Annotated in this window: 54 protein-coding genes and 1 pseudogene (2 of these 55 running past the window's edge); 26 read left to right on the forward strand and 29 right to left on the reverse strand. The window is 70.8% G+C overall.

All coding sequences use genetic code 11. The features are described 5' to 3' along the window. From FRCN3DRAFT_RS0220890 to FRCN3DRAFT_RS0220900, 3 genes are all read left to right on the forward strand, one after another. Positions 1 to 306, forward strand: partial view of a hypothetical protein gene (locus FRCN3DRAFT_RS0220890; RefSeq protein WP_007510287.1) — the final stretch only. 708 nt of this gene lie to the left of the window's left edge; only the last 306 of its 1,014 coding nucleotides appear in the window; the start codon falls outside the window, past its left edge; its stop codon occupies positions 304 to 306. 21 nt (positions 307 to 327) lie between these two features. Then, positions 328 to 1,662: a Dyp-type peroxidase gene (locus FRCN3DRAFT_RS0220895; RefSeq protein WP_007510285.1), complete on the forward strand. Its 1,335-nt coding sequence runs from the start codon at positions 328 to 330 to the stop codon at positions 1,660 to 1,662. A 63-nt stretch (positions 1,663 to 1,725) separates the two neighbouring features. Continuing rightward, positions 1,726 to 2,637, forward strand: a complete 912-nt coding sequence (locus FRCN3DRAFT_RS0220900; RefSeq protein ID WP_007510284.1) for a bile acid:sodium symporter family protein — start codon at positions 1,726 to 1,728, stop codon at positions 2,635 to 2,637. Between the two features lie 118 nt (positions 2,638 to 2,755). On the opposite strand, the gene FRCN3DRAFT_RS0220905 is transcribed toward FRCN3DRAFT_RS0220900, so the two are convergent. Beyond that, positions 2,756 to 3,166, reverse strand: coding sequence for an SHOCT domain-containing protein (locus FRCN3DRAFT_RS0220905; RefSeq protein WP_007510282.1), 411 nt, complete (start codon positions 3,164 to 3,166; stop codon positions 2,756 to 2,758). Positions 3,167 to 3,695: 529 nt separating this feature from the next. Between FRCN3DRAFT_RS0220905 and FRCN3DRAFT_RS0220910 the strand changes: the two genes are divergently transcribed. Together FRCN3DRAFT_RS0220910 and FRCN3DRAFT_RS0220915 are read left to right on the forward strand one after the other, a co-directional pair. Further along, positions 3,696 to 5,531, forward strand: coding sequence for a glycoside hydrolase family 15 protein (locus FRCN3DRAFT_RS0220910; protein WP_007510279.1), 1,836 nt, complete (start codon positions 3,696 to 3,698; stop codon positions 5,529 to 5,531). 178 nt (positions 5,532 to 5,709) lie between these two features. After that, positions 5,710 to 7,218 carry an MFS transporter gene (locus tag FRCN3DRAFT_RS0220915; protein ID WP_232794098.1) on the forward strand — a complete coding sequence of 503 codons (1,509 nt, stop codon included), beginning with the start codon at positions 5,710 to 5,712 and terminating at the stop codon, positions 7,216 to 7,218. A 20-nt stretch (positions 7,219 to 7,238) separates the two neighbouring features. Here the strand turns inward: FRCN3DRAFT_RS0220915 and FRCN3DRAFT_RS0220920 are convergent, their stop codons facing one another. From FRCN3DRAFT_RS0220920 to FRCN3DRAFT_RS0220940, 5 genes are all read right to left on the reverse strand, one after another. Continuing rightward, positions 7,239 to 8,216: a hypothetical protein gene (locus FRCN3DRAFT_RS0220920; RefSeq protein WP_007510276.1), complete on the reverse strand. Its 978-nt coding sequence runs from the start codon at positions 8,214 to 8,216 to the stop codon at positions 7,239 to 7,241. A 122-nt stretch (positions 8,217 to 8,338) separates the two neighbouring features. Next, positions 8,339 to 9,037 (reverse strand): response regulator transcription factor, encoded by a 699-nt coding sequence (locus FRCN3DRAFT_RS0220925; RefSeq protein ID WP_007510274.1) that lies wholly within the window; start codon positions 9,035 to 9,037, stop codon positions 8,339 to 8,341. After that, complete coding sequence (locus FRCN3DRAFT_RS0220930; RefSeq protein ID WP_007510272.1) at positions 9,028 to 10,365, reverse strand: sensor histidine kinase; 1,338 nt, start codon at positions 10,363 to 10,365, stop codon at positions 9,028 to 9,030. Before FRCN3DRAFT_RS0220930 ends, FRCN3DRAFT_RS0220925 begins: the two co-directional genes overlap by 10 nt. Before the next feature lie 98 nt (positions 10,366 to 10,463). Continuing rightward, on the reverse strand, positions 10,464 to 11,120 hold the full coding sequence (locus FRCN3DRAFT_RS0220935) for a class I SAM-dependent methyltransferase (RefSeq protein WP_007510270.1): 657 nt from the start codon (positions 11,118 to 11,120) through the stop codon (positions 10,464 to 10,466). Further along, the gene (locus FRCN3DRAFT_RS0220940; RefSeq protein WP_007510268.1) at positions 11,117 to 11,512 is read right to left on the reverse strand and encodes an ArsR/SmtB family transcription factor; all 396 of its coding nucleotides are present in this window, start codon (positions 11,510 to 11,512) and stop codon (positions 11,117 to 11,119) included. Before FRCN3DRAFT_RS0220940 ends, FRCN3DRAFT_RS0220935 begins: the two co-directional genes overlap by 4 nt. A 100-nt stretch (positions 11,513 to 11,612) precedes the next feature. Between FRCN3DRAFT_RS0220940 and FRCN3DRAFT_RS0220945 the strand changes: the two genes are divergently transcribed. The 7 genes from FRCN3DRAFT_RS0220945 to FRCN3DRAFT_RS0220975 all read left to right on the forward strand — a co-directional run bounded on the left by FRCN3DRAFT_RS0220945 (position 11,613) and on the right by FRCN3DRAFT_RS0220975 (position 17,911). After that, a complete protein-coding gene (locus FRCN3DRAFT_RS0220945; RefSeq protein WP_007510266.1) occupies positions 11,613 to 12,209 on the forward strand; it encodes an ArsI/CadI family heavy metal resistance metalloenzyme in 597 nt (198 codons plus the stop codon). A 7-nt stretch (positions 12,210 to 12,216) separates the two neighbouring features. After that, positions 12,217 to 12,975, forward strand: coding sequence for an aquaporin (locus FRCN3DRAFT_RS0220950; protein WP_007510265.1), 759 nt, complete (start codon positions 12,217 to 12,219; stop codon positions 12,973 to 12,975). A gap of 12 nt (positions 12,976 to 12,987) precedes the next feature. Then, positions 12,988 to 13,395: an arsenate reductase ArsC gene (locus tag FRCN3DRAFT_RS0220955; RefSeq protein WP_007510262.1), complete on the forward strand. Its 408-nt coding sequence runs from the start codon at positions 12,988 to 12,990 to the stop codon at positions 13,393 to 13,395. A 65-nt stretch (positions 13,396 to 13,460) separates the two neighbouring features. After that, a complete protein-coding gene (locus tag FRCN3DRAFT_RS0220960; protein ID WP_007510260.1) occupies positions 13,461 to 13,760 on the forward strand; it encodes an NAD(P)-binding protein in 300 nt (99 codons plus the stop codon). An 11-nt stretch (positions 13,761 to 13,771) separates the two neighbouring features. Beyond that, positions 13,772 to 15,103: an MFS transporter gene (locus tag FRCN3DRAFT_RS45475; protein WP_007510258.1), complete on the forward strand. Its 1,332-nt coding sequence runs from the start codon at positions 13,772 to 13,774 to the stop codon at positions 15,101 to 15,103. 329 nt (positions 15,104 to 15,432) lie between these two features. Continuing rightward, positions 15,433 to 16,554, forward strand: coding sequence for a hypothetical protein (locus FRCN3DRAFT_RS0220970; protein WP_007510256.1), 1,122 nt, complete (start codon positions 15,433 to 15,435; stop codon positions 16,552 to 16,554). 235 nt (positions 16,555 to 16,789) lie between these two features. Continuing rightward, positions 16,790 to 17,911 carry a hypothetical protein gene (locus FRCN3DRAFT_RS0220975; RefSeq protein WP_007510254.1) on the forward strand — a complete coding sequence of 374 codons (1,122 nt, stop codon included), beginning with the start codon at positions 16,790 to 16,792 and terminating at the stop codon, positions 17,909 to 17,911. A 163-nt stretch (positions 17,912 to 18,074) separates the two neighbouring features. On the opposite strand, the gene FRCN3DRAFT_RS0220980 is transcribed toward FRCN3DRAFT_RS0220975, so the two are convergent. The 3 genes from FRCN3DRAFT_RS0220980 to FRCN3DRAFT_RS0220990 form a co-directional block, all read right to left on the reverse strand. Continuing rightward, complete coding sequence (locus tag FRCN3DRAFT_RS0220980) at positions 18,075 to 18,923, reverse strand: PP2C family protein-serine/threonine phosphatase (protein ID WP_007510252.1); 849 nt, start codon at positions 18,921 to 18,923, stop codon at positions 18,075 to 18,077. 514 nt (positions 18,924 to 19,437) lie between these two features. After that, complete coding sequence (locus FRCN3DRAFT_RS55195; protein ID WP_007510250.1) at positions 19,438 to 19,800, reverse strand: hypothetical protein; 363 nt, start codon at positions 19,798 to 19,800, stop codon at positions 19,438 to 19,440. Next, positions 19,797 to 20,579, reverse strand: a complete 783-nt coding sequence (locus FRCN3DRAFT_RS0220990; RefSeq protein WP_027140800.1) for a MerR family transcriptional regulator — start codon at positions 20,577 to 20,579, stop codon at positions 19,797 to 19,799. The genes FRCN3DRAFT_RS55195 and FRCN3DRAFT_RS0220990 overlap by 4 nt, the downstream gene beginning before the upstream one ends. Positions 20,580 to 20,951: 372 nt before the next feature. Between FRCN3DRAFT_RS0220990 and FRCN3DRAFT_RS0220995 the strand changes: the two genes are divergently transcribed. After that, positions 20,952 to 22,001: a YihY/virulence factor BrkB family protein gene (locus FRCN3DRAFT_RS0220995; RefSeq protein ID WP_007510245.1), complete on the forward strand. Its 1,050-nt coding sequence runs from the start codon at positions 20,952 to 20,954 to the stop codon at positions 21,999 to 22,001. A gap of 69 nt (positions 22,002 to 22,070) precedes the next feature. On the opposite strand, the gene FRCN3DRAFT_RS0221000 is transcribed toward FRCN3DRAFT_RS0220995, so the two are convergent. After that, the gene (locus tag FRCN3DRAFT_RS0221000; protein WP_027140801.1) at positions 22,071 to 23,600 is read right to left on the reverse strand and encodes an FAD-dependent monooxygenase; all 1,530 of its coding nucleotides are present in this window, start codon (positions 23,598 to 23,600) and stop codon (positions 22,071 to 22,073) included. A gap of 89 nt (positions 23,601 to 23,689) precedes the next feature. Here FRCN3DRAFT_RS0221000 and FRCN3DRAFT_RS0221005 point away from each other — a divergent pair, with 89 nt between their 5' ends. The 4 genes from FRCN3DRAFT_RS0221005 to FRCN3DRAFT_RS0221020 all read left to right on the forward strand — a co-directional run bounded on the left by FRCN3DRAFT_RS0221005 (position 23,690) and on the right by FRCN3DRAFT_RS0221020 (position 27,702). Then, on the forward strand, positions 23,690 to 24,286 hold the full coding sequence (locus FRCN3DRAFT_RS0221005; protein WP_007510241.1) for a TetR/AcrR family transcriptional regulator: 597 nt from the start codon (positions 23,690 to 23,692) through the stop codon (positions 24,284 to 24,286). A gap of 83 nt (positions 24,287 to 24,369) precedes the next feature. Then, positions 24,370 to 25,332 carry a LysR family transcriptional regulator gene (locus FRCN3DRAFT_RS0221010; RefSeq protein ID WP_007510240.1) on the forward strand — a complete coding sequence of 321 codons (963 nt, stop codon included), beginning with the start codon at positions 24,370 to 24,372 and terminating at the stop codon, positions 25,330 to 25,332. A gap of 170 nt (positions 25,333 to 25,502) precedes the next feature. Then, positions 25,503 to 26,342 (forward strand): MBL fold metallo-hydrolase, encoded by an 840-nt coding sequence (locus FRCN3DRAFT_RS0221015; RefSeq protein ID WP_007510238.1) that lies wholly within the window; start codon positions 25,503 to 25,505, stop codon positions 26,340 to 26,342. 121 nt (positions 26,343 to 26,463) lie between these two features. Then, positions 26,464 to 27,702, forward strand: a complete 1,239-nt coding sequence (locus tag FRCN3DRAFT_RS0221020) for a sensor domain-containing phosphodiesterase (RefSeq protein WP_007510236.1) — start codon at positions 26,464 to 26,466, stop codon at positions 27,700 to 27,702. A gap of 109 nt (positions 27,703 to 27,811) precedes the next feature. Here the strand turns inward: FRCN3DRAFT_RS0221020 and FRCN3DRAFT_RS0221025 are convergent, their stop codons facing one another. After that, a complete protein-coding gene (locus tag FRCN3DRAFT_RS0221025; RefSeq protein ID WP_007510234.1) occupies positions 27,812 to 29,338 on the reverse strand; it encodes an MFS transporter in 1,527 nt (508 codons plus the stop codon). A 91-nt stretch (positions 29,339 to 29,429) separates the two neighbouring features. Here FRCN3DRAFT_RS0221025 and FRCN3DRAFT_RS0221030 point away from each other — a divergent pair, with 91 nt between their 5' ends. Continuing rightward, on the forward strand, positions 29,430 to 30,017 hold the full coding sequence (locus FRCN3DRAFT_RS0221030) for a TetR/AcrR family transcriptional regulator (RefSeq protein WP_007510232.1): 588 nt from the start codon (positions 29,430 to 29,432) through the stop codon (positions 30,015 to 30,017). A gap of 33 nt (positions 30,018 to 30,050) precedes the next feature. Here FRCN3DRAFT_RS0221030 and FRCN3DRAFT_RS45485 read toward each other — a convergent pair whose 3' ends face one another. After that, positions 30,051 to 32,531, reverse strand: a complete 2,481-nt coding sequence (locus FRCN3DRAFT_RS45485) for a WD40 repeat domain-containing serine/threonine protein kinase (protein ID WP_007510230.1) — start codon at positions 32,529 to 32,531, stop codon at positions 30,051 to 30,053. Between the two features lie 183 nt (positions 32,532 to 32,714). On the opposite strand from FRCN3DRAFT_RS45485, the gene FRCN3DRAFT_RS45490 reads away from it, so the two are divergent. Then, the gene (locus FRCN3DRAFT_RS45490) at positions 32,715 to 33,308 is read left to right on the forward strand and encodes a TetR family transcriptional regulator (RefSeq protein WP_007510228.1); all 594 of its coding nucleotides are present in this window, start codon (positions 32,715 to 32,717) and stop codon (positions 33,306 to 33,308) included. 40 nt (positions 33,309 to 33,348) lie between these two features. Continuing rightward, a complete protein-coding gene (locus tag FRCN3DRAFT_RS0221045; protein ID WP_007510226.1) occupies positions 33,349 to 33,795 on the forward strand; it encodes a VOC family protein in 447 nt (148 codons plus the stop codon). 49 nt (positions 33,796 to 33,844) lie between these two features. Here FRCN3DRAFT_RS0221045 and FRCN3DRAFT_RS0221050 read toward each other — a convergent pair whose 3' ends face one another. Then, positions 33,845 to 34,741, reverse strand: coding sequence for an LLM class F420-dependent oxidoreductase (locus FRCN3DRAFT_RS0221050; protein WP_007510224.1), 897 nt, complete (start codon positions 34,739 to 34,741; stop codon positions 33,845 to 33,847). Between the two features lie 198 nt (positions 34,742 to 34,939). Here FRCN3DRAFT_RS0221050 and FRCN3DRAFT_RS0221055 point away from each other — a divergent pair, with 198 nt between their 5' ends. Further along, positions 34,940 to 35,287 (forward strand): ArsR/SmtB family transcription factor, encoded by a 348-nt coding sequence (locus FRCN3DRAFT_RS0221055; protein WP_007510223.1) that lies wholly within the window; start codon positions 34,940 to 34,942, stop codon positions 35,285 to 35,287. 17 nt (positions 35,288 to 35,304) lie between these two features. Here FRCN3DRAFT_RS0221055 and FRCN3DRAFT_RS0221060 read toward each other — a convergent pair whose 3' ends face one another. Both FRCN3DRAFT_RS0221060 and FRCN3DRAFT_RS0221065 read right to left on the reverse strand, forming a co-directional pair. Next, complete coding sequence (locus FRCN3DRAFT_RS0221060; RefSeq protein ID WP_007510221.1) at positions 35,305 to 35,856, reverse strand: MarR family winged helix-turn-helix transcriptional regulator; 552 nt, start codon at positions 35,854 to 35,856, stop codon at positions 35,305 to 35,307. 92 nt (positions 35,857 to 35,948) lie between these two features. Next, positions 35,949 to 37,415 (reverse strand): MFS transporter, encoded by a 1,467-nt coding sequence (locus tag FRCN3DRAFT_RS0221065; RefSeq protein ID WP_007510219.1) that lies wholly within the window; start codon positions 37,413 to 37,415, stop codon positions 35,949 to 35,951. Positions 37,416 to 37,713: 298 nt separating this feature from the next. On the opposite strand from FRCN3DRAFT_RS0221065, the gene FRCN3DRAFT_RS0221070 reads away from it, so the two are divergent. Further along, positions 37,714 to 38,268, forward strand: coding sequence for a non-canonical purine NTP pyrophosphatase (locus FRCN3DRAFT_RS0221070; RefSeq protein WP_007510217.1), 555 nt, complete (start codon positions 37,714 to 37,716; stop codon positions 38,266 to 38,268). A gap of 141 nt (positions 38,269 to 38,409) precedes the next feature. Here FRCN3DRAFT_RS0221070 and FRCN3DRAFT_RS45495 read toward each other — a convergent pair whose 3' ends face one another. Then, a complete protein-coding gene (locus FRCN3DRAFT_RS45495) occupies positions 38,410 to 38,778 on the reverse strand; it encodes a DUF4345 family protein (protein WP_051466326.1) in 369 nt (122 codons plus the stop codon). A 148-nt stretch (positions 38,779 to 38,926) separates the two neighbouring features. Between FRCN3DRAFT_RS45495 and FRCN3DRAFT_RS0221080 the strand changes: the two genes are divergently transcribed. After that, positions 38,927 to 39,763 (forward strand): SMP-30/gluconolactonase/LRE family protein, encoded by an 837-nt coding sequence (locus FRCN3DRAFT_RS0221080; protein ID WP_027140803.1) that lies wholly within the window; start codon positions 38,927 to 38,929, stop codon positions 39,761 to 39,763. A gap of 24 nt (positions 39,764 to 39,787) precedes the next feature. Here the strand turns inward: FRCN3DRAFT_RS0221080 and FRCN3DRAFT_RS0221085 are convergent, their stop codons facing one another. The 5 genes from FRCN3DRAFT_RS0221085 to FRCN3DRAFT_RS0221105 are packed head-to-tail and all read right to left on the reverse strand — an operon-like array spanning position 39,788 to position 45,759. Then, positions 39,788 to 41,743 (reverse strand): flavin-containing monooxygenase, encoded by a 1,956-nt coding sequence (locus FRCN3DRAFT_RS0221085; RefSeq protein WP_131803596.1) that lies wholly within the window; start codon positions 41,741 to 41,743, stop codon positions 39,788 to 39,790. Beyond that, positions 41,740 to 42,429 (reverse strand): nitroreductase family protein, encoded by a 690-nt coding sequence (locus FRCN3DRAFT_RS0221090; protein WP_007510209.1) that lies wholly within the window; start codon positions 42,427 to 42,429, stop codon positions 41,740 to 41,742. Before FRCN3DRAFT_RS0221090 ends, FRCN3DRAFT_RS0221085 begins: the two co-directional genes overlap by 4 nt. A gap of 44 nt (positions 42,430 to 42,473) precedes the next feature. Further along, entirely contained in the window at positions 42,474 to 43,655 is a 1,182-nt protein-coding gene (locus tag FRCN3DRAFT_RS0221095; RefSeq protein ID WP_007510208.1) for a DUF1214 domain-containing protein, read from the reverse strand. Positions 43,656 to 43,668: 13 nt separating this feature from the next. Beyond that, entirely contained in the window at positions 43,669 to 44,823 is a 1,155-nt protein-coding gene (locus tag FRCN3DRAFT_RS0221100; protein WP_007510206.1) for a sulfotransferase family protein, read from the reverse strand. Between the two features lie 3 nt (positions 44,824 to 44,826). Continuing rightward, positions 44,827 to 45,759 carry an NAD-dependent epimerase/dehydratase family protein gene (locus tag FRCN3DRAFT_RS0221105; protein WP_007510204.1) on the reverse strand — a complete coding sequence of 311 codons (933 nt, stop codon included), beginning with the start codon at positions 45,757 to 45,759 and terminating at the stop codon, positions 44,827 to 44,829. 111 nt (positions 45,760 to 45,870) lie between these two features. On the opposite strand from FRCN3DRAFT_RS0221105, the gene FRCN3DRAFT_RS0221110 reads away from it, so the two are divergent. Both FRCN3DRAFT_RS0221110 and FRCN3DRAFT_RS0221115 read left to right on the forward strand, forming a co-directional pair. After that, positions 45,871 to 46,770 carry an acyl-CoA thioesterase gene (locus tag FRCN3DRAFT_RS0221110; RefSeq protein WP_035925025.1) on the forward strand — a complete coding sequence of 300 codons (900 nt, stop codon included), beginning with the start codon at positions 45,871 to 45,873 and terminating at the stop codon, positions 46,768 to 46,770. After that, the gene (locus FRCN3DRAFT_RS0221115; protein ID WP_007510200.1) at positions 46,767 to 47,378 is read left to right on the forward strand and encodes a VOC family protein; all 612 of its coding nucleotides are present in this window, start codon (positions 46,767 to 46,769) and stop codon (positions 47,376 to 47,378) included. The genes FRCN3DRAFT_RS0221110 and FRCN3DRAFT_RS0221115 overlap by 4 nt, the downstream gene beginning before the upstream one ends. A gap of 1,065 nt (positions 47,379 to 48,443) precedes the next feature. On the opposite strand, the gene FRCN3DRAFT_RS45500 is transcribed toward FRCN3DRAFT_RS0221115, so the two are convergent. From FRCN3DRAFT_RS45500 to FRCN3DRAFT_RS56375, 4 genes and pseudogenes are all read right to left on the reverse strand, one after another. Beyond that, positions 48,444 to 49,208, reverse strand: coding sequence for a TetR/AcrR family transcriptional regulator (locus FRCN3DRAFT_RS45500; protein ID WP_198536153.1), 765 nt, complete (start codon positions 49,206 to 49,208; stop codon positions 48,444 to 48,446). 566 nt (positions 49,209 to 49,774) lie between these two features. Continuing rightward, entirely contained in the window at positions 49,775 to 51,139 is a 1,365-nt protein-coding gene (locus tag FRCN3DRAFT_RS45505) for a low temperature requirement protein A (RefSeq protein ID WP_007510193.1), read from the reverse strand. Next, a complete protein-coding gene (locus tag FRCN3DRAFT_RS55200; RefSeq protein ID WP_198536009.1) occupies positions 51,136 to 51,672 on the reverse strand; it encodes a hypothetical protein in 537 nt (178 codons plus the stop codon). Before FRCN3DRAFT_RS55200 ends, FRCN3DRAFT_RS45505 begins: the two co-directional genes overlap by 4 nt. An 86-nt stretch (positions 51,673 to 51,758) precedes the next feature. Then, positions 51,759 to 51,911 (reverse strand): annotated as a pseudogene (locus FRCN3DRAFT_RS56375) (integrase); the annotation flags it as partial. Between the two features lie 25 nt (positions 51,912 to 51,936). Between FRCN3DRAFT_RS56375 and FRCN3DRAFT_RS56380 the strand changes: the two are divergent. Beyond that, entirely contained in the window at positions 51,937 to 52,113 is a 177-nt protein-coding gene (locus tag FRCN3DRAFT_RS56380) for a DUF6204 family protein (RefSeq protein WP_232794305.1), read from the forward strand. Between the two features lie 116 nt (positions 52,114 to 52,229). On the opposite strand, the gene FRCN3DRAFT_RS0221150 is transcribed toward FRCN3DRAFT_RS56380, so the two are convergent. From FRCN3DRAFT_RS0221150 to FRCN3DRAFT_RS0221165, 4 genes are all read right to left on the reverse strand, one after another. Then, on the reverse strand, positions 52,230 to 53,354 hold the full coding sequence (locus FRCN3DRAFT_RS0221150; RefSeq protein ID WP_007510189.1) for a hypothetical protein: 1,125 nt from the start codon (positions 53,352 to 53,354) through the stop codon (positions 52,230 to 52,232). A gap of 483 nt (positions 53,355 to 53,837) precedes the next feature. After that, entirely contained in the window at positions 53,838 to 54,179 is a 342-nt protein-coding gene (locus tag FRCN3DRAFT_RS0221155; RefSeq protein ID WP_007510186.1) for a type II toxin-antitoxin system RelE/ParE family toxin, read from the reverse strand. Continuing rightward, entirely contained in the window at positions 54,131 to 54,664 is a 534-nt protein-coding gene (locus tag FRCN3DRAFT_RS45510) for a Zn-ribbon domain-containing OB-fold protein (RefSeq protein ID WP_007510184.1), read from the reverse strand. Before FRCN3DRAFT_RS45510 ends, FRCN3DRAFT_RS0221155 begins: the two co-directional genes overlap by 49 nt. Then, positions 54,664 to 55,133, reverse strand: partial view of a thiolase C-terminal domain-containing protein gene (locus tag FRCN3DRAFT_RS0221165; protein ID WP_007510182.1) — the final stretch only. Its footprint extends 739 nt past the window's final position; the window shows 470 of its 1,209 coding nt (coding positions 740-1,209); its start codon lies off the right edge, out of view; its stop codon occupies positions 54,664 to 54,666. Before FRCN3DRAFT_RS0221165 ends, FRCN3DRAFT_RS45510 begins: the two co-directional genes overlap by 1 nt.

Here is a 55,133-nt window from a genome sequence, read left to right on the forward strand (position 1 = left end):
GACCTGGACCCCAGGGGATGGCTCGACGGGGTCAGCCACTTCAATTTTCACCAGCATCTGCCGCACTACGCGGTGACGACCGACGAGCCGGGCGTTGTCCAGGTACTGGCCAGGCAGCCCATCGACCTGGCAAGACCGCATCCGTTCATCGGGGCCGGCGGCACCGAGTTCAACACGTTCCTGTGGATGCCTCCAGCCGGAGACCGGGCCGGCGATGTGCTTCTGGCGGACTCCACGATCTTCAGCTCGCTGTTCGGCGGCGACGAGAGCCTGCGGAACTTCTGGCGCAACCTCGTCTCTCGGTAGCGCCGGAAGGAGGCCCCGCCTGTGACCACGAAGATGCGCGCCACGTTGCAGCTCGACGACATTCAGCGTGGGGTCCTTAGCCCCCGCCCGACCCCCTACGCGGCGACCTATCTCCTGTTCCGAGTGGATGACCGGGCACACGGGCGGGAGCTGATACGGCGCGTGAGCACGGCGGTGACCTCCGCCGCCGATCCGGTCAGCCCCCTGGGGAACACGTGGGTCAGCGTCGCGCTCACCTGCCCCGGACTGCGAGCACTCGGCGTTCCGGAGCCCGCCCTGGCCACGTTCGCCTGGGAGTTCCGTCAGGGCATGGCCGCCAGAGCCACAGCGCTCGGAGACGTCGGCGAGAGCGGCCCCGAGCACTGGGAGACGCCGCTGGGCACGTCCGCTGTCCACGTCGTGCTCCTCGCGGTCGCGCCGGACGCCGCCCAGTTGCAGACGGCCATCGACCGGGTCCGGCCCGCCTACGACCGCCTGTCAGGCGTGAGGGCGATCTGGCGGCAGGACTGCTACACCCTGCCCACCGAGACCGAGCATTTCGGCTATCGCGACGGTGTCAGCCAACCCGCGGTCGAGGGCAGTGGCATCGCCGGGTCCAACACGTTGCAGGTGCCGTTGAAGGCCGGCGAGTTCGTGCTCGGCTACCCCGACGAGCTTGGCGGCGTGCAGGCACCACAGCCAGCCGAGCTCGGACGCAACGGCAGCTACGTCGCCATCCGCAAACTCCACCAACGGGTCGGCGCGTTCCGGCGCTACCTGCGGGACAACGCCGTCAACCCCGAAGACGAGGAGCTACTGGCCGCCAAGATCATGGGCCGATGGCGCAGCGGCGCACCGCTCGCGCTCAGTCCCCATCACGACGATCCCGCCCTCGGGGCCGACCCAGAACGGCGCAACGCGTTCCTCTACGAACGCGATGATCCCGGCGGATTCATCACCCCTGGCGGCTGCCACATCCGCCGGGCCAACCCCCGGGACGCCTCGGTAGCAGGCGAGCCACGACTACACCGCATGATCAGACGGGGCGCTGTCTACGGCCCGCCGCTACCTTCAGGAGTCCTGGACGACGACGGGGCCGACCGCGGCCTGATGTTCACGTTCGTCGGCGCGCACCTCGGGCGGCAGTTCGAGTTCGTCCAGTCCGAATGGATGAACGACGGCGTCTTCTTCGGCGCCGGCGGCGCCACGGACCCCATCACCGGAAGCCACGAAGGCCCCGTCGGGTTCACCATCCCCCGACGGCCACTGCGCCGGCGACTGTCCGGGCTGCCACGGTTCGTCGTCACGCGCGGCGGCGAGTACTGCTTCCTGCCAGGCCTGAACGCACTGCGCTGGCTGGGCGACCTGAAGGACTGAGCACGACCCGACACTTCGCGCCTCACCGCCCCGGCACGCCGCGTCTCCCAGGCGGGAAACCTCATGGACACCCTGCGTCTGCTGTTCAACGCCATCACGGTGATCTTCATCGCGGCCACCATGTTCTCCGCCGGTCTCGGGGCCACCCTCCCGGCCCTGCGGGCCGTCGTGAGCGACGTACCGCTACTGCTGCTGGCGCTGCTGGCCAACATGGTGGTCGTCCCGCTGCTCGGCTGGGGCATCGGCGAGCTGCTCGGCCTAACCGCCGCGCCGTTCATCGCGCTCGTTCTGGTCGCCTCGTCTCCGGGCGGACCGTTCGGGGCGAAACTGGCCATGATCCAAGGAGGCGACGTCGCCGCGGGCGCTGCGACGCAGGTGTTGCTCGCCACTGCCGGTAGCCTCACCTTCGCGCCAACCGTCACCATCATCCTCACCACCGCCGACGTCGGCACCGACGTCTCCCTCGACGTCGGGACGCTGGTGCGGACCGTGGCTCTCCTGCAGCTCGTCCCATTCACCGTCGGCCTGCTCCTTCGCCGCTATGCCACCTCCACCGCCCGGTCGTGGCACCCGACCGGGACCGTGATCTCGAACGTGACCTTCCTGATCGTGCTGGTAGGCATGGTGGTGGGCAACTGGCATGACATCGTCGCGCTGCTCGGCTCGCGCACCCTGCTCGCCGGGTTCATCCTCGCGGCTGCCGCGTTCGCCGTAGGCACGCTGCTGGCCACGGGCATGCCCACACGGCGCACCTCCCTGGGAGGGGTCACCGCGGTGCGCAACGCGGGGCCCGCCCTGGCAGCGATCGGCCTCGCGTTCGACAACGAACCCTCCGTCCTGGGCGCGCTGGCCGCCGTCCTGCTCAGCGGCCTGGCGGCGGCTCTGCCGATCGCCGCCGTACTGCGCGGTCAACGACGCGCCATCCTGGCCACCGCCGACCCGCATGGCGGCGACGCGCACGGACCCCGGACGTAGCCGCACCTGGACAGCGAGGGCCATACGGTCCGGCGACTCCCGGGGCCACACCAGCCGCCCGGTCCCGCGTTCGCCGAGCCGCGGCAACGCGCGGGACCGGTCCGGGACGGCCGCGGACTCACCGCAGAATCTTCTCCTTCGCGCGCTCGAACTCCGCCGCGGTGATGTCACCGCTGGCCTTGAGCCCGGACAGCCTGGCCAGGTCGTCGACCTCCTTGTTGGTGCCACCAGCCACGTCACGGATGTAGGCGTTGACCATCCCGCGCTGTTCCTGCAACTGCCGCGCGTTCCGGTCGGCCATGCTCTGCCCTCTCACGACGAGATAGGCGAGGATGCCGAGGAATGGCAGGACCAGGACGAAGAGAAGCCATCCGGCCTTGGCCCATCCGCTCGTTTCCCTGTCCCGGAATATGTCGATAACGACGCGGACGACGAGAACCAGCCAGATAACCCACAGGAAGATCCAGCAAAGAGTCCAGAAGGCGCCTAGCACCGGATAGTCATAGGCAAGGTACTGGGTAGCGAACACCCGATCCTCCGTCCCGTAGTCAGTATCATCTCCACAATCGTGCCGCAGAACGAAACAGGCGACTCGATCAGTCGCGGACGGTGACACACTGACGATTCCCTCGACCGGGTACAAAACGGGATTCCGGATCCATCGGCCTAGCGGCGACATCGGCGCGAGACGACACCTTCCATGGAAATCGCCGGCTCTTAGCGTGTCGACTCCCGGGCAGACAGGTGAGGCGCTGCCGATCTTACGGTCGTTTGCGGCACAGATCGGTGCGCGCATGGTGCGCCCAGGTGGCACCTGGACCAGTACGCACCCGTCGCGCCCGGCGGTCGGAGTGCGCCAAGCCGCGATCGAGCGCACGCTCAAGGCGTAGGAGCGCATCAGCCGACCGGGGGTGGCGCAGGCGTCGTCCGTCGGGCATGGCTCCGTACGGCCCACAAATGGGGCCGTATCCGGCCGGGACTTCCGACGACGCGACGCGCGTGCCGACACCTGCGTCGGAGCGGTTCCGTTGCGTGGGCCGAGCGAAGGAGAAGCGACCGTGAACAGCTATCCGCCGATCGCCGACCACGGGATGATCGGAGATCTTCAAACCGCGGCGCTGGTCTCCTCTGAAGGATCGGTCGACTGGTGGTGCACACCGCGATTCGATTCTCCCAGCATCTTCGCTTCGCTTCTCGACAAGGATCGCGGTGGCTACTGCCAGCTCGCCGCTGACCTTCCGGGCGAAAGCGGGCTGACGATCCGTCAGCTATACCTGTCGGACACCGCTGTGCTGGTCACTCGATTCATGGCTCCCAGCGGCGTCGGAGAGGTCGCCGACTTCATGGAACCGCTGGACACCACCATGCCGACGGACCGGCATCGCCTGCTGCGAGTCGCGCGGGTGGTGCGAGGAAGTCTTCCCTTCGTGTTCACCTGCCGTCCCCGGTTCGACTACGGGCGTGCGCCGCACACCCTCACACAGATCGATCGCGGATCCGCGGTCTTCCGGGGCCCCAACGCCGATCTGCGCATTCAGGCCACCGCGCCCGTCACGTTCCAGGCTGACTCCAACGATATCTCCGCCCATTTCACCCTCGCGGCTGGTGACGTGGCCGCCATCGTCCTGACCAGCGATGCGCCGGACAGCCCTGCGCCGCTGCCGCTGTCACTGGACGACATCCGGGACGACCTGGAGTCCTGCCGTGGCTTCTGGATCAACTGGCTGCGCTCCTGCACCTACCGGGGCCGCTGGAAGAACGCGGTCAACCGTTCGGCGATCACCCTCAAGCTGCTCACCTACGCCCCCACGGGGGCACCGATCGCCGCGGCCACCGCCGGGCTGCCAGAGCAGATCGGCGGTGAACGCAACTGGGACTACCGATACACCTGGATCCGAGACGCGTCCCTCTCGGTCAGATCTCTGATCGACCTTGGGTTCACCCAGGAGGCTCATGCCTTCCGTCGATGGCTGCGTGACCGGCTCACCGACGGGGCCACCGCCTCCGGTGAACCGCTGCAGATCATGTACCGGATCGATGGCGACCCCCGGTTGACCGAGGAGACCCTTGATCACTTCGAGGGCTACCGGGGATCCGCACCGGTTCGGATCGGCAACGCCGCCGCCGACCAGATCCAACTCGACATCTACGGAGAAGCCGCCGACGCGCTCGCGCTTGCCGGCGATATCGGAGGCATTCGCGGCTGGCAGGCCTTCGCCACCATGCTCGACCGGCTCACCGAGACCTGGGACCGGCCCGACGAGGGAATCTGGGAGACCCGCGGCGGTCAGCAGGACTTCACCTACAGCCGCCTCATGACCTGGGTCGCCTTCGACCGTGGCATTCGCCTGGCGACCCAGTACTCGCGCCCCGCGGACATCCCCCGCTGGACACAGGTCCGCGACGCGATCTTCAACCAGATCGTAGAACGTGGCTGGAGCCCGAAGCGAGAAGCATTCGTCCAGCACTACAACACCGACGTTCTGGACGCATCGCTCCTGCTCATGCCCCGCGTCGGATTCCTATCCCCACGGGACCCCGCATGGCTGAGCACCCTCGACGCGATGGGGCAGGAACTGGTCAGCGACAGCCTCGTCTACCGCTACGACCCCGAGGCCTCCCCCGACGGGCTACGCGGCTCCGAGGGTACCTTCAACCTCTGCAGCTTCCTGTACGTTGAGGCACTCGCTCGCTCCGGCCGGCTGGTCCAGGCCCGATACGCCTTCGACAAGATGCTGACCTACGCCAACCACGTGGGCCTGTTCGCCGAGGAGATCGGTCCCTCTGGCGAGCAACTCGGCAACTTCCCACAGGCGTTCACGCATCTCGCGCTCGTCGCCGCGGCCATGGCCCTGGATGACGAGCTCGACGCTGAGGAGAACGCCGCGGCGTAGCCGGAAACCGCCAATCCGCCGTACCACCGGCCGGCGTGCTCGGACTCGACCGGCGTCCCGGAGACGATGACAGATCTCAGACGCCGATCGGGCCTGGCCGCCGCCGGCCAAGCCGTCGGTCTGCTGGCAGGCCGCCATGGCTGGTCACCATTCCCAGCAATGGATCCGCCGGCGTCCCGTGCGGGCAGCGGCCGGCAGCTCACGAGGTCGACTGGCCGGACGCGCAAGGAGGACCACCCTGAATCCGTCTCCGGGCAGCCCGTCAAAGATCGACGCCCGCGCGGTCGTCCTCCCGCTGGCGCTCGCGCAGTTCATCTGCAGCTATGCGGCATCGAGCCTCAACGTGGCCATCACCGCCATCGCGAAGGACCTCGACACCACCGTGATCGGCGTGCAGACAACGATCACCCTGTTCACACTCACCATGGCCGCGCTGATGATCCCCGGCAGCAAACTGTCGGATATCTGGGGGCGACGGACCTGCTTCATCACCGGCCTGGCCGTCTACGGCATCGGCGCACTGCTGGCATCACTCTCACCAGGCCTCGGACTAATGATCGTTGGAAACTCCATCCTGGAGGGCGTCGGCTCCGCGCTCATGATCCCGCCGGTGTACATCCTCGTCACCGTGATCTTCACCGAGGTCAGAACACGAGCGAAATACTTCGGCATCGTCAGCGGCGCGGGTGCCCTGGGTGCCGCCGCCGGACCCCTGATCGGTGGGCTGATCACGAGCCTGCTCGGATGGCGCGCGCTGTTCCTGACCCAGGCCCTGGCAGTTGCATTGATCATCTTCTTGGCGCGCAACCTCCCCGACCAGCCGCGCCAGGTACCTCGGCCTCCGTTCGACCTGGGCGGCGCGGTGCTGTCCGCGGCCGGCCTGTCCTTCCTGGTCCTGGGAATCCTGCAGACGAACACCTATGGCTGGTTCGTCTCCCGCAAGGACTTCTCGGTCGCGGGCACGGTCCTGATTTCCCAAGGCGGGATGTCGCCGGTCTGGCTGTCCATCGGCGTCGGCGCGGCCGTCCTCGTCTGCTTCTTCCGCTACCTGCGCGCCCGAGAGCGAAAAGGCAAGGAGCCACTGCTGCACCGTAGACTCCTCCATGACCGCACGGCCAACCTCGGCCTGGGCGTTCAACTCATCCAGTGGCTCACCATGCAGGGCACCTTCTTCGTCGTCAGCGTCTTCCTTCAACAGGCCTGGAAATACGACGCGATCCGAACAGGCCTGATGCTGACCCCCGCCAGCGTGGGAATCCTGGCCTCCTCCGCGGCGGCCGAGAGGCTCGCCAGACGGCACTCGCAACGCACCCTGATCAGGCAGGGCTTCATCGTCACCACGGCCGGCATGGCCCTGTTCCTAGCCCTGGTCCGGACGACCTCAGGGACCTTCAGCCTCGTCCCAGGGCTCCTCCTGACCGGCTTGGGCGTCGGCGTCATGCTCACCGCCGCGGTCAACCTCGTTCAGTCGAGCTTCCCGGACAGCGACCAGAGCGATATCTCCGGACTGTCCCGAAGCGTCTCCAATCTCGGGTCATCATTGGGAACGGCCCTGGCCGGCTCGATCCTGGTCGCCGCCACCCACCCGGGCGGCCGACCATTCGCTCTATCGCTTACTACGCTGCTGGTTGTCACCGTGATCGGCCTCGTCCTCGCGCTCTTCATCCCAAGCCGCGCAGATAGCTAGCGGCCGCACCATCGAAGGTGTCACAGGCCGCCTTTGAGGGCGCTGAGAAGTGCCGGTGCGGAGTGGGCCGCGGCGGTCACGTTCGCCGTGACGAGGACGCACAGGGCCAGGGTCAGCACCGCGGTCAGGACGCCGAAGGCGCGCGTCACCCGCCTTGCCCTCCGGTCGGCCGGGGCCCTTCTCCACAGCAGCACGCTGACGGTGAGGAGGGCGGCCGCCACGACCGTGGCGACCACGGCCATCGCCACGTGGTAACTAGCGAAGCCGGCCGTCATCACGTCGAGGGCCGGCGCGGTCCGCGCGCCCGCGCGCGAGTCGGCCAACTGTCGCGTGGCCTGGTCGAGCGCGCCGGCGAGCGCCGGGTCGGTCCCGCCCTCCTGCAGCATGGGCACCAGCGAGGAGAACGGCGCCGCCGCGCCCTGGATGTTCGCCATCACCGCCGCGAGCGCGAGCAGCGTGAGCGCCGCCGTGAGAACACCGGCCGACGCGAGACCGGCCCGTCTCACCCTGTCGCTGGCCTTCAGGAAATCCTTCCAGAGCGCGATGGTCAGCACGATGAGGACCACCAGTAGGAGCGCGGAGATCAAGCCCTTGATCAGGTGGAACCGGTACCAGTAGTCGACGACCCGCGCGAGGTGCGGGGAAAGCCGCCGGTTGCCGGAACGCCAGTACTCGACGAACCCGCTGTGCACGGCCGCGATGAGCTGGCGGTGGTTGACGAGATCGCCGTCCCCGGCGCCGGCCGCCAGTCGACTCGGGGCGAGGGCGAAGGCGCCGATGAGAGCGGCGGCGCAGAGGGCGAGTGCCAGCAGCCTGCGGCCTGGGGTGCCCGCCGGGCCGGCGGAACTGCGCGGGGAATGGTGCCGGCTCGATGCTGAGCGGTGGCGGCGGGACAGCCCGCGGCTCGGCTGACTACCGGCGTCCAGGCTCCGGGCGACGCCGCGCGCGGACCGTTCCGGATTCGTGCGTGGACCGGTGGCGGGTGATGATGTGAGCATGGCTTACACGGTGTCGCGGGCGCGTCGCCCGGTCACCGGAGTAGGCCGGACGAAGAAGGTGTGGCAGGCCCTACCCGGCCAACCGGACCATCGCGCGGGAAAGGCCGCGCCGCCGGTCGCCGTCAGGCGCGGAGATAGGCGAGGACGGCGAGCACGCGACGGTGCTGGGCGTCGTCGGGTGGCAGGCCGAGCTTGGCGAAGATGTTGCCGATGTGCTTCTCGACGGCGCTGGCGGACAGCACCAGCCGCTGGGCGATGGCCGTGTTCGAATGGCCCTCGGCCATCAGCGCGAGCAGCTCTCGCTCCCGCGGGGTCAGCGACGCCAGCGCCCTGCCGCCGCGCCGCCCGTCCAGCAGGCGCACGACGACCTGCGGGTCGAGCACCGTCGCGCCGCCGGCGACCCGCTCCAGCGCGTCCAGGAACTCCCCGACCCGGCCGACCCGGTCCTTCAGCAGGTAGCCGACCCCGCCCGAGCCGTCCGCGAGCAGGTCAGCCGCGTAGGAGGTCTCGACGTACTGGCTGAGCACCAGCACCGGCGAGCCGGGCAGGCGCGAGCGGACGTCGATCGCCGCCCGCAAGCCCTCATCCGTGTGCGACGGCGGCATCCGGACGTCGACGACCGAGACGTCCGGGCGGTGTCGCAGCACCGCCTCGATCAGGGCCGGGGCGTCACCGACCGCGGCCACCACCTGGTGGCCCTCCTCGGCGAGCAGCCGGATGAGGCCCTCCCGCAACAGCACGGCGTCGTCGGCCACGACGATCCGCAGCCCGCCCTCGGGCACGGGTCGTTCGGGCGTCTCGTCGGCGGCCGTCAGCGGCACGGTAGTTCCGCGGTGATCGTCGTCGGGCCGCCGCACGGGCTGGTGAGGCGGAGCTGGCCGCCGACCGCCTGCACCCGGTCCCGCAGGCCGCGAAGCCCGTGGCCCTTGTCGAACGCGGCGCCGCCAGCCCCGTCGTCGGTCACCCAGATCCGCAGCAGCTCCGCTTCATGACGGAGCCCGATCACGCACCGGCCGGCCTGACTGTGCTTGGCCACGTTGGTCAGTGCCTCGGAGACGACGAAGTACGCGGCCGTCTCGACGGCTGCCTCCGGCCGTCGGCTCAAGGTTCCCGCGTCGAGCTGGGCGGGAACCGTCGAGCGCATGGCCAGCTCGGCGAGCGCCGTCCGCAGGCCGCGATCGACGAGGATCGGCGGGGCGATGCCCCTCGACAGGGCCCGCAGCTCCTCCAACGCCTCCTCGGCCTGGATCATGGCGTCGGCGAGTGCTTCCCGCACGGTCTCGGGCCTGCGGTCGAGATGGCGCTGCGCACGGCCCAGCTCCATCGCCAGCCGGACCAGGCGTTGCTGCGGGCCGTCGTGGATGTCGCGCTCGAGCCGGCGCAGCGCCACCGCCTCGGCGGTCAGCGCGGCGACGGTCTGCGCCCGGGCGGTGTCGCGCTCCTGCTCCAGCCCGCGGATCCTGCGGTGCCACCGGGAGGCGTCCGAGAGCAGCGCCTGCCCGAGACCGGCCTGCACGGCCACGCACGCCCTGGTCAGCAGCGGCAAGGCCAGTATCAGCAGCAGCCCGACCACGGTCCCAAAGATCATCCGCGTGGTCGGCGAGGTCAGGCCCAGGCTCACGTCGACGTGGTACGGACCGCTGCCCGTACTCAGCGTCATCGGCGGCGGCTTCCCAGCGGCCGTGCCCCAGTTGCGCACCGCGGTCGTCGCGGCGCCGACGCCGACGAGCCACCACAGCGCCGTGATCACGGCGGTGATCAGGGCGACGGGCGGCAGGACCATCGCGTGCACCAGGCCGAGCCACAACCCCAGGTCCGACGCGGCGGCGGCGCCGCTCGGCCTCGGCTGGCGCCCGAGCCGCTCCGGGCCGGGTGCCGCCGCGCGGACCCGGTCGATCCGCCACCGCTCCAGATCGGCGGACCAGTACACCGGCGCCGCGACACCGGCCGCGACCGGTGCCCTTCCGATAACCCGACCCAGCATTCCCACGCACAGACCGCCGAGCACGATCAGCGGGCCCGCGACCGAGCTGACCGGACCCGTCAGCAGGTACAGCGACTCCTTCAGCGTGCGACGCGCTACCCGGGCAACGGGACCGGCACCCGGGAAGGACCGGCCCCAAGCCGCGGTGGAGAACGAGCCGGCCATGGTTTCAGCCTAACGGCGTCCCTTCGTCATGGGGTGTGCTCGCGGCTCGTGACCTTGTGGCCGGGTCTGGGCGGGGCAGAGGGCAGACCGGGGCTGTGTCAGGAGTGGGTTGCGGTGGCTGGGTGGTCCGCGCTGCCGTCGCCGTCGGTGTGATCGGCCAGCGTGAGCCAGGTGAACGGCTGTGTCCGGCCGTTCGGTGTGTGGTGTTGTTCGCGGCTGGTTCGCACGACGTGCAGGTCGGGAAACTGGGCGGCGAGTTCGTCGGTGCTGTAGCGGGCGGTGGGTAGCCCGGAGCAGGCTGTCGGGCCGTCGGCCGCGAACGTTCCGATGATGGCGTGGCCGCCGGGTGCGAGCGCCTGGCGCAGGACGGCGCGGTAGCGGTCGCGGTCGGCGGGGTCGGTGAGGAAGTGGAACACGGCGCGGTCGTGCCAGAGTTGGTAGCGCCGTTGTGGCCGCCATTCCAGCAGGTCGACGGTGAGCCAGTGCACGTCGGCGGCCCGCGGCCCGAGACGGGACCGGGTCACAGCGAGCGCGTCGGCGGCGACGTCGAGCACGGTCACGTCCGTATGGCCGGCATCCAGCAGCCGGTCGACGAGCACGGACGCCCCGGCACCGACATCGATGACCGCATCACGCGGGCCGACGCCCGTGGCCTCGACCAGGGCCAGGGAGCTGGCGGGTTCGTGCTGGTACCAGCTGACCTCGGTCACCACTGCCCGACCGTAGACGTCGTCCCAGTGCGTGCGCTGTGTCATCCGCCCAGCATCGCGGCGAGTGCCGCCATGGCGCCGGGTACGGGGCGGTAGTAGGCCCAGACGCCGCGCTTGTCGCGGGTGATCAGGCCGGCGTCGACGAGGACTTTCAGGTGGTGGCTGACGGTGGGCTGGGTGAGCCCGAGGGGTTCGGTGAGTTCGCAGACGCAGGCCTCGCCGCCGTCACGCGCGTAGATCATCGACAGCAGGCGCAGCCGGGCGGGTACGGCGATCGCCTTGAGCACGGTGGCGAGCTGCTCGGCGTCCGCGGCCGAGAGCGGTTCGCGGGCAAGGGGCGCGCAGCAGCCCGAGAGCGCCCCGGCGAAGGGGAAGGGCGCCGTCTCGGTCCGTGGGGCGAGGACCGGGCTCGCGGCCGGTGGGGATGTCGTCGCCATGGCTCCAGCATGCCTCAGGGATTGACAGCCGTCTATCTCGTCGGTCATCCTCTGCTCGTCAAGACATAGACCGTTGTCGATGCGATCGTGGAGGTGCGTGATGGCGAGGGTGCAACTGGCGTTGAACGTCTCGGACGTCGAGGCGGCGGTGGAGTTCTACGGGAAGCTGTTCGGCACCCGGCCGGCGAAGCGCCGGCCGGGATACGCGAACTTCGCGATCGACACGCCGCCGCTGAAGCTGGTCCTGATCGAGAACCCGGACGTGCGCGGTACCGGGGTCGCCGGGGCGCTCAACCACCTGGGTGTCGAGGTCGAGAGCACCGACGAGGTGTCCGCGGCCGCCGCCCGGCTGGCCGGGGTGGGGCTGACGACCGCGGTGGAGGAGAACACGGCCTGTTGCTACGCGCTGCAGGACAAGGTGTGGGTCGACGACCCGGACGGCGCGCCGTGGGAGGTCTACACCGTGCTGGCCGACGTGGCCGAGATGGCACGTCCAGCCGCGACGCCGTCGGTGGCCGAGCGCGCCGACGGGCCGGGCTCCGCCTGCGACTGCGGCCCTGTCTGCGCTCCCCCCGCGACGGCCGAGAAGCCAGCCGCGACCCCGACGGCGGTCGAGGCGGAAGCATCGCCGTCGGTAGCGGCCGGCACGCGCACGCTGCTGGCGGTCGAGCCGGCTCCGTCCGGCTCGTGCTGCTGAACCGCGGGTGACGAACGCACCGGCTGGCCAGCCGCCGTTGGCGAGACGGCTGGCCGCCGAGGCCCTGGGCAGCCTGCTGCTGGCAGCCCTGGTCGTCGGCTCCGGGATCGCCGCGCAGCAGCTCAGCCCCGGACAGGTCGGCCTGCAACTGGTCGAGAACGCCGCGGCGACCGCCGCCGGCCTGTACGCGGTCATCCTGATGGTCGGACCGGTGTCCGGAGCCCACTTCAACCCCGTCGTCACCGCGGTCGACGCCGCGTTCGGCGGGTTGTCGTGGCGGGACGCCGCCGCCTATCTGCCCGCTCAGGTCATCGGCTGTGTCACGGGCGCGATCCTGGCGAACCTGATGTTCGACCGCCAGGCGGTGTCGATCTCCACACACCACCGGGCCTCCGGCGCGCATCTGCTCGCCGAGGTCGTCGCCACCGCCGGACTGATCCTGCTGATCTTCTCGCTGGCGCGGTCCGGCCGCGGGGAACGGGCGCCGGCCGCGGTGGGTGCCTACATCGGCGCGGCGTACTGGTTCACCAGCTCCACCAGCTTCGCCAACCCGGCGATCAGCGTCGGGCGGATGTTCTCCGACACCTTCGCCGGCATCGCCCCCGTCTCCGTCCCACCGTTCATCGCCGCTCAACTGGTCGGTGGCGCTGTCGGCTACGGCCTGGTCCGCCTGCTCTACCGGTCCGCGCCTGACGGGCCGGGGCAGGCGGACGCCCGGCTGTCCGGCGCTCGGCGGCCGGGCCGGTGGCCTTTCCTCGCCCCATGAAGGGACCTGTCCATGTCCGACAAGCCGTCAGTGCTGTTCGTCTGCGTCCACAACGCCGGCCGCTCCCAGATGGCCGCCGGCTTCCTCACCCACCTCGCCGGTGACCAGGTAGAGGTCCGCTCCGCGGGCTCCATGCCTGCCGAGAAGGTCAACCCGGTCGCCGTCGCGGCGATGGCCGAGGTCGGTATCGACATCGCCGCCGAGACCCCGAAGATCCTCACCGTCGACGCGGTCGAATCCTCGACCGTGGTCGTCACCATGGGCTGCGGCGACACCTGCCCGGTCTTCCCCGGCATCCGCTACGAGGACTGGAAACTCGACGACCCCGCAGGCCAGGGCATCGACGCCGTCCGCCCCATCCGCGACGCCATCCGTACCCGCGTCGAGAAACTGCTGGGCGAGCTCCAGGCCGCCGCCTGACGCCAACCCCACAGCCCCGCCCACGCCGAGCGGCCGGACCGACGATGTCAATGTGAGAGGTGGGTATGGCGGGTTTGCCGGTGGCGGTGATCGGCGCAGGGCCGCAGGGTCTGGCGGCTGGGGCGCATCTGCTGGAGCGTGGTCTGGAGCCGTTGGTGTTCGAGGCCGGCGACGGTCCCGGGGCAGCGGTCGCCGCGTGGGGGCATGTGCGGTTGTTCTCCGCCTGGCCCGAGCTCGTCGACCCAGCCGGCGCCCGGTTGCTGACGTCCACGGGGTGGAACGCGCCGGTTGCGGGATATCCGACCGGCTGCTGCGCGCCACCCGTCGAGGTGCCCGCGATCGGCCGCGCACCCGCGTCGGCGTAGGCGGGACGCCGGTGCTCGGCACCGCCGCCGCAGGCCGGACGGCGGCCGGTCCCCGGCGGGCGCTGGTCGCACTGTGCGTCACCGAGATCGTCAGCTACGGGGTGCTGTACTACGCGTTCCCCGTCCTCGCCCAGGGCATCGCCGAGGACACAGGCTGGTCACGCACGGCGGTGACGGCGGCGTTCTCGGCCGGGAACCTCCTCGGTGCCGTAGCCGGCGTGCCCGTCGGACGGCTGCTCGGGCGGCGGGGGCCGCGGCCGGTGATGACAGCCGGCTCGCTCCTCGCCGTCGCCGCGCTCGCGGGCGTCGCCGAGGCCCCGTCGTACGGTTGGTTCCTCGCCGCCTGGCTGGTGGTCGGAGTCGCGATGGCCGGAGTCTTCTACCCACCGGCGTTCGCCGCGCTCACCGGCTGGTACGGACCCAGACGCCTGCCCGCGCTGACCACCTTGACGCTGGCGGCGGGCTTCTCGAGCACGATCTTCGCGCCCCTCACCGCCGCGCTCACCACCCACCTGAACTGGCGAGAGGTCTACCTCGTCCTCGCCGCGATCCTCGCCACCATCACGATTCCCGCCCATGCCTGGGCACTGAGCCCACCCTGGCGGCCCGACCAGCACCCGGCCCCCAGCCACACCGGACCGGACCCGGCGCCGCAGCGCAGGGACGATCGCCAGGTGCTGACCAGCCGGCTGTTCCTGCTGCTCGTCGCGGCGATGACGTTGAGCGCGTTCGCGCTCTACGCCGTCGTGGTCAACCTCGTCCCGCTCCTGACCGGCCGAGGCCTGTCGACGACCTTCGCCGCCTGGGCGATCGGGCTCGGCGGAGCCGGCCAGGTCGCCGGCCGGCTCTGCTACCGCCCCCTCGCCACACGACTGACCGTCCGCGGCCGGACCGCCGCCGTCATCGGCGCCGGCGGCCTCGCCATCCTCGTCCTCGGCATCCTCCCCGGCCCGGCCTTCGCGCTGGTCGCAGTCGCCGTACTCGTCGGAGCGATACGCGGAATGTTCACCCTCGTCGAGGCCACGATCGTCGCCGACCTGTGGGGAACCCAACGCTTCGCACGGCTCAACGGCGTTTTCAACGCCCCGGTCACCGCCGCGACCGCCCTCGCCCCCAGCATCGGCGCCGCCCTCGCCGCGGCCATGGGCAGCTATCCACTGCTGTTCGTCACCCTCGCCGCCGCCGGAGGGCTCGGCGCCGCACTCGCGACCGCCGCCACCACCGCAACCACCGCAACCCCGCGACCCACCGCCGCCGTCCCCGCCGGCAACCGCCCGGACGGCGCCGCGGGCGACGGCCACCACCACCGCCCGACGACACCGGTCCGCGTCCGGGGCGAATAACGCAATCTCACCCTCGCCGTCATATCAATCAGGCGGTGACGGCTTTGTGCGGAGAAATTGCCGCTCTACGTTCTGGTTGGACGAGCCCTTCGTGCCCCCGCTAGGCTCTGCGTGCCGGTCGACGTATGGGTCCCAGGTCGACGACGACGGCTTCCGCGACACGTCGATTCGGAACGATGGGAACCGCTCGCGCCGGGCGAATTCCTGATGCCCACCAGTTGCGGTCGACTCGACGACCAACATTGCCGCCGCCTTCCGTTTTCGAAGAAGGCGACGGCGGCCCTGTCATGCCTGCACGACTCCTTTTCGGAATCATTCGGAGGTGCCCGATGGAACTCCTGTCGACCCACACCCACCTGACCAACCGCCAGGTCGCGGAACAGATCATGGAGTCGATCAAAGAACGCCACGGCGTCGACCTGCGGGCGATCTTCGCGAACGACGCGCTCAGCGAGCGGAAGAAGGCCCGGCTAGCCCGGGTCCGGCTCCTGGAAGCCCTGCTGGACGAGGCGAGCCAGCCGAACTCCGGCGCGGTGGACCTCGACGCCGCCGATTTCGACCAGGACACCGCGCTGGCCCGGATGCTGGACACCGAGGTCGACATCGAGCCGAACCTCTCGCTGACCCGCAGCGACGCCACCTACGTCATGGGCCTGCGCGGCGACGGCGTACGCGAGTACCTGACGACGCTCACGAAGCGCTTCGAGAACATGCAGACCGCCAAGACCCCCGGCCAGCTCGCGATCGAACTGACCGCCAGCGGCCTGATCAGCGTCGGCGTCCCGATGGCCTACGAAGTGATCAAGGCGCTGCGTGCCGGGCAGGCGATCGCCGTCGCCATCCGGACCGGCATCACCAACATCGGCCTCAAGACCGCGATCGGCGCCGTCGTCGTGATCCTCGTCGGGTTCCTGCTCTACATGTTCCTCGACAACCCCAAGAAGATCCTCGGAATGGTCCTCAACGACACCGACGAGCACCTCGTCGTCAAGAACTGGGAGAAGGGCGTAGATGGGAAGAAGGACGGCGACCTGTACATGGCCTTCGGCCACATGGCGTCCTTCATGCAGGACAACGAGGGCGGCCTGGTCTCACCGAAGGTGCAGATCAGGGCCCGGGTCAACTTCGGGCCGAACGAGCCGGACAACCTCGTGTTCGCCGGCATCTACTTCGCGGACCGCAACGTCGGACTGCGCGGCGCCGAAGGGGTCATGATCTTCAGCTCGCCCAAGGTCAGGATCGCCCACCTGTTCGCCTGCCCTTACTTCGAGGACAACGGCACCTACCTGGGCTTCGTCAACGAAGGCGAGGACATCGAGAAGATCTACAACGACTTCTACGCCAAGCGCCAGGTCTCCATGTCCCGCACCGAACGCAACTACCGGCTCGGCGCCAACGTCAACGCCCCCAGAGGCGGCGTCGTCTCCTTGATCGCCTCGATCGTCCAGTAAGCACCCAGCAGCGACTCACGAACACCACGTTCGGCACCGCCGGGAAGCCCGACGACAGGAGGCAACCGGCGCTGGCGAAAGCATCAGACCGGTCGACCTCGTAACCGGACCGGTCGCGAGAACCGGCGAGGACCGGTATGCGCCCCGTCCATCTGTGGCCGGATCGCGCCGACCGGTCCTCGCCTGGCTCGGTCCTGCGCGCCATCTCTTTGTCGAGATCATTCGGAGGTGTCTGGTGGAACTCTCGTCGACGCATTCCCACCTGAGCGACCGGCAGTTCGCGGAACAGATCATGGAGTCGATCAAGGAACGCCACGGCGTCGACCTGCGGGCGATCTTCTCGAACGACGCGCTCAGCGACCGGAAGAAGGCCCGGCTCGCCCGGGTCCGGCTCCTGGAGGCGCTACTGGATGAGACCAGTCAGCCGAACTCCGGCGCGGTCGGCCTCGAAGCCACCGACTTCGACCAGGACACCGCGCTGGCCCGGATGCTGGACACCGAGGTCGACATCGAGCCGAACCTCTCACTGACCCGCAGCGACGCCAACCACCTCATGGGCCTGCGCGGTGACGGCGTCCGCGAGTACCTCACCATGCTGGTGAAACGCTTCGAGAACATGCAGACGGCCAAGACCCCCGGCCAGCTCGCGATCGAACTGACCGCGAGCAGCCTGGTCGCCGTCGGCGCGCCGATGACATTCGAGGTGATCAAGGAGCTGCGTGCCGGACAGGTGCTCACCACCGCCATCCGGAACGCGATCACCACCATCGGCCTCACGACCGCGATCGCAGCCGTCGTCGCGGTCCTCACCGGACTCCTGCACTACCTGTCCCTCGACAACCCCAGGAAGATCCTCGGAATGGTCCTCAACGACACCGACGAACACCTTGTCGTCAAGGACTGGCAGGAAGGCGTGGGCGGCAAGAAGGCAGGCGACCTCTACATGGCCTCCGGCCACATGGCCTCCTTCATGCAGGACAACGAGCGCGGCCTGATCTCGCCCAGGGTCCAGATCGGAGCCCGCGTGAGCTACGGGCCGGACGAACCAGACACGATCGTGTTCGCCGGCATCTACTTCGCCAACCGGAACTTTGGACTACGCGGCACCACAGGCGTCATGATCTTCAGTTCGGCCGCAATCAGGGTCGCACACCTGTTCGCCGTCCCCTACTTTGACGACAACGGCACCTACATTGGGTTCGTCGACGAGAGCGAGGACATCGAGAAGATCTACAAGGACTTCTACGACAAGCGCCAGGTCTCCATGTCCCGCACCGAACGCAACTACCGGCTCGGCGCGAACGTCAACGCGCCCAGAGGAGGCATCGCCTCCTGTATCGCCTCGATCGTCCAGTAAGCACCCAGCACCCAGCATGGCCGCGGCGACGACCTCGGTTCGCGCGTGCTCACCGCATCCCGAGGACGTCGCTTCGGCGGCTACGCATCCCGACTCGGCCCCGAAAGCAATGGCGAAGGATGACCATGCGATCAGTACTCGACAAGGTCGGCGAGGGTCCCGGTCAGCTGACCCGCAGTGCCACGACGGTGATGTCGTCGGTGACGACGCTGTCGCAGTAGTCGAGGGCGGCCTGCACGACGGAACGCGCCACGAGGCCCGGTTCGAGCCCACCGACGCGGGCGAAGTGCCCTCGCAGCCGAGGCTCGCCGTATTGCTCGTCGCGGCGACGAGCCTCCGTCACCCCGTCGGTGTAGAGCAGCAGCGTGTCGCCCGGCCGCAACCTGAACCGGTACTCGTTCAGCTGGGGGTCGGCGGTGACGCCGAGCGCGATCCCGTTGGTCGTGATCTCGCGCACCGTTCCGTCGCGGCGACGTACCAGCACCGGCGGATGACCGGCCGAGCACAGTACGGCGCGGTAGCCGCGCACCGCTGGGCGCAGCGTGATGCAGACGGCGGTGAGGAAGCACTCGCTGTCGGGCGCGGCATCGAGCATCGCCGTGTTGAGATAGTCGACGATTCGTCGCGGCGCGGTCTCCCGCCTGGAGACCTCCCGGACTGTTCGTAGCGCTGCTTGGGCGACGCGAGCCGCCTGCAACCCGTTGCCGCACACGTCGCCGATGACCAGCGCGCAGCGCTCCTCGTCGAGGCGCGCCCGGCCGAACAGGTGACGTCCTGAGCGGCCACGGCCGGCGCCGGACCGAAACAGGCCGAAGAAATCACCGGGAACGCCGTCACGGCCGGCCCGGCAGCGTGCCGCGACCTCGACGCCCGGTGGCCATGGCGACTCCACGAGCGAGCCGCCTGTCGAGCCGCCGGTCAAGCCGGCGACGGGGTCCGGTGCGTGCGGAACTCGCGGCCGCGGCACGCGGAAGGCCAGGTACGTCTTGATCGTGCTGTCGACCGCGAACACGGCGGGTACCCCCAGCTGACAATATGGTGACGCGGACCGTTCTCCGGGCACCAGAAAAGGCGGTGCCGGACGGACAGCCGGTTCGCCTGACTGCGCGGTCTGATTCCCCGCGCCGGTTCCCAACGCCGCACGAGCGACGCACAGCTGACCTTCGCGCCCACTCCTCGCCTCTCTCACAGCGGCCCGGTCGCGGGCCTCGCGGAGCGACATTCGCCGGTACTGGATCGCTACGCCGCCGAATTTATTCGTGCACTGTTGAGGAGGAGTGAAGACTTTGTGGAAGGTTCGCGGCGGGCCGCTCGCCGTCGGAGAACTCCCGCACGGGTCGGCGTCGACCACTGTCGGCCGCTGGGAGTCGTTCCGGTGCGAGACGGGGCATCGAGGCCGCCCTGGCCTGCGTTGGGTGGACGAACTCACCGATGTAACGTCGCCTGCCACCTAAGGGGACAACGGCGGCCGCGAGTTGGCGGTCCAGCTCCTCCGCACGTTCACCTGCCGGTTCGTCCCGGCATCCTCACGACCCACTGACACCATCGCGCCCACGACGCGCGGCGGTGTGGCTCTCACCGTGGGAAGGTTCTCGCCGCATTCCGATGGTCCGCGGGGTGGGCAGGCCCAGGTCCACCGGTCCGGGAGCCGTCCGGCAGGCCACCAGGCGGCGACGGCGGACCACCGCGGCGCCGGCAAGCATGGCGGCGGCCACCACGGCCACCACGGCCAGCGCGGGAACCCAAACGGCGGCGACGGTCGCCCCGGCACTGACCGCGCCGAGCACCGCGAGGAGCGGGCCAGCGCAGCACACCGCGCAGGCACCGAGGGCTGCCGCTGTGGCGCCGATCGTCGACCACGGGCGGGAGCGGCCAGCCGTTGGACTCATGCGGACACCCCGAACAGGTCGGCGAGCAGGGCGGTGGCGGTCTCGGGAGCCCGCACGGTCAGGACCAGCGCGGTAGGAGCGAGGTGAAGCGTGAAGGCGAAGAACGCGCAGCAGTCCTGCTCAGCCGCGGCGAGCGCGGTGACCCGCACGGCGAGATCCACGCCGGGTGGAAACGTCACGCGGAGCCCGTCGGCTATCTCCTCCCGACCGACCGCCTCGCCAAGCAGCTCGCGCCAGTGGGCGGCCCGGTTGGCCTGCTCGTCACCGCCGAGAGCGCAGGCGACCGGCGCGTCGCGCCAGGCCTGGTCGTCGGCAGCGAGCCCAGGCCGGACCGGGGACAGCGTGAGCGGCACCGGACCGGCAGATGAGGGGCCGGTCGTGGCGAGGCAACCGCAGCCCGGGCCGCAACCACCCGCGGGCGCTGCCCCCGCGAGTTCGGTGTGGAATGCGGCCAACCGCGCGGCGAAGGCCGACAGTTCGGCCGCACGCTGGTCGGCGTCGACGATCCGGGCGGCGACCAGCGGCGCCATCCGTTCCCGGACCGCCGCGCACACCCCCTGCTCCCACACCCTCAGCAGGTCGCCGATCTCCTCCAATGACAGCCCCAGCAGCTTCCCGGAGGAGATGAACGCCAACCGCTCCACCGCCTCCTCGCCGTAGACCCGGTAACCCGACGGAGCGCGCTCGGCAGACAACAGCCCAGCCGACTCGTAGAACCGCAGCGTGCTGGCCGGCACGCCGACGCGATCCGCCAGTTGTGAGATGCGGTAGGTGCCCATGACCGGACCGTAAACGTTCGACCCGACTCGAAGGTCAAGCCAGCCATGAACCCAAACAGCCATGGAACCCAAAGCTGACGTGGCCGCGGACCCCCGGCTTGTCGCGGTGCCGCCGTGGGCTGCGCCGCGTGGGCCAGCCGGTCCCATCACGACCAGCCTGGGTTGGTGCACCATCAGGTCCAGGCCGACTGGGCCGTGCCCTCCGCGCCACCGCGGCCGCGGCGCACCGTCTTCTGTTCCAGACGTCCAGACTGACATCACAGCCGCCTCCGTTCGCCCGGCGGCACGAACGCGCACAGCCGGGCGTTGACGGAGCCGAACGTGTCATGCGGGGGCAGCACGAGCGCGACCCGCCAGCGATGAGGAGAGCAGATGTCGCTGAGCGGGCGCCTGGACCAGGCACAACGGCGGTTCAGGGCACTCGGCTATCCCATCGCCGTGATCTACAAGTTCTACGACGATCAGGGCGGATATCTCGCCGCCCTGATCACCTACTACGGCTTCCTCTCGCTGTTCCCGATGCTGCTCCTGTTGACGACGGTCCTCGGCTTCGTGCTGCACGGCCACGCGGGCCTCCAGCAGGACCTCGTCAGCTCGGCGCTCGCCCAGTTCCCGGTCATCGGCGCCGAACTGCGTAACGACGTCACACAGCTCAAGGGCAGCACGCCAGCGCTCGTCGTCGGCATCGTCGTCAGCCTCTACGGAAGCCTCGGGGTGGCCCAGGCACTGCAGCACGCCCTGGACAAGGTATGGGCCGTGCCGCGGCAGGCACGGCCCAACCCGCTGCGCTCCCGCCTGCGCAGCCTCGGACTGGTGGGTCTGCTCGGCATCGGCGTCCTCGTCACGGCCGGTCTCTCGACCATCACGACCGGGGCCGGTCTCCTCGGGGCCGACATCGGCCCTTGGTCCCGCCTCGTCGCAGGCCTGCTGTCCACCGCGAGCAACGCCGGGCTGTTCCTGCTGGCGTTCACCCTGCTGACGGCACAGCGGCCCGCCGTCAGGGACGTGTGGATCGGCGCGATCGCCGCCGCCGTCGGGTTCCAGGTGCTGCAGACGGTGGGGGCCTACTACCTGAACCACAAGCTGCGCGGGGCCAGCCAGGTGTACGGGACGTTCGGCCTCGTGCTCGGCCTGCTCGCGTGGATCTACATCGAGGCCGTCATCGTCGTCCTCGCGGCCGAGGCGAACGCCGTGCGACGCCGCCGGCTGTACCCACGCGCGCTGATGACCCCCTTCACCGACGACGTCGAGCTCACCGAGCAAGACCGCCGGGCGTACACGTCCTACGCGAGGGGCGAACAGTTCAAGAAGCACGAGCGGGTCGAAGTGACTTTTCACGAGCCCTCCGCTCCCCCGCGCCACCCTGCCGGGAACACCGCGGATCCCCGCGAGTCCGGCCGAGAAGCCGACGAGGCGGACTAACCCGGATGCCCGTTGTTCGAGGGCAGCAGCGCGACCTCGGCCCGAAGAACTCGGCGCCGGCCGGCCAGTTCACCGGTCGTGGCCAGCCGCCACCAGGTCGGACGCCGAGTGGACCGCGGGCTTGCCATCCGGGCGCAGCGTCAGTGAGCCGCCGGCCGGGATCCCGAGGGCTTCGGCGGTACGCCCGTCGAGGCGCCACACCTTGATCGGGACCCGCGCGGTGAGGGTGGCGCCGAGCGCGGGTCCGAGCGCCTGTCGGTCTGCCGCCATCATGTCCGCGGCCGGTGCGTCCGGGCCGGTGAGCACGGTCAGGCCTGGCCCGAGCAGATCGAGGGTGGAGATTCGCCCGGAGACGCCGGTGCCCCGGTGCGTGGCGACGCCGCCGTCCGTGTCGCCGTTCTGGTTGCCATCCGCGTGGTCGACCCAGGCGTGGGTCACCCGGCCGCCGAGGTCGAAGTCCAGCTCCTCGGCCGGGTCGCGGTAGGAGCCGACGGACTGCGCGGACAGCGTCGTGTTGCGGCGGCCGACCGGCTCGCGCTCGGTCTCGTAGCTGTCCAGCAGTTCGGGGGACGCCCAGCCGAGCGTGACCCAGGCCAGTTTCCAGCCGAGGTCGTGGCCGTCGTGGACGGCGGTGTTCAGCCCGGTGCCCCCTCGCGGGGTCATCCGGTGCGCAGCGTCGCCGACGAGGAAGACCGCGCCGTCCCGGTAACGGCGGGCCATGGCGGCGTCGAAACGGAACGTTCCCGTGCGCAGGACGGTCGGCCGCAGGCCCGGCAGGCCGATCGCCGTCGCGATCTGGTCGGCCAGGACCTCGTAGGCGGGCGTGGGCGCGTCGAGGTCGCAGTCCTGCCCGAACAGCCAACGGCCGTCGCCGGCGGGGAGCAGGACGCCGCTCGCCTCCGGGTTGGTGACCGTGTAGATCAGGTGCCGGCGTTCACCGAGGACGTCCCACAGTGACCCTTCGGGAAGCGTCGCCGTGAACAGGGTCGCGCGGGCGCCGAGCCACGGCGAGCCGAGCACCCCGCGCGGGCCGTCGCCGCCTTCCACCTCCTCCGTCTCGATCCCGATCGCGTTCCGGACCGGGCTGCGGGCACCGTCGGCGGCCACCAGGTAATCCGGCCGGTACCCGCTGACCGCGCCGGTGCCGACGTCGCGAAGCGTGACCTCGACAACGCCGTCGGCCTGCCGCACCGCGACCAGCTCGGTGCCGAACCGCACCTCGACGTGGGCGAACCCGGTGAGGTGGTCGAGCAGGACCGCCTCCAGGGCGTCTTGCGGAACGCAGGCCGGCGCGGTGGGGCTGAGCCGGGCCACCACGTCGGGGTGGGGCCAGACGGTGTCGAGCTCGATCCCGTGCGGCGAGACCAGGCTCGGCCCGATCCAGGCCTGCCAACGGACGTCGACCCCGCCGGCGCGGACCCGTTCCTCCAGGCCCCAGGAACGGACGAGCTCCATGGTCCGGGTGCTGATCCCGGTCGCCCGGGGAAGCGGAGACGGCTCGGGCCGGCGCTCCACCACCAGTGTGGGCACCCCGTAGCGGGCGAGGGTGATGGCGGTGGCGAGCCCGGCCGGGCCGGCCCCGACGACGAGAACGGTCATGATGACCCCATTTCGCGCGACAGCTTGTCTTTCGCTGCACATGCTGTCTTCCATCGGGCAGACCGTCCATCGAATGTAAGGTTGGCGTCATGACCACCCGGCGGTACGAGCAGCGGCTGCGGGCGCAGAGCGCGGAGCAGACCCGGCGGCGCGTCCTCGACGCGGTGTACGACCAGCTCCCGAAGATCCCCAGCGTGGACGCGGTGGCCCGCCAGGCCGGGGTGGCCCGCTCGACCGTCTACCTGGTCTTCGGCTCGCGCGCCGGGCTGTTCGACGCGCTGCTCCAGGACGTCAGCGAACGGGGCGGCTTCGCCGACCTCGTCCGGGCGGTGCAGGACCCGGACCCGCTCACCCACCTGCGCGGCGCCGTCATCGCCAGCACCCGGATCTACGGCCGGCAGCGGGACGCGCTGGTCGCCCTGCGCGCGGAGGCGGCCGCGCTCGAGGGCGCGCTGGAGCGGACCGAGCAGAACCGGCTGGGCGGGCTGGTGCACCTCGCCAACCGGCTCGACGAGAACGGCCTGCTGGCCGTCGCGCCGGACGTGGCCGTCGACGTGCTGTGGGCGCTCACCGGCTTCGACGCGTTCGACGCCCTGCACACCGGCCGCGAGCTGTCGGTGGACGACGTCGCCGCCCGACTGCTCCTCACCGCCGAGCGCACCCTCCTGCGGGTCCCGCCAGCCTAGGGCGCTTCCGGCAGCCAGCTTGCCTCCACGTCCGATTCATCCCTCGTTGCGGCGGCCGGCCTACGGTTGGCCCGGGAGGTGGAATGGACACCCGGCTGGAGCTCAGGCAGCTGACGTACTTCCTGGCTGTCGCGGAAGAAAGGCATTTTGGGCGGGCGGCCGCCAAGCTGTTCATCGGCCAACCGACGCTGAGCCAGCAGGTACAACGCCTCGAGCGCCACCTCGGCGTGCCGCTGCTGGCGAGGACCTCGCACGACGTGCGGCTCACGCCGGCCGGGGAGGCCTTCCGCGTCGAGGCCGAGCGGGTACTGGAACACGCGCGCAGGGCCGTGGAGGTGGCGCGCGAGGCCGCGTCCGGCCGGCTGGGGAAGATCACGGTCGGTTTCAACTTCGCCGCCGGCCAACAGGTCCTCCGGCCGACTCTTCGCCGGCTGGGAGCGGACTACCCGGAGCTCTCGACGGTCCTGTGGGAGGGCCTCAGCGGCCCGCAGCTCGCGGCCGTGTCCGACGGCAGGATCGACATAGCGCTCATCTACTCCGGCATCCCGCCCAGACCGCTGTTGGCCCGGCGGGTCTCGACCGCCTCGCTCGTCGCCATGGTCTCCCGTGACCATCCCTGGGCCACCCGCGCGCAGGTCGACTTCGCCGAGCTCGCCGACCAGCCGATCGTGCTGCTGCGCCGGGAACGCAGCCCGGCCATGCACGACGCCGTGTTCGCGGCGGCCGAGCGCCGCGGGATCTCCCTGACGGTCGCGGCCGAGGTCGAGGACAGCGGGGCGACGGCGGTGATGGTGGAGACGCTGCGGGCGGTCGCCTTCGTCTCGGACGCCCGACCCCGGCGGCCGACCGACGACCTGGTCGCGATGCCGATCGTGAACCCGGTCCCCCGGGTCGACGTGCGGGCCATCTGGCGCCCGGACCCGCGGCCGGCCGTCGGTGCCTTCCTCGCCAGCCTGGCGGCGGTCGCCCCGCTTTCCTCGCCGCCCGACGACCGGGAGGCGGCGCCCGCGGCCGCCCCGGCTCCCGAAGGCGACCAGGGCCAGTAGTACAGGCGATCGGGCGGCGTGAACGGCGAGGACGTCAACGATTCAAAATCGGATTCGCGATCGACCGATCGCCTGTCTGTGATTGAAGCCCGGTTTCCCCGCTGACACCATTTCACCGGAGTCGACCGGCCGAGGTCGGCTGAACCCGATCTGGAGAAATGGGACCACGCATGCGGTTGACCGTTTTGGGCTGCCGGCAGGGAATGCCCGCGGACGGCCAGGCCAGCTCCGGCTACCTCGTGTCGACGGGGTCGGCCCGGCTCCTGCTGGACTGTGGCCCCGGCGCGGCCACGGCGCTCAGCGCCCTCGCGCACCCGAGCGACCTGGACGCGATAGTCATCAGCCATCTTCACGCGGATCACTGCTACGACCTGTTGACCCTGGGCAAGACCCTGCTCTCCGGTCGTCTTCGTGACCCGAAGCTTCTTCCCACTCTGCGCGGCGCGGCCCAGGTCGAGTGGCCTCCGGTCCCGCTGTACGTGCCGAAAGGCGGCCGGGCCAGGCTCGACATCCTCGCCTCGGTCTTTCCCGTCCCGTCGTTTCCCATGCTGGACCGGTCGTTCGACGTCGCGTTCGTGGTCCATGAATACGAGCCGGCCGACATTTTCACCATCGGTGACTGCGCGATCAGCCTGCATGGGCTGAACCACTCGCTGCCCAACTGCGGGACGCGCATCGAGAGCCCGGAAGGATCGTTCGCCTTCACCGGGGACACCGCCTACACGCCCGATCTCGTCCCGCTCGCCCAGAACGTCGACCTGTTCCTGTCCGAGGCGACCCTCGAGAAACCGGACGTGACCTCGCACGGGCACCTCTGCGCGGCCGAGGCGGGCGACGTGGCCGCTGCCGCCGGCGTGGGGCAGCTCGTTCTGACCCACTTCGTCACCGCCGACGAGACCTGGCTGAAAGCGCGCAAGGCCGACGCCGAGCGTGCCTTCCGGGGACCGGTCCATCTCGCCGCCCCCGGCCGCACCTTCGAGGTTCGCCCCTCGGGAGCGGAGCGCCGATGAGGTGGACGTCGCCGCCGCGATTCGGCTACGTAGACCGCACCTGACTCGGTCGGCGCTCGCCCAGGGTGAGCGGGTGTGGAAAATACGTGGTCGGGTAGCCCTGGCATCGGGGAGGAGACGGATGTCGAGCTGCCCGAGCTGTCTGGGGCCACACTCCGAAGTTCAGGAGCCGAGTGCGGCCGTCACAGACCTGCTCGAACTGCTGCGACGGCGGATGCGGATGGATCTGGCCGGGCTCGGTCGGGTCGACGGCAGTCTGCTGATCATGCAGGAGGCCAGCGGGAACGCTCGCATGTTCGGGTTGACGCCCGGGGCCAGTCTGCGCCGCGAACAGGGACTGTTCGGACGTGTCCTGACCGGCGAGCTTCCGACGCTGGGCCGGAACACCCGCCGCGACCCGCGGACAGCTGACTCCCCTTCCGTCCGCGAACTCGGCATCGGCGCATACGCGGCGATGCCGGTCTTCGACGCCGATGGCAACGTCTACGGCGTGGTCGGATGCATCAACCGGGAGCCACGGCCGTCCCTCGGGCCCCGCGACATTCGGTTCCTACGCCTCCTGGCGGACTTCCTGACCGAGTACGTCAGCGACCTGCACAGGATGTGGGAGACGCGCAGCCTGATCTGGCGCCACGTCCATGACGTGATCGACGGCGGCGGCCCGCAGATCCACCTGCAGCCGATCGTCGACCTGAGCTCCGGCCAGCCCGTCGCGGTGGAGGCGCTGTCCCGGTTCTCGGACGCCACCCGCCCGGGACCGCTGTTCGCCGACGCCACGGCGGTCGGCCTGGGTGCCGAGTTGGAGATGACCGCCATCCACCGCGCCCTCGCCATGCTGCCAGGTCTCCCCCCTGGCGTGCGCCTGGAGGTGAACGCCTCGCCCACGACCGTGACCAGCGGACTGATCGACAGTCTTCTTTCCACCGGCGCCCCGCAGCGCCTTGCTCTGGAGATCACCGAACACGAGCACGTCGGCGAGGACCACGACCTGCTCGCCGCCGTCGGCACCCTGCGGGCCCATGGCGTGCACATCGTCATCGACGACATGGGCACCTGCTACTCGGGCCTCAAGCTTCTGCTCCAGCTACGCCCGGACGTGATCAAAATCGACCGGTTCATCGTCCGCGGCATGTCCACCGACTCCGCTCACTGGGCCGTCGCCGAGGGCATCGCCAGGATCGGCCACGGCATCGGCGCACAGGTCGTCGCCGAAGGCATCGAATCCCGCGCCGACCTCGACGCCGCGCGCGCCGCCGACGTCGACTACGGCCAGGGGTTCTTCCTCGGCCGCCCCACCGCCGACCTCGCCGCCGCCTGCCTGGCGACCCAGCCCGCGCTCGCGTCCGCCGGCCCGTACTGATCGGCCCGCCCGGACCGCTTGTCAGCCGAGCGGCGCCGCCACGTGGACGGCGCTGTTACGTGAACGGCGCCGTCGACGTGGACGGCGCCGTTCACGCGGGAGGTGCTGGTCACGCGAGCACCGAGCTGGGCGTCGGCTCGGGCTCGACTACCTGCGGGCGCTGACGTCCCGGCAGGGCGGACGCCGCGAGCGCGCCGGCCCAGCAGACGGCCGCGCCGACGACGCACCCGAGGTGGAACGCGGACTGGAACGAGCTGTTGACGGCGTCGACGAGCGGGCCGCCGCCGGCCTGCTGGGCCACCTCGAGCGCCGTGCCCACCGATGAGGTCGCCTGGGCGAGCAACCCGGCGGGCAGCTGCGCGAGACTGGAGTCGCTGAGGTGGCTGGCGAAGATCGAGGCGTAGACGCTGCCGACCACGGCCACGCCAAGGGTGCCGCCGGCTTCCCGGGTGGCGTCGTTGATGGCTGATCCGACGCCGGCCTTGGCCGCCGGGAGCACGGACAGGATGGACTCGGTCGCCGGAACCTGGGTGAGTCCGAGACCCAGACCCATCATCACCATCTGCCCGACGATCAGCAGATAGCTCTCGTCCAGTGGTGAGGCCGCGATCCAGGCGAACGAGCCGCCGAGCAGAGTGAGCCCGGCCATCACGACGGGACGGGTACCGAACCGGGCCACCAGCAGCGGTCCGGCCGCGGAGCCGGCCGCGATGGTGCCCGCGACCGGCAGGATGCGCACGCCGGTGGACAGCGGGCCATAGCCCCGCACGAACTGGAAGTACTGGGTCACCAGGAAGATGAAGCCAAACAGGGCGAAGAAGGCCACGGTGACCGACATGCTCGCCGCGGTAAACGCCCGGGTGGCGAACACCGACACGTCGAGCATCGGGTGCGCGACGCGGCGCTCGATCATCACGAACACGGCGGCGAGCACGGCGGTCGCGACGAAGCCGGCGATCGTGAGCGGGGCGTGCCAGCCGCGGTGCGGCGCCTCGATGATCGTGTAGACGAGCAGGCCGATCGTCGCGGAGCCGGCCAGGACGCCGGGCACGTCGATCCCGGGAGCCGCCGGGTCGCGCGATTCGGGGACGAGCCAGACCGCGAGCCCCGCGGTGACGATCGCGACGGGAACGAGCGCGACGAACACGCTGCCCCACCAGAAGTGCTCGAGCAGCAGGCCGCCGACGACGGGGCCGGTGGCGACGGCGACGCCGGTGACGGCGCCCCAGATCCCGATGGCCTTGGCCCGTTCGCGCCGGACAGGGAAGGCGTTGGTGATGATCGACAGTGTCGTCGGGAAGATCAGCGCCGCGAACACGCCCATCACCGCCCGTGCGGCGGTGAGCTGCCCGGAACCGGTGCACAGCGCGCCTAGCCCGCTGGCGGCCCCGAAGCCGAGCAGACCGATGATCAGCGCGGGGCGCCGCCCGAACCGGTCGCCGAGGCTGCCCGCGCCCAGGACGAGGGCAGCGAAGGCGAGGTTGTAGGCGTCGACGACCCACTGCAGGTCCCGCGTGCTGGCGCCGATCTCTCGGGTCAGGGACGGCAGCGCGACGTTCACGAGGTTGGTGTCGAGGTTGATCGCGAAGGTCGCGAGACACGCGACCGTCAGGACTGCATATCGGTTACTCGCCATCCCAGATCCTTAGCGTCGACAGCCTCAATGTTGACAGTGGGTACTTCGGGCATGGTGGACCGGGGAAGTTACCTGTGTCAACATCTAGGCGATGCCTTATCACCACGGAAATCTGCGCGAGGCGCTCATCGCGGCCGCCACGCAGCTCGCCGCCGAGCACGGCCCCGACGCGGTCGTGCTGCGCGAGGCCGCGCGCCAGGTCGGCGTCTCGCACAACGCCGCGTACCGACACTTCGCTGACCGCGACGCCTTGCTGCGCGCCGTGTCCGCCCGGGCGATGACCGAGTTCGGGCAGCTCATGGCCGACCGGATCGCCGCGGCCGCCACCGGGGACGGCGCGCAGGAGGCCCTGGCCCGGATGGAGGCGTCAGGGCGGGCCTACGTCGAGTTCGCCACGACCCGTCCGGGGCTGTTCCGCCTGGCCTGCGCCCGGTCGCTCAGCCTCGACCCGGACGCCGTCGTCAACCACCCCTACGCCCAGCTCTCGGAGCGCCTCGACGAGTTGGTCTCCGCCGGGTTGATCACACCCGACCGGCGCGAGAACGCCGAGATCGCGGCCTGGTCCGCGGTGCACGGCTTCGCCATGCTCGTCCTCGACGGCCCGCTGAGCACGGTCTCACCCGAGGAGCGAGAACGCGGCCTGGCCGAGGTGCTCCGAGTCGTGCGCGAGGGCATCTGAGATGGCCTCACGCGGCCGCCGGTCGCGCACCGACTAGTCGCACACCGGTCGATACGCGATTTCCGGGAGGTAGGTACGCCATTCCCGCGGGCTGAGAGCGTCAGCCGGGACGCCGCAGAGCCGGCGGAACACGTGGTCGGGATCGAGGTCCCACAGCCGGACGGTCTTGTCGGTGCTGGCGGTGGCGAGGATGCCCCCCGCGGGGCTGAACGAGGTCGCGCGTACCGGGCCGGTGTGGCCGCCGGTGAGCCTGCCGAGGCGCACGGGGGCATGCGGGTCGCGGACGTCCCACAGCCAGACTGTCGTGTCGTAGCTGGCGACTACCAGCAACGGACGCGCCGGATCGAACGCCACGGCGGAGATCAGCGCGGTCGGGCCGGCCAGCGGCTGACCGAACGGTCGCGGATGGGCCGGGGCATGGACGTCCCACAGCCGGGTCTGCGTGCCGGCCGCGCTGGCCAGCACCTGCCCGCCGAGGCCGAACGACGTCGCGGTGAGCTGGCCCTGGTGGTCGAGCGGCGGGCCGACGGGCTCGATGTGGCCCAGGTCGTGGGTGTCCCACAGGCGCGCGGTGCCGTCGGCGCTCGCGCTGGCCAGCACGGCGCCGTCCGGGCTGAACGCGACACCGACGACGGCGTCGCCGTGGCCGGTCAGCGGCTGTCCTACCGGGACCGGGCGTGCCGGGTCGCGGACGTCCCAGATCCGCACGGTCCGATCCTTGCCGCCTGCGGCGAGCAGGTGGCCGTCCGGGCTGAACGCGAGCGCCCGGACCGCGGAGGTATACAGCTCGGGGCTGGGATGGCCGGTCAGCGGCGGGCCCGCGTCGACGACCCGGGCCGGGTCGCGCACGTCCCACAGGTGCACCGTGCCGTCGTCGCCGGCGCTGGCGAGCACGGCGCCGTCGGGGCTGAAGGCCAGCGCGGCGAGCCCGGCGACGTGCCCCCGCAGGGGTTCGCCCACGGGCGCCGCGCGCAGGGCGTCGTCGATGGTCCACAGCCGCACGGTGTGGTCCACGCTGGCACTGGCCAGCAGGCGTCCGGTGGGACTGAAGGCGACGGCGTTCACTCCGGCGGTGTGGCCGGTGAGCGCCGGCCCGATGGGCGCCAGCGGGGCCGAGGCGAGCAGGCTGGCCACCGCTTCGGGGACGGGAGAGACGCGGTACGCGGCGAGGGCGAGCCGGCGGGCCAGGTCGGGCTGCCGGTCACGCACCGAGTCCGCGGCCGCGGCCGACCTGCGCGCGATGTCGTCCGCCGACGGTGGGAGGTCCGGGGCGCTCGGGTGTGCGGTGCTGGCGGCCGACTGCCGGTCCGCGGTGACCGTAAGCGGTACCGCGACACCGGTGGCCACGGCAGTGGCCACCGCCAGCGCGGCGGCCACGACGAACCGCGGCCGGCGGGAGCGGCGCCGTCCGAGGCGCCCACCGGCCGCCGACGGCGACGCCGGAGTCGGAGTCGGAGTCGGCTCCTCGACCGTGACCTGCCTGGTCTCCTCGGCGCGGCCGGGGCCGTCGGACTCCGCCGCCGGGCCGGAGTCGTGGCCTGGATCCGGGCCGGCGTCGTGGCCGAGGTCCTGGCCGGTGTCGTCGCCGGTCGTGGCGTTGACGACGTCGATGCTGACCTGGACGGGATATCCGCAGGAGGCGAGCCAGTCGGAGCCGAACGCACGAACGGCGGCGTCGGTCAGGGCCAGGGCGCACGAACGGCCGTCCGGGAACCGCGAGCCGGGGTCCTTGGCCAGCATCCGTTCGATCACCGTGGCGACGGGGCCGGGCACATCGTCCGGCAGCCCTGCCGGCGGCGCCTCCAGATGAGCCTGGCGAAACCCCTCATAGGTCGACGGCGCCGGGTGGAAGGGATGCCGGCCGGCGAGGAGCTCGTACAGAACCACGCCGAGCGCGTACAGGTCGGTCGACGGTCGAAGCGGGCCCAACGTGAACTGTTCCGGAGCCATGTAGCGCGGAGTTCCCGCGGTCTTGCTCGCCGCCACGGCCGAGCCCTCGAACGCCTTCGCTATGCCGAAGTCCGCGACCTTCACGGTCCCGTCGGCGGCCATCAGCAGGTTCGTCGGTTTCACGTCACGGTGCAGCACGCCACGCTCGTGCGCGTGGTGCAGCGCGTCGGCCACCGCGAGCCCGAGCCCGCACACCGCCGGAGCCGACAGCGTCCCCGTGCCGGCCCGAGCACCGGCACCGGCACCGGCACCGGCACCGCGTAGGCTGCCCCCGCTCACCAGCTCCATGACGATGAGCGCGAGGCCGTCTCGCTCCACGAAGTCGAACACGCGCACCACATGCGGATGATCGAGCCCGGCGAGCAGGCGCGCCTCGGCCTCGCCCGTCAGCCCGGCCTCGGCCGGCTCCCGGGAGTCGGACCACGCCGGCATCGCCTTGATCGCGACGTCGCGGCCCAGCCGGTCCCGCCCGGCGATCACCAGGCCAAACGCCCCTCGCCCGAGCTCACGGTCCACCGTGTATCCGGGCAGCGCGGCCCGCACGACGGCGCGGTCGATGAGCATGCGCCCTCCCCCGACCCGCCCTGCCCGCTCGCACATCCACGCCCAGCGTCGCTCCGACGCCGTCACGTGACACCGATTGTCCCATTGGCGCTTGTTTGGTCGCCATCGGCGAGCCAAAGCCGTCGCCAGGGCGACACTCCTCAGAATTGACAGTAGGACTGCCATGACGGCAGTCTTACTGTCATGACGTCAGGTTCACTGTCGGAGGCACGGTCGGCGCTGGTCCGAGACCGGGTGCTCGACGCCGTGGCCGAAATCCTGGCCGCCGGCGAGGAGCTCACCTTCGCCAAGGTCGCGAAGGCGGCGGCGGTGCCCGAACGAACCGTCTACCGGCACTTCCCCTCCCGCCAGGCGCTGCTGACCGAGATCTTCGCCTGGGCGAACCGCCGGATCACCTTCGACGGGCCCCTGCCGGCCGACGGCCGCGAGGCCGCCGCGCTCGTTCGGCACGTGTTCGCCGGGTTCGACGACATCGCGCCCGTCGTCCGCGAGCTGCTGATGGCCCCGGAAGGGCTGCCCGCCCGGCTGTCCGACAACGACCGGCGCCGGGCCACCGCGCGCGCGGTGGTGGACCGGGAGGCGCCCGGCCTGGACGAGGTCAGCGCTCGCCGGGTGGCGTCGATCGTCCAGGTGCTCACCGCCGCGGCGACCTGGCAGACGCTGCGCGACTACTGGGACCTGGACGGCGCGGAGGCCGGCGAGGCCGCCGCGCTGGCGCTGGAACTGCTCCTGGAGGGCGCCCGGGCCAGGGCCGCCGGCGATTCGCCGGCCAGTTGACCGCCAGTCACCACCACAGCAACCATTTCAGGAGGCATTCATGACCCTCGTCCAAGGCGTGAACCACGTCGCCGTCATGACCGACGACCTCGACCGCTTCGTCGATTTCTACGCACAGGTCTTCGACCTGCCCGTGGTGTTCACCGAGGAGACGCCGGCGTTCCGCCACGCGATCCTGCGCACCGGCCCGAGTTCCTGGCTGCATCCCGCCGAGGTCTCCGGCAACCCGCATGGCGCCGCGATCCCCGCCATGTTCGACCGCGGGCATCTGGACCATCTCGCGCTCGCCGCCGCGTCGCCGGAGGCCTTTCAAGCCGCCCGCGACCGCCTCGTCGCGCGCGGCATGAGCGACGGCACCATCGAGGACCTCGGCGCGTTCCACAGCTTCTGGTTCCGCGACCCGGACGGCATGCGAGGCGAGGTCACCCTCATCACCGATCCGGAACTGCGCGGGATCCACGAACCTCGCCCCCTGGTGGCCGGCTGACCGGTCCCAACGGTGATCAGGTGCTCGCTTGGCCGGGTCGCCGGCCGGCTCAGAGGAGTGCGCCGGCGAGCTCGCGCCATTCCGCGCGGGTGGGCCAGCCGGCGCGCTCGGTCGGGTTCGCTCCGGGCACGATCGCCTGGACGACGACGTGGTCGGCGCCCGCCTCGAGATGTTCGGTGACGCGCTTCGCCACCTGCTCGGCGGAGCCCCGGGCGACGAGCGCGTCGACGAGCCGGTCGCTGCCGTCACCCGCCACGTCGTCGTCGGTGAAGCCGAGCGCGAGCAGGTTGTTGACGTAGTTCGGGAGCCGCAGGTAGTAGCGCACGGTGGCACGTGCCAGTGCCAGCGCCTCGGTCGGGTCCTCCCTGAGCACGACCTTCTGCTCCGGCACGAGCAGCGGTCCGTCCCCGAGGATCCCGCGGGCGAGGTGGGTGTGGTCGGGGGTCGTGAGGTAGGGATGCGCCCCCACGGACCGCTCGCCGGCCAGCCGCAGGGCCTTCTCCCGCAACGCGGCCAGGATCCGGCGGTCGGCGGGTACCGGCCGCGGCGCGGCGTCGAGCGCGTCCAGGAAACCGGCGAGGAAGCCCAACGGCCGGGTGTAGGTACGGCCCAGCGGCTGCACGTTCGCGGCGTGGCCGGCACCCAGGCCGAGCAGGAAGCGCCCGGGATGCGCGTCGGCGAGGCGGTGGTAGTTGACCGCGAGCTCGTCCGGTTCGACCGTCCACACGTTGACGATTCCGGTGGCGAGCACGAGCCGGCTGCTGGCGGCGAGCAGATGTTCCGGAAGCCGCAGCGCCGGGTCGGACGACCCGAGCCAGAGCGCGCCGAACCCCAGGGCCTCCAGCTCGGCCACCGCGTCGGCGGCGTCGTCCACGAGCCGGCCAGAAGGATCCGCCCAGGCGAACGACGGGCTCCAGATGCCGATCCGGCCGAGGTCCAGCGTCATGACGTGCTCCTGTCGTCGTGGTGGCCCGGCTGTCCCGATCGCCTCGTCCAGCCGGTCACCGGCACACCCACATTATGTTCGATGTGGATCGAACACTGGCCGAGTGTACGATACGAATCGAACACTCGCGAGAGTCAGGGGCCGCGCGGATCCGGAGCCGGGCGGGTCTCCAGGAGGGTCCGGGAGGGAGGCGACGCCATGACGCCCGCGGCACGTCGAGCGCAGAGCCTGCGGCACACCGACCCCGGTGAAGTGACCCTGCAGGACGCGCTGGAGGCACTGGCCGACCCGGTCCGCCGGTCGATCCTGCGCACGCTCGCGGGGGAACCGGACTTCTCCCGCGCCTGCGGCACCTTCGATCTGCCGGTCGGCAAGGCCACGGCCAGCCACCACTTCGCCGTGCTGCGCGCCGCCGGGCTGCTGGAGCAGGTCGACCAGGGCTCGCGCCGGCTCAACCGTCTCCGCCGGGCCGAGTTCGACGACCGATTTCCCGGGCTGCTGGCGCTGGTCCTCGCCGAGCAGACGCCGACGGCCGCTGGGCGGTGACGGTCGGAACCCGCGGGTCAGTCGCCGGCTGACGGCGCGGCGGCGGTTGGCGTCGCGGCCGTCATGGTGGTCGCACGGTCGAGAGCGTCGTTGAGGGCGCCCAACTCGGCGGCGAGGGCCTGGACGCGGTCGGGCCCGAACTCGGCGAGCGCCTTCTTGAAGACCTCGCCCCGCAGTGTGCCTTCATACAGATAGGCGCTGTCACCCCGCGCGGTCGGCCTCAGCAGGCGGCGCCGGGTGCCGGGAACGGAGTGGAGCTCGATGAGCCCACGGCCGATCGCCGACTTCACCTGGCGGCTGACCGTGGACTGCTCCAGCTGCAGCACGTTCTCCAGGTCCCCCATCGACAGCGGGCCCATCTCCGTCAGCGCCCACAGGATCCGGAAGCTGGACCGGTCGAGGATCGACCCCTCGGGCGTCTGCACCCGCCGCCTGCTGAGCCGCAGGACCTCCCGTCCGATGGCTCGCAGCAGCGTCTCCTCGATGGGCGGTTCGGCACCTGTGCGCGGCTCGGTGCCCATGGGCGGTTCGGTGCCTGACGGGGCGCCCTCGCCGGCGTTCACGCTCACCCGTCCCACCTCGCAAGTGCCCTCGTCCGACGTGCCCCGATGATGTCCTCCCCGAACCGCGAGCGGCAAGGATGGGCGGGGTACGGCGCGGTTCAGACGGCGGAGGTGACGTTCTCCCTGTCGGCGGGGGCCGCTGCCGTCGCGGCGGCGGCGGCGCCGTCCGCCGACCGACGGCGAGGGATGAACGCGGCGAGCACGACCCCGAGGAGGGCCGCGGCGGCGCCAACGACGAAGCACAGCGTGAACGCGTGCTGGCTGGGCAGCTGTGCCGACCCGAACGCGGTGGTGTTGCTGGTGAGCAGGGTGCCCATGAGCGCGGCGGCCACGCTGCTGCCCACCGAGCGGGACAGGGAGTTGAGCCCGACCGCGGCCGCGGCCTTGGCCGGTGCGGTGGCGTCGAGGATGAGGGTGGGCATGGCCGCGTAGCCGATGCCGACGCCGGCCGACGCGACGCAGGTGACGATGAGCAGCTGCCACGGGGCGCCCGTCAGCAGGGTCCCCAGACCGTAGCCGGCGGCCAGGACGAAGGCACCGATCATGAGTGTGGCCTTGGGGCCGATGCCGCCGATCAGCGCGCTGGAAATCGGGGCGAACAGCAGCATCATCAGGCCGGCGGGCGCCATCCACAGCCCGACCGCCTGGATGGACTGCCCAAGGCCGTAGCCGGTGCCGTCAGGCAGCCCGAGCAGCTGCGGGATCACGATGGACTGCGCCATCATGCCGAAGCCGACGGCCACGGCGGCGACGTTGGTCATCAGCACCGGCAGCTTCGCGGTGGACCTCAGGTCGACCAGCGGCTCGGCCTGACGCAGCTCGAAGACGCCCCAGGCCGCCAGCACGACCAGGCCGGCGGCGATGGCGCCGAGCGTGCGGGGGCTGCCCCAGCCCCAGGCGGTGGCCTTCGAGATGCCGATCAGGAACGCGACGAGACCCACCGCGAGGCAGAGCGCGCCGACCAGGTCGAAACGGCCGCGGTGGCCGTCGTGGACGTGTGGGACCGCGACGACCACGAGCACGAGCACCAGGCCCGCCACGACCGTCGAGACCCAGAACAGGGCGTGCCAGCTACTGACGTTGACGATCCACGCCGCCAGCGGCAGGCCGATCGCGCCGCCGACGCCCAGTGTCGCGCTCATCGTGGCCAGGGCGGTGGGGGCCATGCGCGGCGGAGTGATCTCCCGGATGAGTGAGATCCCCACCGGGATGAAGCCGAGCGAGATGCCCTGCAGGGCGCGGCCGACCAGCATCGGCGTCAGCGTGTTCGAGAGCGCGCACACCAACGATCCCGCGACGAGCAGGGCCGCGCTCACGATGAGCACTCGCTGCTTGCCGAACAGGTCAGCCAGGCGGCCCGCGACGACCATGGCCACCGCGGCGGCCAGCAGCGTGATCGTCACCACCCAGGGAGCGTTGGCCGGCGAGGTGCTGAGCAGGTGCGGCAGCTCCGACTGAATCGGAATGACGAGCGTCTGCGTGAAGGAGACCGTCATCCCGCCGGCACACAGCACAGCGACCGACACGGCCGGCGGCAGGTTCCGGGCACGTGAAGCAGGAGGCATGATCTTCCTTCCGCGAACGTCAACATGCATGGTACATGCATGCATGGTCCGCCGAGGCTGGTCCGCACCACAAACGGAGGGAGATCCTCCACAGGTTGTCTGATCGTCTGACCACCAGAAATTCGATCACCGGCAGGCGACGGGCGCACCAGTGCTTACCGTCTCCCTGGAGTAGCTGTGTGGCACGCATGCGGGCCGACCGGCCGACGCGCCACCAACGCCGAGCCCTGCCCACCGACTTCACCCAGCACTGCCTTCGCATCAGGAACTCACCACCATCCCCCGAAGGAATACTTAGATGATCGAGCGCATCTCACTGATCACGGGAAACAAAGGCAAGGCGGCCGAGTACGCCACCCTGCTGGGCATCGACGTACGGGCCGCCAAGGAAGACCTGATCGAGATCCAGTCTCTCGACGTCGCGGCCGTCGTCGAACGGAAGGCCGCCGACGCCTATGCCAAGCTGCGCGGCCCGGTGCTCGTCGACGACACAGGCCTGACCGTGAATGCCTGGAACGGCCTCCCCGGGGCACTCGTCGCCTGGTTCCTCGGCTCCGTCGGTACCCAGGGCATCCTCGACATGGCTGCCAGCCTGACCGACCGCGCCGCGAGCGTCACGACCGCACTCGGCTACGCCGACGCGAACGGAATCCGAGTCTTCACCGGAACCCTCCAGGGAACGCTGGCCACCGAACGGCGCGGCACAGGCGGCTTCGGCTACGACGAGATCTTCGTACCAGCCGGCGGAGACCTGACCTTCGCCGAGATGTCCAGCGAGCAGAAGAATCTCGTCTCCCACCGCCGGCGCGCGGTCGACGCCCTGCGCGCAGAATTCGGAATCCCCGGCTCCTGACCGTCGCGACACCGCATCGCCATCCCGCTCGACGCGAGGTCGTCGTCCACGGAAGATCGGCCAATCAACAGGCAGGACATCCTGGCGGCCCATGCCTCCGGTGTCGGCCGTGGGAGGCGGACGGTGCGCGCTGCCTCGGTCTCAGTCGGCCGTCGTCTCTCCCGCCGCGGGCCTGGATACCAGCGCCGCTGTGCCCAGCCCGACCTCCATGGCGAGGGAGAGCCAGAAGATCCAGTCGGTGCGCGGGCGGTCGATCTTCAACGAGACCAGCCGGGCCGCGGCCGCGCCCAGCCAGGTCACGCCGACGGCGGTGCGGGCAGCCGGAGCGCGGCTGACCAGCGCCCATCCGCCGAGAGCCGCGTAGGTGCCACCCAGGCCGGCCCTCGTTTCGGCGCGGCCGCGGCCGGTCGTGGCTGGCAGGTCGAGCGCGGTGGCGAACCTCACCGGCATGACGACTCCGGCCGCCCCTGACATCATCAATGCCGCGCTGCTGAGCCGGCCCGTGTCCATACCCGGACGCTAACACGCACCGCGCCTCTGGGTGATCATGGCCGAGCCACGCGCGGGCCCGATCGGTGCGGGAGCGAGCGAGGAGGAGGGGGCGATGAGTTCCGGCGCCCGGCCCGGTCTGTCCCTGTACCAAGCCGAGGGAGGCGGGATGAGCGCGCCCCAGGTCCTGATGGACGGCGTCATGTTCGGTGAGTCGCCCCGCTGGCACGACGGGCGGCTCTGGTTCTCCGACTGGGGGGCCAACCAGGTGATCGCGATCGGTGCCGACGGTGGCCACGAGGTGGTGGTGACCGTCCCCTCGTTCCCGATGTGCATCGACTTCCTGCCCGACGGGCGGTTGCTCGTCGTGGACTCGGCGCGGCGACGGCTGCTGCGCCGCGAGCCGGACGGATCCCTGGCCCAGCATGCCGACCTCGCCGCGGTCTCGGAAAAGCCGTGGAACGAGATCGTCGTCGACGCCCGGGGCAACGCCTACGTCAACACCATCGGCTTCGACTTCCCCGGCGGCGACTTCGCTCCGGGCCTCATCGTGTTCGTCACGCCGGACGGCGACGTCGGTCAGGTCGCCGACGACCTCGCGTTCCCCAACGGCATGGCCATCAGTCCTGACGGCGCGACGCTCGTCGTCGCCGAGTCGTACGCGAACCAGCTCACCGCCTACGACATCGGCGGCGACGGCGGCCTCGGCGACCGGCGGGTGTGGGCGAAGACGCCCGGCGACCATCCGGACGGCATCTGCCTGGATGCCGAGGGCGCCGTCTGGTACGCCGACGTCGGCAACCAGCACTGCGTCCGGGTGCGCGAGGGCGGCGAGGTGCTGGCCACGGTCGACCTGGATCACGGCGCGTTCGCCTGCGCGCTCAGCCGCGACGAGGACCCCCGCCTGTTCGTCGTCGGCCAGACCTGGGGCGCAGGCGGACCGACGCAGTCCAGCGGCCGGGTCGTGGCGTTCCCCGCGCCCGCGCCCGGCGCCGGCAGGCCCTGACCGGCGCGCTGGTGAGGAGCTCCCTCACCGGGCGCGGACGGTGTAGTCCTCCGGGTCCGGGGCGCGAGTGAGGCGCCAGTAGTCGTAGAGGTTGAACGGCCAGTTCTGCGCGATGCGCCCCTTGGCGTTGCGGTACCAGGTGTTCACGTCGGAGACGCCCCACGCACGCTGGTCGGTGGCCATGTCGATCCACCGGTTGTAGCGGTCGTGTGCCTCCGGCCGGCAGTCCAGGGAGGCGGCGTCGCGCTCGAGCAGCATGCCGACGCATTCGGTGATGTACTGGGCAGCGCATTCGGAGAAATAGATGATGCTGCCGTTGACCACGATGTTCGTGTTCGGCCCGTACATGAGAAAAAGATTCGGGAAGTGCGGCACCGTGATACCGAGGTGGGCACGGGCGTCACCATCCCACCAGTCGTGCAGGTCGAGGCCGTCCACCCCGATCACGCGCATCGGCGTCAGGAAGCGCGAGGCCTGGAAACCGGTTCCGTAGACGATGACGTCGTGGTCGACGTGCCGGCCGTCGGCCAGCTGAATACCGGACGGGGTGACCCGCTCGATCCCGGTGGTTTCCAGGGTGACGTTCGGGCGCTGCAGGGTGCGCGCGTAGGTGCCGTTGTCGGGGAGCATGCGCTTCGCGCCGTACGGATGGGTCGGCAGCACCTTGGCGCGCAGGGCCGGGTCGGGGAACGCCACCTCGTACCACGCGGTCAGCCGCCGCCGCGCCACGTCGTTGGCCGCGCTGACCGAGTTGTTGGACCGGTCCCAGCCGGGATCCACGACGGTCTGCGGGAGCGTGCCTTCCTGGAGCCGGCCGAAGGTGCCCAGCCGGTCCCAGCGGGCGTAGTCGGGTACGTGCCGCAACAGCCACTGGATGCCGGCGGGCAGGTCGTCGAGATAGTTCGGGATCGGCAGCAGCCAGGGCGCGGTCCGTTGGTGCACGGTCAGCGCGCCGGCGCGCTCGGCCAGCCGGGGCACGAACTGGACGGCGCTCGCGCCGGTGCCGATGACCGCGACCCGCAGCCCGGTGACGTCGACGTCCGGCCGCCAGCGGGCCGAGTGGAACGATGGCCCGCGGAAGCTGTCGATCCCCGCGATGTCGGGCAGGCTCGGGCGGTTGAGCTGGCCGACCGCGCTGACCACCGCCTCCGCCTCATGGGTGCTCTCGCCGCCGGAGGCGTCCCGTACGCGCAGCGTCCAGCGACTCGTCCGCTCGTCCCAGCGAGCCTCGACGACCTCCGCCCCAAAGCTGATCAGGCCGGCAAGCCCGAACTTCTCGACACAGCTTCGGAAGTAGTCCAGCAGGACGGGCTGGGTGGAGTTGAACTGCGGCCAGTGGCCGGTCTGCGCGAACGAGTAGCTGTAAAGGTGGTTGGGCACGTCCACCCGGCAGCCGGGGTAGGAGTTCTCCAGCCACGTCCCCCCGACGTCGGGGTTCTTCTCGAAGACCCGCACGTCGACGCCCGCCTGGTTCAGCCGGTGCGCCATGACGATGCCGGACGTCCCCGCGCCGATGACGGCCACGCGGAACCGGCGCCGCGGTGCCCTGCTGGCGGCATGCCACCCGGGCGCCCGTGGATCCAGGCCGCCCAGCGCCAGCTCCTCCTCGAGCAGCTCCAGGTAGTGGTCGTCGAGGTCCGCCGGCGCGACGACGAACTCGACCAGCGCCCGCAGCTGCCGGGGAGTCGGATCGACGGGCCGCGGGCAGCCGCGGTCGCGGTAGCGGATCAGCGCGTCGGCGGCCCGTTCGCGAGATCTCGCCGCCATCTCGGCTGGGTAGCCGTAGTCCGGAGCCATCCACGGCAACGCCGGGTCGGGCCGGATGTCGTCGGCCAACAGATCATATTCGCCGGTGAGGTGCGCGACGGAGGCGAGAAGCGGCCCCACCGGAGCCTGGCCGGCATGAGCCCGGATGGTCGCGTCGTCGGCGTCGATGTCCTCGCGGGTGAAGTCCAGGCGCATGGATAGCGGCCCGCTCACCCGGCCGGGCGCTCGTCCGATCGCTCGGCCGGCGGCCAGAGCGGTGACGGCACCTCGAAGCCCAGCGGGCCGTTCCAGCGGTTGCGGGCGGCCACCTCATGCACGGGCCGCCGCGCGGCGACGCCCCAGCGTCCGGTCGGGTAGCCGAAGCTGACGCAGCAGGCGTTGATCCACCCCTCGTCGGCGGGGACCTCGAGGATCTTCAGCACCTCCTCCTTCGCGAACGCGCCCAGCACGCTGGTCAGCGAGCTCCCGATGCCCTCGGCTCTGGCGGCCAGCTGCGCGTTCCAGACCGCCGGGTAGATCGATCCGCCCGTCGGGTCCCGCTGCACGAACGCGAAGAGGAAGAGCGGCACCTCGGCGAAGTGGTCGGCCAGCCAGTCCGACGAGCGCTGGATCCGCAGCAGTGTGGCGCTCTCGTCGTCGTCCGGGTTCGCTCGGGCGGCGGCGAGACGGTCGGCGTAGAAGGTCTCCCACAGCCTCGTCAGGGCCTGTCGGTAATGGACGCCCAGCTGGCCCTTGACCGCGGGATCGTCGACGAGCAGGAAACGCCACCCCTGGGTGTTGCCGCCGCTCGGGGCCCGGATGGCCGCGTCGAGGATGCGGGCCTGGGCGTCGGCCGGGATCGGGTCGGGGCGCACCCGCCGCATCGCCCTCGTCGTGTAGAGCGCCTCGTGGATCTCCATGCCGGTTCTCCGCTTCTGCTGTTGGGTCTTTCCTGGTGAGTCGGTCACCAGATTCGGCGAAGCTGGGCGCCCTCCCGGCGGACACGCAGCTGTGCCGCGCGCTCGGCTGGGTTGACCTGGGGTGTGTCGGCCGGCAGGTACCTGCGCAGGTCGGCGAACGGTACCTTCCTGATCGTGGGGTCGGGATGGTCGCTGGCATGGTTCCAGCGCAGCTGGATGACCCCCCAGGGGTAGTCCGCCTTGTCGAGCCAGTTGGGCACACCCGGGTCGAGCCGCGAGATGACGGCGCGGAACCTGCCGTCGCCGTCGAGGCGGGCCTGCGTGTCGTTGAGGCTGGACTGCCGGTTCACCCAGTCGACCGTGCAGAACCGGTCGTCGGCGACGAGTGCCTGCCAGTAGCGGCTCCGCCTGGGCAGCTCGGTCTCGATGATCAGCGCTTCGTCGTCGCCGATCTCGTGGATGCCGTCGTAGTAGACCTGCGCCGGCAGGCCACCCATCTCGTCGATCTTCTTGGAACGCAGCAGCGTGTTGACCCCGTGGTGCTCGCGGTAGTAGCGCACCAGCTTCATGTCGAAGGCGATCATGCCTTCGACCCAGGCGGCCAGATCGGAGAAGCGCCGGGCGACCTCGCCCGGCGACATGTCGGTGCCCCCGTCGTCCAGCCGGTTGATCGCGACCCGGGCGTCCTCCTCCCGGACCCAGTCGCACGAGCACTTCCGCATGAGCAGGCGACGCGTGGTCGGCTCCAACCGCCACCAGTCCCCTGTGTGGCCGTCCGGCCGCTGGGCGCTGAGCAGCACGCTGAAGCGGCCGTCCGCGCCGAGCTGGAGATCGTCCAGGTCGTGCGTCGCCGGGACCGGACCCCCGCTCATGTCCGCCGGGCTCATGATGTCGAAGCTCTGCTGGGTGATCTCGACGAACCGGGTCGTGCCGCGGTAGCCGGAGATCTCGTACACGCCGTCGGCGGCGACCTCGGCCGTCGAGTAGACGTAGTCGGGGTCGGGGCCGCCCTGGTTGAACGCGTAGTTCCACAGCGGCATGAACACGGGCCGGCGGGCGTCGGTGTAGACCCGGCACAGGTAGCCGCCGGCCAGGATCGACAGCGCGAGCTTGTTCATGTCCTGCGTCTCGGCCTCGGAGGCGCCCCCCGGCCGCCACTGGGCGATCAGGTTGTCGGCGACGCCGTCGAGAGCCTTCATCTGCTCGGACCACGTGGGCAGGCTCATCGTCCGTATCCCCTCAGCGTTCGACCTTCTTGCGCTCGACCTCGATGCCGAAGCGCCGGATGTAGAACTCGTAGTCGGCGCGGATCTGCTCCTCGTCCAGCCCGAACTGCTCGGCGGTGTAGTGGTGGACGCCGTGCGCCCCGGTCCGGTTGGCCGCGTGCCAGTCGGCCATCGCGCGCTCGACCTCCGGCCGCAGTTCGAGGCCGAGAAAGTCGTAGACCCGCCGGACTGTGCCCATCGGGTCGGCGACGAACTCGCGGTGATGCACGTCGAAGAACCGGTCCTCGCCCAGGCGGGCGCGCGCGGCGACCGCGTTCTCCATGCCGACGCGCAGATGTTCGCAGATCTCCTGGCCGAGCCGCCGGTGGTCGCGCTCCCCCGCCGCCGGCGGGAGGATCGCGGACACGATGCTGGCGTAGGACGGCACCGCCTTCGCGGGGTCGCGGTGCGTCATGACGAACCGCGCGTCCGGGTAGGCGGCGGCCAACGGCTCCAGGTGGAACTTGTGGTGTGGTGCCTTGAACAGCCAGAGGTCCGGCGGCCGGCGCGACTGCAGGAGCTTGATGGCGCGCCGGTGATGCTGGAACGTGTCCGCCAGGTCGGCGCCACGCCACCAGGCGTGGTAGCCGTACACCGGCAGCGTCATCTGCTGGCCGTGGAACGACATCCCGAGGATCTCGCTGTCCTCCATCGTCGCGTCGGCGTCGTAGAGGTGCATCGCCTTCAGGTCGGCGGAAGTCTCCGCGTACTCCTTGACCAGCGCCAACCGCCGCGGGTCCGTCAGCTCGGTGTCGAGCTCCGGCGGCGGGCACGGCTTCGACTGCTCCCAGCCGCGCAGCCCACGGAACTGCGGATCGAGCGACAGGATGTTCGCGAGTGCGGTCGTGCCGGTCCTCGGCAGGCCGTTGACGTCCACCGGCCCGCGCACGGGCAGATCCTCGATCTCGGGGTGCTCGCGATACCACGCCTCCAGTTCGAGACGGTTGACGAGCCGGCGGTGGAAGACCCCGATGACGGCGGCGTCGGTGTCCGGGCTCAGGTCGCCGTCGCGATCGAGGCTGTCGAGCAGCACGTCGAGGCCCTCGCGGAAGTCGCCTGGGCCGAAGTCGGTGAGACCGGTCGCCGTGACCGCCGCGTCCAGCAGACGCTCGCTGGTCGGGTAGCGCATCACTCAGCTCCCCGCCACGCCCACGCGCACCCGGTCGGGGTACAGGCGCTCGACGACGCGGCGAAAGCCCTCCCGCCATCCGACCTGGCAGGGGCCGGTGATCGAGACGCGCCTGGTGGAGTCGCCGACGGAACCGATGGAGGCACCCGGGATCGGGTCCACATCCACCTCGGCCCGGGCGCCGAGGAGCTCGCCGAAGTACGCCGACCACTGCTGGACGCTCACGGCCTCGTCGCCGCACCAGTTCACGATCGTCGCCGGCACGCTCGCGGCGTCGAGCAGGGGCTCGACCTGCGCGCAGATGTCGTCGTCGTGGATCGGGCTGTACGGCATCGGGTCCCACCGGGTCCTGACGTGCTCCCCGGCCGCCACCGCAGCCAGGTGCCAGACCGGGAGGCCGTCCTCGTCGCTGTACGCGCAGCCCATCCGGGCGATGGTCACCGGGAGGTCGAACGACCGGGCGCAGTACCGGGCCACCGCCTCCTGGGCGATCTTGGAGACGGAGTACGGCGCCGAGGGGGGCGCCATCGCGTCCCCCAGCGGATCGCTCTCCTGGAAGGCGTGCCACGGGTCGGGGTGCGGCTTGTAGGTCGAGACCGTCGACATCACGAGCGCCGACTTCGCGGACCGGCAGTGCTCCAGCAGGCGGCCGGTCGCCTCGGCGTTCACCCGGATCGCCCGGTCGTAGTCGTCGGCGCTGAAGTCGGCCGCCAGGTGCAGGAGGTGGGTGAAGTCGGTGGGCAGGTCGTCGAGCGGTCCGTCGGCGATGTCGACGGCCCTGGTCGTGACGCCGAGCGCCTCGACCTTCGCCCGCGCGGACGGATCGGTGAAGCGGGCGATGCCCCAGACCTCGTTGTCGCGAGCCAGCGAGCGGGCCAGGCCGTAGGCGATGCGGCCGGCCGGACCCGTGATCAGGATCTTCTCGCCGGCTAACACGGTAATCGTCCTTCTTGGCATCCCACGGGACGTGGAGCCTAGTTTGGAGGAACGACCGGCGCGAGGCATGGATATTTGATCCAAACCGTGGACGGATGGTGTGATGGCCGCGTGAGCATCGACCCCGCCCTGCGCCAGACGGTCCTCGATTCGCTCGACGGGCTGCTCGCCGCGTTCGAGCTCGAGCCGCTCGGCGCCGACCGGTTCCGGGTCCGCTCCGAGCCGCCCCGGTTCAACCGTGTCTTCGGCGGGCAGTCGCTCGCCCAGGCGCTCGTGGCGGCACGCGCGACCGTCACCGGCCAGGAGCCGTCCTCGCTGCACGCCTCCTTCGTCCAGGCCGGCAAGCCGGGGGTCGCTGTCGAGCTGGTGGTCGACCGGGTGCGCGACGGCCGGTCGATGTCGACGCGTCAGGTGACGGTCCGCCAAGGCGACCGCGTCCTGTTGGCCGCGATCGTCACCTTCCACGCGAACGGCCCCGGCCCCGAGCCCCCGGTCGACCCGTCGGTCCCCACCGCGGACCCCGAACTGCTGCCGCTGCTCCAGGACTGGGCGGTCAAGGCCCCGCCGGAGCTACGGCCGCAGGCACTGTTCTGGGTCGACCGCCCGCCGCCGCTCGAGATGCGGCTCGCCGAACCGGTCGTCTTCATGGGCGGCACTCCGGCCGCCGGGCCGCGCTCGCACTGGATGCGCCTGCCCCGCGACGTCGGCGCCGACCCGGGCCTGCACGCGGCGCTGCTCACCTACGCGAGCGACTACTTCCTGCTCGACATGGCCTTCCGGTCCTATCCCGACGGCGCCACCCCGGACTACTCGTCGGCCTGCAGCCTCGACCACACCATCTGGCTCCACCGCCCGGTACGGTTCGACCGCTGGCACCGGCACACCCAGGAGGCGGTCGTCGTCGCGGGTCACCGCGGCCTCGTGCGCGGCGCGATCCACGACGCCGACGGGCGCCTGGTGGCCACCGTGGCTCAGGAGGTGCTCGTGCGCCCGAAGGGAGCGTCGACGTGACGACCGAGATCCCGGCTGGCCCGTTCCCGCCGCTAGCGTTCCAGCACCCTCTCTTCCAGCAGCCCTGGCCGGAGGGCGAGTACCGGCTGTTCCAGCTCGGCTTCGTCGTCGACGACCTCGTCGCCGCCGCCCGCCGATGGGCGGCGGTGTTCGGCGTCGGCCCGTTCCACGTGCTGCCACCCATCGAGCAGGCCTGCACCTACCGTGGTGCCGCCACGGGGATCAACCTCCAGGTCGGCGTGGCCCAGGCCGGCCCGGTCCAGATCGAGCTCATCACCCAGCGCTGCGACCGCGACAGCATCTTCCGCGAGCAGGCCCTCGCCGGCCGGGCGGGCTTCCACCAGCTCTGCACGGTCACGCCCGACTACGACGGCAAGCGGGCCTTCTACCAGGGCAACGGCTACGAGCTCGCCTGTGAGCTCACCTCCGCGGATGGCATCCGCGTCGGCTATTTCGACACGCTCGAGGACTTCGGGTTCGTCACCGAGGTCGTCGAGCGCACCCCGGGATTCCTGAAGCAGCTCGCGCGCGTCGCGGCCACCTGCGCCCAGTGGGACGGCACCGACCCCGTCCGCCTTCTCACCCGCGACGGCTACCGCGTGCCCTGACCGGGAACTCATGATCCTCCGGTCGTGGTTCGAGCCCCACCCGCCCCACCACGCTTCGCGATGAACCGTCCGACCTGCATAAATAGGTTCGACCTATCGGCGTGAACGACCCGGATGGCGGCAAACGGGCAGGTCCTCGGGTCGGACTGGTGGTTCGAGTCCCTCCTGGCTCCCGAGCAATCGACTACGAACGGTAGCAATTGGTGACCACGGTCTCGCCGGGTAACAGCGGGCGCGGTTCCGGTGTGGCATCTGGGGTGTGCGAACAGTCCCCGTCGAGCATTTCCAGGATCTGCCCGAGGTCCAGAACTGGGCGGGGCCGGCAGAACAATGACCCCGCCAGCCCTGACCGGTGCCATGGGAAGGACAGCCCGCCTCGATTCCAAGTTCCGGCCGCGGCTGCGTGTGGCTGCCGCGACCGGGGCTGGTGACGGAACAGCCGCCGGAGTGGTGATCTGGCTGGCAGCGAGGCTGAAAGGGCGGAGCCGAGCGATGGTCAGGGTATGTCGAGGACGTCGTCGACAGGCCGGCGCGGGGTCGCCAGACGTCCCGCGGCCGGGTCGGGGTATCCGACGCGCAGCAGCATCTGGACATGGCCCGTCCCTCCGGCCGTCTCGCCGAGCAGGGAGCGGGGAGAGTGATGTCGACGACCTGGCCGAGCGGGGAGGCGGCAGCGCCGCGCGCAGTCGCGGCGAGCAGCAGCCGCCCAAACGCCGTGCCCGCGAGGAACTGGTCGGCCGGCCGGTCGAAGTGGGTGCCGACCGCGATGACGGTCGGACGTTCGACCGTGAAGTCCGCTACCCGCGTGCCCGCCTTGTCGATCACGTCGAAGTCCCGCAGCACGAATAGCGACTCGCGGGTCTGCGCCGTGGTGACGACCGAGTAGCGCGGAATGCCGTCTGCCGCGTCGCGCTCGGCCCGGCTCCACGACGTCAGTTCGGCGACATAGGCAGGATCGTGGCTCTCGATCCAGTCGGTGTGTGCCGGCAAGACAAAGCCGCCGACGCGGCTGAGGTGATCCTGGACCCGAGCAGCGGCCCGACCCGCCTGGCGACGCTGGCACGGCTAGCCTCGCGTGGCCGGATCGTGGTCTAAGGCAACATCGCCACCTTCGAGCCGGTCACCGTGTCGGCCAACGAGCTGCTGACGCATGGGCAGTCGCTGACGACCTACAACAGCTGGCCGGCAGGTAGACGGGCCGGGCGCTGAGGCGAGGTTGGTCGTGTCGATGAGGGCGGCGGTGTCTGCGGGTCGGGTGTCCCACCGCAGGAGGTCGGCGGTGAGAGTGCCGATCGTCCAGTGTTCCCACCGCTCCGGTGTCCACCCGCGGTCGGCGGTGAGCGCCAGATACACCTCGAAGCTCACCAGAGCGAAGAGGATGTCGGCGGCCTCGTCGACTGACAGTCCGCCGCGTAGGCCCTGCTTGGCGGCGAGCAGTTCGGCGATGACGCGATATGCGGTGAGGCGTTGCCGCTTGTTGACCTCCCATTGTTCGGCCATGTCCGGGTCGGCGCCGGCGGCGTCGCGGACGATCCGCATGAGTGGACCGACCCTGGTGAAAAGGGCCCGGCAGTGTGCCATCCAGAGCGCCAGCGCCTGATGGGGGTCGGGTTCGTCGCGCACCTGGTCCATCCAGGGCCGGTCCAGGACCGCCACGGGTTCGTCGTCGCCGGCCGCGAGGATGTCGACGCCCTCCTTGAGCACGGTCCGCTTGTTGCCGAAGTGGAAGTAGACGGTCTGGACCGCCACCCCGGCCTGCTCGGCGATCTCGTCGAGTCTGGTGGCGGCGTACCCCTGCCGCAGGAACAGCTCCAAGCCCGCGTCGATGATCCGCCGCCTAGTGGCGCGGGCCTGCTCCCCGCGTCGATCCGCTCGACCGTGGAGTTGACGAGATCGGTGAAGTAGAGGGCGCCGTCAGGGTCGATCCGGTAGATCACGGCGCTGCCGGAAAAGGAGTTGCTGGACACGTACAGCGTGCCGTCCTTGCTCACCGCCACGGCCTCCGGGTCGAAGCCCTCGATCTCGATGCCTCGCCGACGTAGGCGGGCCCGGGGCTGGGCGGCCGGGTGCGGGTAGGTGCCGGGGGGACGGACTGCACGGCGGGGGTGGTTCCGGCCGCGGCGGGCGTGCCCGCCGGCGAGTCGTCCGAGTGGCTGACGATGAACGCGGTCATCCCCACGGCCATAAGAACGACGACGGTGACGAGGACGGGCGGGATCAGCCAGGTCCGTCGGCGGCGGTGCCCCGCGGGGCACCGCCGCCGACGGGAGCCGGGGGGACTACGCCGGAGGGGGTGACGTCGGTGTCGCCTGGCGGCGCGCTGATGACGCCGCCCGGGCGCGTCGACCCCCACCCGCTGCACGCCAGGTCGCATGAACTCGGGCCGGTGTCGGCCCCTATCGGCCGGGTTCCTGGCGGGGTTGCGGGACTGGTTCGGCGAGGTCCGCCGGGGTGAGGTGCGCGAGGCCATCATGGTGGCGGATGACGTCCCGCGCTTTGGCAAGGCGGACGTCGTCGAACGCGGTCACGCCGGCCATCGTCACCGTGACCAGCCCGAGTGCGGCGAGCGCGGGCAGACGGCTCAGCGCGGGGATGATCGCGAGCAGCAGCACAGCGACGACCAGCCTCGGCAGATTCGGCTTTCCGACGTTGCGCCACCGGATGGAACTGACACCAATGAGATACAGCGCCGGTCCCAGCCCGAGCGTCACGGCGGCGAGACCCTTGACCGGATCGGTCAGGTCATGGTCGGTCGTGTCCGCGACATAGCCGGCCACCTTCTTTATGCCGAGCGCGGTCGTCAGGATCCCGAGGACCAACAGGAAATGCAGGTAGGTGTAGGTGTCGCGGGCCATCGCCGACCGGGCGGCGCCGGTTCGTCGGCGCAGGATCCGCTCAGCGACGAGCGCGACGACGTCGAAGTACAGCCACCACATCGTCGCCGACACCGCGATCGCCAGCGCCATCATGGCGAGAACGGCCCAACTCACCGGATACGCCGCGGCGCCGGCGCCGAGGGCGACGACGGACTCGCCCAGTGCCACGATCACGATCAGCCCGTGCCGCTCGGAGAAGTACCCCGGGGCATGCACCCGCCAGCCCTCGCCCGCGGTCACGAAGATGCCGCCGTAGTCGACGGCGAGCGCGGCGAGCCAGATCAAGGTCCGAGTCCCGCCGTCGGCGAATGCGCCGACGACGAGCAGGACCGCGGCCACGGCGACGGGCACGGCCGCAACCACGATCTGGCGCAACAGCGCGGCATCCCCACGCGCCGCTACCGCGTAAACCAGGAGATGCTCGACGCGGACGACGACGATCGCCAGCGCGAGCACCACCGGGGCGTCAAGGCCGCCGGGCAGGTCGTTCCACGCCTCCGGCACCGCCAGCGACGCCGCGGACATCGCCATCATGGCGGCGATCAACGCCGCCCGCAGCACACCTTCGTCTGCCCGCGCCTGATTGCCCAGCCAGGCGTAGCTCATCCAGGCGAACCACAGGATCGCGAGGAGCAGCAGGCCGCGCAGGGCGCCGCGCGCTGTCGGGTCGTCGGCGACCAGCGCGGTCACCTGGGTGAAGGCGAAGACGAAGACGAGGTCGAAGAAGAGCTCGAGGGTGGTGACCCGGTGCGTGGAGTCGGTCGGGACGATCCGGCCCGTCATCCTCACCGGCGCCCGGCGCCGGCCGGCCGGCTGGGCCGGGACGTCCGGGCTGTCGCCACCGGCGGGGCCAGCGGGCGGGGGAGCCTGGTCCGATGCGGTCACGGGTGGAGTCCTCCCACTGCGGTCACCGACAATCGTCGGCCGCCGGGAAACGATCCGCCCGCGGCCGGCGGGCGGGCCAGCGGATCGGTCCGCCCAGATGGGCCGCTGTTCATCGGATCTTCCAACCCGGCCCGGCTACTCATCACGTCCGTTTGCGGTCGGCGGCGGCTCGCTTGCTGGCTGTTTCGGCCCGCGATCGGTCTCATCGGAAGCGCCGTGTGGTCAGATCGGGGCTGGGTCGTCCTCCCGGTTGATCGTGAGGTGCTACTGAAGCTGCCTTCTCCTTGGCCGACGATCTCCGGTTCGACGGGTCGCTGCCCCGCCGGCCAGACACGCACGGCGCGGTAGGGGTAGCCGTCCTGGCCAGGCGCCTCCCAGTCCAGCTCGACCTGCTGCCCGGCATGCAGGCTGCCGTAGCCGCCGATCAGCAGGTGGCCGAACTGGGCCCAGCAACCGCCGGGGGTCTCCGGTGAGTCGATGACTCCCCAACCCCGCTCGTTCGACAACTCCCGAACGGTGCCGCGCGTCGTCACGAGCCGATCATCCCACAACCGCAGCAGGATCGCGGCGGCCCGCCAGCGACCCCGCCGTCCAGCCCGGCCAGCAGCTCCAGGTTGGCGGTCCGCTCGGGCGCGGGGTCGATGCCCACGTCGCGCAGGATCTCCCAGACCGTGGACGGAGCAACCTTGATGCCGAGGACCAGGAGTTCGCCGTGGATCCGCCGGTAGCCCCAGCCGCTGTTCTCCCGGGCCAGCCGCAGGACCAGGGCGCGGCCGTTCTTCAGCTTCCGGTTCCAGATCACCGCCGACTCCGACGCGGAGGCGGCGATCGGCCAGGCCGAAGGCCGCGCGCGGGCCTGGCTGGACGAGCATGGTCACGGCTACAAGCATCTGACGAGCCGGGTCGACGAGGTTCCGCGGACCCCGCCCGGCGCCCGGGCGCGCCGTGAGCAGCGCCGCAACCCGCGCGCCTGACCTGCCCTGAAGTCGATCACCGGGTGGACCCCACCGCGCTGCCGGAACGCGAATGGCGGGAGCTGGCGCCGGCGCTGCGGGACCTCGCCCCGACGCGACAGTGCGCCGCTCCCGCCCTAGCCGACCTTCCCGGTCGGTGGAGGGCATGCGGCCGGTGGCGCATCCGCGAAACCCGTGGCCAGGTAGCCGCCGGCGGCCTGGCGCATGGTGACCCGCAGCCGGTGCCGGATGCCGATCTCCCCGGTGGGCTCGGACTGCCGTATCGTCTCCCGCTCGGTCTCGTCCACGCAGCTGTCCACCGCCACGGCGCCGTTCTCCTGTGACACCCCGGTCACCATCAGATGCAGCGGGCCACGGGTGGACCGGCCCGGGTCGCTCCGGGACTGGTCGAGAATGGTAGTCAGTGTGCCGAGAAACTCCGGGTCAACCCGATCCCGCAGAGCGCTGAACTCGGCGCGGTTGCCTTCCTGGATCGCGGCAAAGGTGGCCCAGAACGCGAGATGATCACGAATCACCGGGCTCGTCGGGTCCACCGCCGCCGCGGTCGTCATGCGCACTGAGCCCGCGACGACGGGAGCAGCAGCCGGGGCCGGGATGTCGGCCGGCTCCCCGGCTGGTGGCGAAGTCCCCGTCCCGTCCCAGGAGGTGAACGCCGCCAGCGCGGACACGAGCTGACGGTCGGTTGGTGCGCTGAACACCTCCGCGCCGGACCACGCGACCTTCACCGAGGTCGGACATCCAGCCGCGGCCGGGTCCACCGGGATGGTGGCGACGACCTTTCCCGAATGCGCCTCGCGCACCGTGATCCGGTAGGAGGTGCGGAAGAACGGCACCCGGTCCTGGCTGCCGATGTCGAACCGGCAGGCGACCTCCGTCGGCGTGCGGTCGGCCCGCTCGGCGCACGCGACAAGCTGGGTCCGCGCCGTCGGCGACTGGAACGGCTCCTGCTCGGCCTGGCCTACGTTGCTCAGCACCCGGATGGGGAACGTCGGCCCGGTGGGATCGTTTCCCTGCTGCTGGCTGAACACTGTCACCGGATGCGGCGCCGGCCCGGAGTAGGGAGGCGCGGAGGTCAGGGCGGTTCTTCCATCGCAGATCTCGCCCAGGCTGCCTGTGTCGACCGGTCCGTCCACGGCGCGAATGTTGCCACCGTCCGTTCCGCCGCCGGCACCACTACTGCTTCCGCAGGCGACGAGGCAGCTGATCGCTGCCACCGCGAGCGCCCTCAACGCCAGCCGCACGCATCTCTCATCCCGCAGCCGACAAATGACCGACCGCTGACTACTCCGTCCAGGAAAGGAGATTCGCACCTTATCAGGTGAATAGAGGGCTGCGGTCACATGCTCAGGGGCCTCGCGTCGCTGATGGGCCGGGTGTCCCGACGGCGTCGTGCGCGCCGGTGGCCGCGGCGAGCCGCGTGCTGGACTCTGCCCGTGCTACCGCCTGCCCGAGACCACCCGGGCAGCTGACCGCCTCGGCCGCGCGCGGGCGCGGAACGTCGTCTTCGCAACGCCGATCGTGGGCAGGTCGAGCGTGACGCCCAGAGCGAGCAAACAGCTAGTTCGGCCGCTGATCCCGGGCGTGCCCCACGCTGCCGCGTTGCTCGGCGAGGGTTCCGAGGTGCTCGGCTTCGACGACGAGAGCCCTCCTCAGCCGGCTCGGACACCGGCCCGACGGCCCGCTCGGCCATCCGCCGACCGCGCAGCCGCGCCCAGTCTCCGCGCTCAGCCGCGGCCCTCGCCTCCCTCACGCCGGTCGTCCTCGTCAGCGGTGTGCCGCTCCGCCAGGCAGCGGGCCAGCGTCCGCTTCGCGCGGTCGACCTGGCCGCGTTCGCGCATCTGGGTCTTGGTCAACACCGTCAGCAGCACGGCCTGTTGCCCCGGGGCCAGCCAGTACGTCACCCGCACCGCCCGGCCGTCCAGGTAGAACCGCGGCTCACGCAGCTTGCCGTCCAGCTGCCGGCTGTACGGCTCACCCAGCAGCGGGCCACGGCTGGCAAGCACGTCCACGTAGAACGCTACGGCCGCAAACTGGCCGGTCGGCAACCGCTCCAGCCATTCCCGCACCTCCGGCTCCAGCTCGAGAGTTCCCCAGGCGGGACGGCACCGACCCCGTCCGCCTCCTCACCCGGCTGGGTGATGTCACCGACCGGTCGCCACTGCGGCACGACCGCGCCCGTGGTGTCGTCGAACCAGACCCGCATGCGCTGGCCCGGAACAAGGTCGGGGGCACCGGGAAGGTGGCCGACGAACCGGACGGACGGGACGTCCTCGAGCTCGACGAGGACCACCGTGTAGGGCACCGGGTACAACGGGTGGACCTGGTGCTCGACGACCGTCCACGAGTACAGGGTTCCGAAACCCGCCACCGGCCGCCAACGGCCGTCCCAGCTTCCACAGGTGTGGCAGTAGGCCCGCGGCAGGTGGAGAACGGCACCGCAGCCCGCGCACACCCGGATGACCAGTTCCTCGCGCCGGGCCGCTTCGAAGAAGCCCCCGGTGTCGGGATCGTCGTCGACCGGGACGAGGTGGGTGCGTCGGATCCGGTCCATCACGCCGCTCGCAGCATCAGCGCGCTGCCCGGCGGCAGCGGGGTCGAGGTGACCAGGCACACCTCGGCGCCCGGGACCTGGGAGGTGGACTCTCCACGGATCTGGCGGACCCCCTCGAGGATGTGGTTCATGCCGTGGATGTAGCCCTCGGACAGGTGGCCGCCGCCGGTGTTGATCGGAATGCCGCCCCCGAGATCGATCTCGCCGCCGGCCACGAACGGCCCGCCTTCGCCCTTCTTGCAGAAGCCCCAGTCCTCGAGCTGGAGCAGGACGGTGATCGTGAAGCAGTCGTAGATCTGGGCGACGTCCACGTCCTGCGGGCCGAGGCCCGCCCGTCGGTACAACGTGCGAGCGACCGAACTAGCCGGCAGCTCGGTGATCGACTTCCGCATCAGGACCGGGAACTGGATTCCGGGCTGCGGGTCGGGCACGCTGCCCTGGGCGACCGCCCGAATCAGGACCGGAGGCT

This window comes from Pseudofrankia saprophytica (genome assembly GCF_000235425.2).
Taxonomy (GTDB): Bacteria; Actinomycetota; Actinomycetes; order Frankiales; family Frankiaceae; genus Pseudofrankia; species Pseudofrankia saprophytica.

Excerpts from the sequence above, each read along its gene's own strand:
- FRCN3DRAFT_RS0221030 (WP_007510232.1), top strand. The coding sequence starts at position 29,430 with ATGCCTTATCACCACGGAAATCTGCGCGAGGCGCTCATCGCGGCCGCC.
- FRCN3DRAFT_RS55195 (WP_007510250.1), bottom strand. The coding sequence starts at position 19,800 with ATGAGTCCAACGGCTGGCCGCTCCCGCCCGTGGTCGACGATCGGCGCC.
- FRCN3DRAFT_RS0220990 (WP_027140800.1), bottom strand. The coding sequence starts at position 20,579 with ATGGGCACCTACCGCATCTCACAACTGGCGGATCGCGTCGGCGTGCCG.
- FRCN3DRAFT_RS0221080 (WP_027140803.1), top strand. The coding sequence starts at position 38,927 with ATGAGCGCGCCCCAGGTCCTGATGGACGGCGTCATGTTCGGTGAGTCG.
- FRCN3DRAFT_RS0220930 (WP_007510272.1), bottom strand. The coding sequence starts at position 10,365 with ATGGCCGGCTCGTTCTCCACCGCGGCTTGGGGCCGGTCCTTCCCGGGT.
- FRCN3DRAFT_RS0221070 (WP_007510217.1), top strand. The coding sequence starts at position 37,714 with ATGATCGAGCGCATCTCACTGATCACGGGAAACAAAGGCAAGGCGGCC.
- FRCN3DRAFT_RS0221015 (WP_007510238.1), top strand. The coding sequence starts at position 25,503 with ATGCGGTTGACCGTTTTGGGCTGCCGGCAGGGAATGCCCGCGGACGGC.
- FRCN3DRAFT_RS0220970 (WP_007510256.1), top strand. The coding sequence starts at position 15,433 with ATGGAACTCCTGTCGACCCACACCCACCTGACCAACCGCCAGGTCGCG.
- FRCN3DRAFT_RS0221100 (WP_007510206.1), bottom strand. The coding sequence starts at position 44,823 with ATGCGCTACCCGACCAGCGAGCGTCTGCTGGACGCGGCGGTCACGGCG.
- FRCN3DRAFT_RS0220995 (WP_007510245.1), top strand. The coding sequence starts at position 20,952 with ATGTCGCTGAGCGGGCGCCTGGACCAGGCACAACGGCGGTTCAGGGCA.
- FRCN3DRAFT_RS0221020 (WP_007510236.1), top strand. The coding sequence starts at position 26,464 with ATGTCGAGCTGCCCGAGCTGTCTGGGGCCACACTCCGAAGTTCAGGAG.
- FRCN3DRAFT_RS45495 (WP_051466326.1), bottom strand. The coding sequence starts at position 38,778 with ATGGACACGGGCCGGCTCAGCAGCGCGGCATTGATGATGTCAGGGGCG.
- FRCN3DRAFT_RS0220960 (WP_007510260.1), top strand. The coding sequence starts at position 13,461 with ATGGCGGGTTTGCCGGTGGCGGTGATCGGCGCAGGGCCGCAGGGTCTG.
- FRCN3DRAFT_RS0221000 (WP_027140801.1), bottom strand. The coding sequence starts at position 23,600 with ATGACCGTTCTCGTCGTCGGGGCCGGCCCGGCCGGGCTCGCCACCGCC.
- FRCN3DRAFT_RS0221045 (WP_007510226.1), top strand. The coding sequence starts at position 33,349 with ATGACCCTCGTCCAAGGCGTGAACCACGTCGCCGTCATGACCGACGAC.
- FRCN3DRAFT_RS45485 (WP_007510230.1), bottom strand. The coding sequence starts at position 32,531 with ATGCTCATCGACCGCGCCGTCGTGCGGGCCGCGCTGCCCGGATACACG.
- FRCN3DRAFT_RS45510 (WP_007510184.1), bottom strand. The coding sequence starts at position 54,664 with ATGGACCGGATCCGACGCACCCACCTCGTCCCGGTCGACGACGATCCC.
- FRCN3DRAFT_RS0221055 (WP_007510223.1), top strand. The coding sequence starts at position 34,940 with ATGACGCCCGCGGCACGTCGAGCGCAGAGCCTGCGGCACACCGACCCC.
- FRCN3DRAFT_RS0221095 (WP_007510208.1), bottom strand. The coding sequence starts at position 43,655 with ATGAGCCTGCCCACGTGGTCCGAGCAGATGAAGGCTCTCGACGGCGTC.
- FRCN3DRAFT_RS0221090 (WP_007510209.1), bottom strand. The coding sequence starts at position 42,429 with ATGGAGATCCACGAGGCGCTCTACACGACGAGGGCGATGCGGCGGGTG.
- FRCN3DRAFT_RS0220900 (WP_007510284.1), top strand. The coding sequence starts at position 1,726 with ATGGACACCCTGCGTCTGCTGTTCAACGCCATCACGGTGATCTTCATC.
- FRCN3DRAFT_RS0221005 (WP_007510241.1), top strand. The coding sequence starts at position 23,690 with ATGACCACCCGGCGGTACGAGCAGCGGCTGCGGGCGCAGAGCGCGGAG.
- FRCN3DRAFT_RS0220945 (WP_007510266.1), top strand. The coding sequence starts at position 11,613 with ATGGCGAGGGTGCAACTGGCGTTGAACGTCTCGGACGTCGAGGCGGCG.
- FRCN3DRAFT_RS0220940 (WP_007510268.1), bottom strand. The coding sequence starts at position 11,512 with ATGGCGACGACATCCCCACCGGCCGCGAGCCCGGTCCTCGCCCCACGG.
- FRCN3DRAFT_RS0221050 (WP_007510224.1), bottom strand. The coding sequence starts at position 34,741 with ATGACGCTGGACCTCGGCCGGATCGGCATCTGGAGCCCGTCGTTCGCC.
- FRCN3DRAFT_RS0220955 (WP_007510262.1), top strand. The coding sequence starts at position 12,988 with ATGTCCGACAAGCCGTCAGTGCTGTTCGTCTGCGTCCACAACGCCGGC.
- FRCN3DRAFT_RS45490 (WP_007510228.1), top strand. The coding sequence starts at position 32,715 with ATGACGTCAGGTTCACTGTCGGAGGCACGGTCGGCGCTGGTCCGAGAC.
- FRCN3DRAFT_RS0220920 (WP_007510276.1), bottom strand. The coding sequence starts at position 8,216 with ATGCTCACATCATCACCCGCCACCGGTCCACGCACGAATCCGGAACGG.
- FRCN3DRAFT_RS0220935 (WP_007510270.1), bottom strand. The coding sequence starts at position 11,120 with ATGACACAGCGCACGCACTGGGACGACGTCTACGGTCGGGCAGTGGTG.
- FRCN3DRAFT_RS0221010 (WP_007510240.1), top strand. The coding sequence starts at position 24,370 with ATGGACACCCGGCTGGAGCTCAGGCAGCTGACGTACTTCCTGGCTGTC.
- FRCN3DRAFT_RS0221025 (WP_007510234.1), bottom strand. The coding sequence starts at position 29,338 with ATGGCGAGTAACCGATATGCAGTCCTGACGGTCGCGTGTCTCGCGACC.
- FRCN3DRAFT_RS0221065 (WP_007510219.1), bottom strand. The coding sequence starts at position 37,415 with ATGCCTCCTGCTTCACGTGCCCGGAACCTGCCGCCGGCCGTGTCGGTC.